This window comes from Actinomycetota bacterium, assembly GCA_030684515.1.
GTDB lineage: Bacteria > Actinomycetota > Actinomycetes > S36-B12 > S36-B12 > UBA11398.
Window position 1 is genome coordinate 1 of sequence record JAUXVJ010000025.1, and the last position, 57671, is coordinate 57671.

Below are 57671 nucleotides of genomic sequence, written 5' to 3' on the forward strand. Positions count from 1 at the left end.
GGGATCGAGCGCATGCGCATTCTGCTCAAAGCCTGCAGCGAAGACCTCGCATGCCCGGCGCTCTGCGGCGGCGACGCGGTTGGAAGCATGCTTTCGAACACCCACTCGCCCACGGGCGGAGACCTCACCGGTGGTGAATTCACGCGCAATGACCACCGACAATTTGGCCCTGACCTGCTCTTCAGACCACTCGTGCGGCGCGAAAGCACGAACCGCGGCCTCGATGCGTGCGGTGATCTCGGCGCCCTTGTTTTCGCACACGATCTCCTCGACGGTGCGCGCCCAGAAGTCGTCGTCCCACGCTCCAGGCTGCTTTGCGGCATCAACAGGGTCCGCAGAGAAAGCAGCGCCAAGATCAATGTCCGATTCGCGTGCCCGGTCGATCATCCGAGCTCGGACTTGGCCCCACGTGAGGGTCTGCTCGCCCTTCGCGCGGGTGATCTTGCGCTTGGCTCGCGAGTCCAGAATCTGCAGCCGAGAGCGATCCACACCGACCGACTCCTCGTGCAACGATTCCAGTGTTTCTGCGCGCACAAGTGCCTGCGCCTGGGAATAGAAGGCCATGAGATCCGCATCAGCGCCGATGACCTCCCACTGGCTACCGGCGAGATCGAACTCCCATCCGGTCACGAGCCCGCGCTGCGTGGACAACTGGCGCAAGTGCCGCTCAAATTGTGCCTGGAGCCACCACGAATGGTTCACCATGTCGGCCCCACCGGTCGCCATCGTGCGTTCCACCCCATCGACGCAAACAACCCGGTTGGGGATCATCACGTGCCCATGCAAGTGTGGATCTAGTTCACGCGAGTACGACTCAATCGACACCGTCGCCGCGTATCCGAGTCCTTGAATAGGTATGGTCTTTTGCCCATCTCCTTCGTGTCCGGTACGTCCGTGAGCAACCCGCGCCATGAGCTCATCGGTAGCTTGACGCGCGGCATCTCGGATGGTCTCGAGCCACTGCTCACGCGTTGCTGGATCGGCAACGAATGCGGCAACGCTGAACGACTTCGGACACGTCAGCGTCATCTCGTAGCCCGCATTGCCAACCTCAGACGTTCGTTCGGCTTGCGCGCGAACTCGCTCCCAAACCCACCGGCCCAAGGCCTCATTTGACAGCAATAGATCGATCGGATTGCCATCAAACTCTTGCGGAGTTCCCTCCTCATGGAGCGCACGATGGTGCGCACCCAACCGGCGCATCACCTCGACTCGATCGAACTGGACGGGAGGCGGCACGACGTCCTGCCCATCTCGTGTGTGCGCGCGGTAGAGCTTCCAGGCATGCTCATTGGAGCGCAACAACGCCTCCGCGGAACGTATGACCAATGTCCCATTTGGCCGATTGCTCGCGCCGGTCAGGGCCCTCAGGTATGCAGCCCTGTCACGGCCAGGCCACAAGGACTCAGGCTGGATCGCGGCAGCATCACAGGCTTCTTTGAGGACCGTGAAGTAGGGAGAAGCGGCCACGCGAGCCTGACGATTCCTCTGCGTTCGTACGCGGATGCGCTCCCCGCTTTCCCTATCGATTCCGTACATCGCGTCACGAACAATGCGGCCGTCAGAGGCCGTCACCAACTCCCCGGGGCGGTACGCCAAGCGCTCCGCAGTTGCCCCCTTGCCGAGGAACCAGACCTGCCTCGAGTCGACAGAATCCGCCCCCAATCGGTAGTCGACTTGGGCCTCCTGAGCATCCACGGAAGCAGACTTATCCGGCGTGATTCCACCCAGCCTGTAGCCCACTTGGGCACCCAAATCCGCGCCGTGAACGAGCATCTGGCAGTGACCGCTGCGCGCCATCTCTAGACCTCCGATCCGGCGAACCAGACGGCGGGGAGCATCAGGATGCCAGCCCGGGAGGTGTTCGTTGGCTTTTGGGCTGTGTCCTTGTCCTTGGGGTTCTTGTGGTCTTCTGGTGTGTGATGGATTTGCATGGTTTCGGTGTCCTTCGTGGTCGTTTGATCTGGTCTGCTTGGCTTGATTCGATTCCTTGAGTTCTTGGTCTCTGCTTTCACAACGGTGTCGGTGTCTTGGTACCTCGCATTTACGGCTACGCGTCACGTCGCGAACTTGCGAGGTACCGGCCGCGCTCACACCGTTGAACGAAGTGACGGGCCGATGTCGGCCCACGCTGACAGGGAGGCGCCGCATGAGCACCCGCACGAACAACGAGTTCCTGGCCACCTCAGCGATCGCAGCCAATGACCTGGCTGCGGCGCAGGCCAAGCGAGCCGAACTTGAGACCAAGGCCAGTCAACGCTTGGCCAAGGCGCAAGAGCGCCACACCAGTGATCTCAATGAAGCTCGCCGGGTCGAAGCCGAGGCTTGGAAGCAACTCATGGCAGTGCCCGGCATGACCGCCGCGACCGCGGCGCAGATCGGCAGAACCACGACGATCAAGGTCAGCCGCTGGATCTCCGGCGGCGGCCAGGACGCTCCATGCAGCTGACACCGCGCACTCTGAGCATGGCGCTTGGTGCATGCCTGGCAGGCGGCTTGGTTGTTGGCGCCGCCATGGTCATCGGTCCTGGTGTCGGAGTCACCGACCCCAGCCCGGAAGCGGCTGCTTCGTCGCCTGCCTATTCCGAGGCTGAACTCGGTGACGTCCAGGTCACCTTCCCAACACCCTCGATGCGGGTGGCCACACCTTCGTCCGCTGGAACCCCGCTCGATGCGCGGCCCAGCGCTCCTTTGTCGACAACAGCGCCAACTAGTGCCTCCACGCCACCAAGTCCTACGCCGAAGGCAACGCCGGCACCGTCTCCAGTTTCGAATGACGCCAGCAGTCGGGATAGGACCAAGCCGACAGCAGCGCACACGAGCACCCCGACAAGGCCCACCCCGCCGTCGGCACGGTCGCCTAGGCCGAAAGCAATTGCGCCAGCAGCGCGACGCTCTGCCCCGCACCCGCTGCATGGCTGGAAGCCGCCGCATCTCGGTGTCGGCGTGACTGACATCAGTGCACCGGCATTGTCGTCGGGTGCACTGGTGCATGTCACGGTCATGTGTTCTCCGAGTTCAGCCTGCGCTGCAAGTGGCAACTCTTTGACGATTACTTCGGAGGCGACTCAAGTATCGGCAACATGGAGCAGTCCGTCTGTCGCGCATTGGCGCGCCTGGATGAAATCAAGTGGCTTCCACGCCGCTGCAACGGGATGAATGTCCGACCCGACACTTACCCTGCCCTGATTAGCCGGAAGGAGCCGACATGATCGCCATCATCGTCCTCGTCGCCTTGGCCCTCATCGTGGGGTTAGTCGTGAGCTTCGTCGCACTCGTCGTGGTAATCGTGAAGGCGGTTTTCAGGACCAGCCGGAGTTCGCCATTGGAGACACCAGCGTTCACAGCGGGAGAGAATCAGGAGTTCCTGCACATTGTGCAATCTGAATGGCCGGCTAGCCCCTAACGCGTCTTTGGCAGATATGCGTTCAATCGTTCCGCGATGAGCACCCTTCGCTCGTGGCAGGAGTGCTCGTTGTTTCCTAAGTCGTATAGGGCCGGATGCAGCGGCACAGGCTCGTCGCGCACATGTTCCGCCGCTGTGCCGAAATGCGAGTTACATAGTCCATCGCGCCGGCATGCCGACGAGTTGCTCGACGCTTCGTGCTTGCCGTCGACACTTGATCCCTCATTGGGAAATCCACTTCGTAGGCGGTCCGCTGAATAGCGATGCACTCAGAGTGAGTGCTACGTAGGCTCCCGAACCGTACGATCCCAGAGCCCAAGCTTGAGCCCATTGGCGTCGAGCGGGGCAGTGCCCAAGTAGTCCAAACTGGCGCGCTCGAACAGCCGGAACTGCCAGATGGCCTCCTCCATGTGCGCCGGATGGAACACACCCACCTCGGAGAGCCTGTTGAAGTCGCCGAGCGTCAGTCCAGTAACGCGCTCGAACAGTTGGGTATCCAGCGACCTGATGATGTCTACGAGCGCTTCCTCGCGGTAGTCGGTTAGATACATGAACACCGGCACTGCCTGGACGAATTTCAGGAGCTTGGAGCGCAGCGTGTTTACTTGATCGCGCTTGGCCTTGCGGGCCGCTTTGACTTCAGGGTCCTCTTCCTCCGTCGAACCTCCGCCCTTTGGCTTCTTGCCCGCTCGGACTTTCTGCGAGTTGGAGATGATCTTGGTGGCGTCCTGACGCAGGTTGCGGAAGTCCTCCATCTGCTCGAGTCGCTCGATGAGGTCACTATCGCCCAAGAGCTCGGTAAGTACGGCTTCCGACAGGTCGATGAGGCGCGGGCTACCCCAGCGCTTGGCGAGCATCGCAGCGCCAGCGCCGGCCGTGCCCCAGTCCATGATGTGGTTCACGTCTACGGGGTCCATGCGGCCCCCTTCGAACTGGAAGATGGGCAGGAACTCAATGAGTTCCCCGATGACTTCGGCCGGCGAGGTCTTTGTTGAGCCGCCCGCGAGTTTCGTGCCGTACTGGTACACCAGTGTCAGCGCCCGGTTCGGGTCGAAGTCAAACACGAAGCACGTGTCCTTGTTGACGGTGCGCGTGCCGTCGTCGTTCCTGGTAGCCCAGGGCGACTGCACGCGGAATGCCGCCTGGAAGTAGGACTCGGGTGACTTGAGCGATCGCAGGATAAGGATGGCGCCCCATTGGGGGACGGTGACGCCGGTCATGAGCTTGCCGACAGACAAGGTGATGGTCTGCTTGCCCAGCTTGGCTGCCTTGGCCAGCATTGCATCGACGGGGACCTTTGCCTCGGCGCCCATCTTGGCGCTATTGCCTGCTGCGACGTGAATGAGGAAGTCGCGGAAGAACGGGTGCACTTCCAGGGCGGCCTTCATCGCGTGGGCGGAGGCGACAGTGGGCAGGAACCAGACGCTGTGTTCGACCGCCTGGGCAAACCGCGCGTCGCTGTAGGGGAACGGTGGTTTGAAGTTGTTGAGCAGCTTCTCTGTGGCTGACTGGGTGAGCCGGCCGCGCAGCATGTTGAGGAACTCGCTGACGCTGCTGGGCTCAGCGAATTGGTATTCGGAGCCGATCTTCGACGCGGCGAAGAAGCCGGACAGGTCAAACAGGCCGTCGGCGCCCTGGTCGATGGCTGCGGACGCGACCTCCGACAGGGCGTACGTGAACATCTGCATCTGTGGAAGCTCACGGTAGGGGTTGCGTTCTGGGTCTCGCGCCGGATCGTCTGCCCAGTGCTGCTTGGCGTACTGCTCGTCGGGGTAGGTCCAGTTGTAAATTGCGTCCTCGTTGAACTCGCCCTCAGTCAGGGCGCGGAACGGGGTGCCGGACAGGTACAGGTAGTACTTGCTGGACAGGTGGAGCTGCTCGGCGTCGAGGTCGGTTGCCAGGTCGGTGTCAGGAGTGGCCGAGTACAGACGGGGCTTGCCGATGGCAGCTAGGTCGGCAACCTCATCGGCATGCTCAGCCTCGTTCTCGGCCTCCTTCTGCGCGGCCTTGGTCACCTCGGCCAGCGAAGGGGCCGGGCTGGTCACTTCCTTGGCAGCGCCCTGCCACGCCCCGAAGTGGTACTCGTCCATAACGATGCAGTCCCAGTCGATGAGGTGCAGATCCACGTTGTGGTCCTTGACGTCGCCATCTGCTTTCGTGCCCAGGAGGTCCTGGAACGACGCGAACCACACGACAGGGGAAGCTCTGCCCGTATCGGCTGGATTGTCGCGGTCGGCGAACAGCCAGTCGGCGAAGTCCACATGCCCGAGCAGGTCGTCGCGCCAAGCGTTGCGGACGGCGGGCTTGTAGGTCAGGACCAGGATGCGCTTCCAGCCCATGCGCTTTGCGAGCTGGTAGGTCGTGAAGGTCTTCCCGAAGCGCATCTTCGCGTTCCACAGGTAACGAGGCGGGTGGACGTCGGCGGCGTGCTCGACGAAGTACGCGGCGGTCTGATCGACGGCGACAGCCTGTTCGGGACGCATGCCGAAGTCCTGGGTGCGCGTGGGGTCGTAGGCCCGACGTGTGCGGACAGCCGCGAGCGCGGCACGCACTTCGTCCATGGTCGCCTCGAGGACCTCGCTCTTGCGCTGGACGCCGGCGGCGTCGAGGACTTTGTGGACGGCGTGGTCGTCGAAGGTAGTGCCGTCGTCGCGCAATGCGGGCTCGTCCAGGTGGATGACGATGCCGTCGCCGTCGGGGTAGACGGTGCCGGTCTGCTCCTTGATTCGCACGCGCGGATCTGGGCGGCCGGTGTAGCCGACTTTCAGTCGTCCGCGCCCCGTGATTGTGGTCGAGCCGACGGTGCGCTTCCAGTCGGTGTCGTAGCCAGGGGCGCTATACACGTAGATGCGTCCTGCGGGCTTGCTGCCGCTCACTCGCCATCCCCGTCCCCGTCAGGATCTGGGGCTTCGACCTCGTCGCGGGCCCCGGGCGAGCGGTACTTGGCGCCTCCTGGAAGGTGGGAGGCAGGGATGGGCGAGTCGAGTGAGAGGTTCACCGAGCGGGGCCTGATGCTCGCCTCGATATGGGCGGCCTCGTCATCGGTTAGCTCGAAGTGCTCGTAGAGGTCTGCGTCCGTCCAGGGACGCTTCATATCCAGCAGTGGCACGAACCGGAATCTGTCCGGTGTCACGTGCTGGGTGAGTTTGCGCTGCAGGACGAGGAACCGGACGAACTTCGTCGCCAGATAGTGGGCGTAGTTCTCCGTCTCCTGGCGCGTGTCGAACATGCCAGTGATGAAGTAGGTCTGTGTGCACGCCGATCCGGGGGCCAGAGCGATTGGCTCACCGAGAACGACGTCGACGATTCGGCCCTCGTCATCTTGGTTCGTGTCACCGCTGCTTGCCATTGGCAGCAGGACCTTCCAACGGTCAATCCACTGGTGGTTGCGCTGGATCTGGTCAGCTCGGCTGTAGCCGATATGGCTTGCGTAGATCAGAGGAATGGCGCCATCGAAAGGCTCCGGCACACTGCCCGGGTAGTTCGACCTCATCGTCAAGCCGAACGGCTTGGTTACCGTGCAAAGCGTCTCGACACGCGTCTTCGACTTGGCTGTGACCTTGCGAATGATGCTCATGGCGCGGTTATCTCGAACAAGAACCCCGTCGCCTTCGCGCAAGTCTCGGGACATGGTGCTGACGATCGTCCCGTCGATGCGCGTCGCGAACTCGCAGTCGCCATCGTGGTCGCGGTCCCACATGAAATAGTTGACGCCGCCGCGGATCTTCACGCCGGGGAAGCAGTCGAAAACCTTCGGGTTGTCCACGATGGTTCGTAGCCGCCGGTCAGCGATCATCTTTCCACGAAAGTCATCGAGGCCCTTGCCCCCAGCGAACCAACGCGAGGGAATGATCATTGCAAGGTACTTCGGGTTAAGGGCGATGGCATGCTCGACGAAGCGGTGGTAGATCGGTGAAGCTGTAGCACCGAACCCCTCGGTACCAAGCTGGTAGGGAGGATTGCCGACGATCACATCGAACTGCATGTCCTTCATCTCCTCCGTTGGATACGCCCCGTGGATGAAGGCGTAGGCGTAATTCTCACGAGACTCTCCACGCTCCAGTGCGACCGGTGCGCCGCACACCCGACACGGGCCAGACGCCTGGCCGTGCTTGTTAACTGGGTATTCGTGCTCGGCCTGGACGAACGGGAGGTGGCCGTCGGGGTCGTCGAACGCCACGAGGGAGTACGCGCTTGTGGCGTCGCGGGACACGTATACGGAACGCCGGGTCATTTCTCCGTGGACCTGTGTGATGCCGCAGCCATACAGCATGTTGCGCAGGATGTGGTCGGCGCGCTTGACCGGATCGGGCTCCCACTCCGCGAGCCCGATCATCAGCCGGCGTGCAGCCTCACGCAGTATCGAGCCGGACTTCGTCCCAGGATCGAGCCACTTGTAGTCAGGGTTGGACCACACCTCGGAGGGGAGGATGTCGAGCAGTGCGCGGGCGAGCAGAGGCGGAGTCGGCACCGCGTCGGACGATAAGGCCGCGATGACGTCGAGGATGTCGGGGACGCGCTGGGTCCGGGTCAGGCCGGAGGTGTTGGTCAAGTCGATGCTCACTTCTTGGCCCCGGTCTTGCGTCCCGTGGTCGCCGGCGGCTTCGACTGGACCAGCCGTGCGTAGTGGACCGGCTCGACGTCCTGGATTCGCTCGACCCAGAAGAGGTGGCGCTGGTCCTCGGGCACGAGCGCGTTGCTCCACACCCGCACGAAGCAGCCGCCGGGATGAGGCTGCCAGTCACACAGTTCGATGTCATCGGCATCGTTGAGGGTGTCGCCGAGTACGATGTTGTCGCCCAGGATGAGAGCTGCCGCGGTCAGGAACCCCGGCGTCGGCTCCACAGTATTCGCATCGCGCTGGTAGTGCTCGAGCATGACGTGGGCCATGCGGGCACGCGCCTCCGTGATGTTCTCCGGCGAGATGTCCACGCCGTAGATGGATGCCGCCGCGCGCAAGAGCCGGTGCTCGTACTGCTCCTGTATCGCACAGTCGTGCTTGGACACCAGACGCAGCTTGCGCCGCAGGATCTCGGTCAGGAAGTTGCCCGACCCGCAGGCCGGCTCAAGGAACTTCACATCCAGTGCCATGAAAGCATCGGGCAACTGGTCCAGCATCGCCTCGATCTCGCGCTGGTGGGTGAACACCTCCGCCAGGTCGCGCACGCGGTCCTTGGAGCGCACCTGCTCGCCGAACTGCGCCTCCAGAGGGTCAAGGATCGCTGCATCGTCGAGTAGCGCATGCTCGCCGTATTCGTGCCATGCCTCTTCGGTGCAATCGACCCTGGTCCAAGCAGCATCGGGATCAGAATCGCTACCAGGGCTCCACCGCGGCGCCCACCACTTAGGTGCCTGCATGGCTACTCCCCCGACGACGTCTCTACCGCGACACCCCATTCTGTCGCCTGAGGGCAGCTTGAACTGCACAGACACCGACTTTCCCATTCGCAGCATCGTCACTCGCAGGTGAACTTGCGAGGTACCGAGGGGGTCACACCGTTGACAGGGTAGAGATCGCGATTGGCGCGGTCCTGACCGAGAGGCGTGACCATGTCCGATCCCCGCGCAACTGCCCTAACTGCCGTTCCTGAGCGTTTGACCTTGTCCAGCCCTGATGCCTTGCTGGCGGCGGTTCCCCATCTGCTGGGCTTTCCTCCCCGCGACTCCGTGGTCCTGGTCGGCCTGGCCGATGATGGCTCTGGCCGGGAGACGATTCGCCTGACCCAGCGGTTCGATCGCCCCGGTGCAGGCTTGACCGCCGAGCAGCTGGCTGGCCTGGCGCAGACCGCAACTGATCCCATGGCGGCGAGCGGATCAACCTCCGTGATCGTCGCTGTTTTCGGGGATGAGAATCCGGCGTACAGCGGTGTGCTGCCCTCTACTGGCCTGGTCGACCAACTCGTTGAGGCCTTGGACATGCGAGATGTCTGGGTCAAGGACGCGCTGTACACCGATGGGGCCTCGCGCTGGTCGTATGGCTGCCAGAACCACGCGTGCTGCCCGATCGAGGGGGCCCCGATCGCAGATGAGCTGCGCACGATGATTGCCGCAGAGTTCGCCGGGGCCGGTGCGGCGATGGCGCCCTCTCGTCAGGCGCTCGTCGATGAGGTCGCCCCTGGGTCAACGTCGATCGAACGAGTGGCTGAGCTGATCCCGGCTCATTCGGCCCCTTCTGGTGACGTGGAGGGGTGGCGCGATGAGGCCATCAACCGGATCGCCGGCCTGCGCAAGGATCCGGCCCCTTCACCGGACACCATCGCGGCGGTGATCGCCGGCCTGCAGGACATCCGCGTGCGCGACACCGCACTGTGGGAAATGGCCCACGACAGCACTGACTCGACCAACACCATCTCCGGGCTGAACGCTGCTTTGCGCAGCGCCCCAGACGGCTATGTCGCACCGGTCGCAACGACGCTGGCCATTCAGCACTGGACCCGCGGCGACGGAGCCCGCGCGAACGCCTGCCTGGACCGGGCAGCCGACGATGACCCCAACTACTCGCTGGCCTCGATGGTCAGTACCGCAATCGGTCGCGGGCTGCCGCCGTCATCGTGGACCGAAGTCATGCAGCAACTGGATCGGACCAGCTGCCGACACGGCATTGAGACTCCGGCGCAGGCCGCGCCTGCGCGGCGATCACCGTCGATGCCGATGACCGCTTCTGGCCCAACCCTGGCCAGCTGAGCCATTCCAACTGCGGCACCCACAGTGCAGTGCCCTCGTGCTGCGCCGTCACCGCCCACCCCTTTTCTGATTGGAGTTGTCATGCGAACAACACACTTGCCGGCGCTCGAATGCCAGGCGTCCCGCCGGGTCACGCCGCTGAACCAGGCATGGTCTTGGGCCAGCGCCATCCGCACCACGATTGACACTGCACCCACAAGACTCTGCTGCTGGGCCCTGCCCCAGCAGCAGCTCGCGTGGTTAGCCCTCGAGATGGAGTGGGCCTGCGAGGACCTCGTGGAAGCCGGCGCCTGGCCAAGCGATGTCGAACTCGATCTCCCGAGCATCCAGAGCCCCTGCCAAGTGCGCCAATTCGTCGAGTCGATGCTCAGGCGCCTGGAGGAACTGTGCAGCGCTGATGTCGAAGAATCCCCCGTTCTGGTGGAAACGCGCGCCCGCGCACGGGCATGCCTGCTCGCACTCCAGAGCGATCGGCGAGATGGCGTGCGTGCTTCGGATGCAGCGTGACCGCCCCACCTACCGTCGGCGCGCGCCAGGCGCGTGCGAGCCGGACACCGCAAGAGCGCCAAGCCGAACTTGAGGCCACGCTAGCCACGCTGCAGGCCGGCGTGGCATCGCTGCAGACCTCGGATGGCTGGCGGGCGTGGCTGGACTTTGCTGCGCACATGCCCGCGTACTCACTCAACAATCAACTGCTCATCGTGGCGCAGCGACCGACCGCATCGGCCGTTGCCAGTTACACCGCTTGGAAGTCACTCGGGCGACACGTGAGGCGCGGGGAAACCGGGATCCGGATCCTGGCACCGACAACCCGACGCATTGCTCGGGATGCGGGCCCAGACGCGGACGACAACGCAACACCCGAGCCTGAAGATGTCGACGTTCGGGAGCGGTCACGACGCGTGTTGACGGGCTTTCGCACCGTGGCGGTCTTCGACGTGGCCCAGACCGACGGCGACCCGCTGCCCGTGCCGCAACGTCCTGCACTGCTGCAGGGACAAGCACCCGAAGGACTGTGGGACGCCCTCGCCCATCAGGTTGCCGCAGCCAACTTCACGCTGAGCCGCGTGGCGGATGCGTCCGACATCGGTGGCGCGAACGGCGTGACGGATTTCGGAGCCCGCACGGTCCAAGTGCGCTGCGACGTCAGTGAAGCGCAGGCAGTCAAGACGCTCGCTCACGAACTTGGCCACGTGATGTTGCATGATCCGGAGACCGATCCGACCTGGTCGATGCCGTGCCGTGAAGTCAAAGAAGTCGAGGCCGAGTCGGTGGCATACCTAGTCACCGCGCACTCCGGGCTTGACTCATCGGACTACACCTTCGGGTACGTCGCAGGGTGGTCCGCTGGAACCTCACCTGAGGTGATCACCACGGTTGCTGGGCGGGTGCTCGCGACGGCGCGCAGCATCACGGAACGACTCGACCTTCCTGCAGCTGTGGAACTTGTCGACCACGCAGTATTTGACACTCGGATCGGCGCACGAGCACCGGATCGCCTCCGGCCAGCTCAGCTCTCCCCTACCAGAGCGGGCATCGGTTCAATGCTGCAGTGAAGTGCTCTGGCAGTGGGTGCTGCGCGCTCGACTGCTAGGCCCAGGAGATTGACGGCGGCTGCTGCGTGGTGCCGGGAGCGGTGGCGTCGATGCCTTGTCGGCGGGCGTGTTCGAGGACTGGTTCGACCTCGTTGGTGTATTCAGCTATCCCGCGATCCTGTGCGATGGCTTGCAGGGCCTTGCCGGTGGACCAGTGGACGGCGTTGCGGGCATGGAAGACCGCGATGGTTGCACCTCTAGTGCCGGTGAGATTTGCGTCGGTGAGATCGGCCCCCGCCAGGGCGGCGCCAGTGACGTCTGCTTTTGTGAGATTGGCTTGGGCGAGATCGGCGCGCAGGAAGGAGGCTGATCGGGCGTCTGCGCTTGTCAGGTTCGCGCCTGCCAGGCAGGCGCCATCAAAGACTGCCCTGGTGAGGTCGGCGTTGGCTAGGCAGGCGCTAGAGATATCGGCCCGCTGGAGGTCGGCGTTGGCTAGGCAGGCCCCGGTGAGGTCCGCCCCGGTGAGCGTTGCGCCGTGCAGGACCGATCCACTCAGATCCGCTCCGGTGAACTTGGCACCGCGAAGGTCGGCCCCAATGAAGTTGGCACCGTCCAGTTGGGCGCCGGTGAAGTCCATCCCCCGGAGATCGGCACGGATGAACCGGGCATCAGATAGCGCCGCTCCTGCAAATGGTCCTGCAGGTGTGGTGGAAGCGGGCTTGGGATCGGGTTCTGCCATGGGTGCCTCCAAGGTGACGGGCGTGCTTCGTGCGGGCACGACGGACGGGCACTTGCCTGCTTGCGGAAAGTGTCCTACTTAGTCAACGGTGTCAGCTGGCTCGGTACCGACCGTTTTCGGATCACCGCGAGCGTCGGCCTACGGGTTTGGCGGCACCATCACCTGCAGGATCGATCGCCACCATCCGCCACAGTGCCTCAGCAATGGCATCCGAACGTTTGGCCCGGGAATCAAAGCGCACCAATCCCAGAGATTCATTGACCAGAAGGCCATTAATCAGGGCACTGAGTTCCCAGGCCTGTACCTCAGGTCGCACCCATCCCTGTGCCTTGCCCGCGACCAGCCCCTGGGCAAGGGACGCCTCTCGAGGTTTCAGGACATACTCCTGCAAAGCCGCGAGAAGTTCCGGCGTGCTGCGGGCGTGCGTCACCACCGTTGCTAACAAACGTGGCAGTCGCAGCGGCAACAGCGAGCCCTCATGGACCGCGGCAAACAAGCGCTCGCGTGGGGTTCCTGGGCGACCCTGATCGGTGGCGAACGATGGCATCTGCCGGATCGCGGCGACCGCCATCTCAACCCGCGAAGGGTAGTGACGGTAGATCGTTCTGCGGTTGATCCCGCTGGTAGCTGCCAGGTTGTCCACGGTGAACGCGTCATAGCCCCGGTCCACCAGCAGATCCAGCCCGTGCACGGCAATGGAGGCATGCAACTGCATCCAGGCAGCGCCACCGGTGTGGACGCCCTTGATCGTGCTCGAAGGAGTCGTTGCCATGCCGACATCATAAACCAGACAAGACACTATCTGTCACAGACGTAGGCCTAATAGCAATTGTTTCATTTCTGTAAAAGTGACATCAAGTCTTTGTCAGAGCCATTGTTTCTCTTGTTATAAGTGTCACAGTTCTCTGTATAGCTATTCCGGCAAACAAGGAGAACATCATGAAGACCAACCACAAGGCAATCCTGGCCATCACCACCCTGGCCGCAGGAACCCTGATCTACACACCAGCCGCATTCGCCGATCCCGTCGCATCCAGCGTCATCGCCCAGGACCCGACTCCTGCACCAACCGTTGCCCCAGACGCGACCGTGATCGGTGTTGACGCCAACATCGTGGCGGGCCTGACCGTCACCGGCGCGGCAGGCAAGCCCGTCACCGTGACCGCGAAAGGCCAAGCCCCACGCATGGCTACATCTAGCCCTGCGGCTCCGGTGGTGTTTCGCAAGCTCGCCACCGGCGTCCCGTACGCCGTGGCGATCGCTGGCAGGACCATCGGGACAGCAACACCCTTGGCGGCCCCTGGTTCAGCTTTTGGCCTCACCGTTTCGACAACAGCGACTCCAGGATCCGTGCAGTTGGACTGGCAGCACCAAGCCGCCCGCAGCGAAGGCAAGGTCAACTACACCATTACGGCCACTCCCACCGGAACCCAACCGCGCACTGCAGCGGCTGCCGCGCCGGTGCGTAAGACGTCCAACGTCACCAGCGCAACACTGACCGGCCTGAACCCCGACACCCTCTACACGTTCACCGTCACCCCCACCAACACAGCGGCCACGGGGCAAGCCTCCTCAGCCACGATGACCCGCACCCTGACTGACCTGTCCGGTGCAGGCAAAGCCGCGGCGGACACTGCACCGATCACGAAGGCCGCTGACCCCGCACCAGCTCCCGCGGCTGCTCCGGCTCCCGCGCCTGCCGGACCAACCACGCGCACGATCTACGTCTGCCCCACCGGATTCACTGACGCCGGATCACTGTGCAACAAGACGCAGACGTACACCTTCCACTCGGTGACCACCACCAGCCCCTACAGCTATCACCAGCAGTTCGTGCAGACCGGATCGCATACCGACTACTCCGCCTCACCCAACGGCGGCACCTACTACGGGCAGAACGCCTGGGACGCCAATGGAAGCGACGCCGGCTACTACAAGGTCACTCCCGACGGCTATTACGCCTCAGTGAAGGACGCCCCGCCAGCCGGCTACACCGACAACGGCTCCGCCTATAGCAAGACCGAACTCGTCAAGGACACAGCCCCTGCCGGCTACAGCGATAACGGCACCTCCTGGATCACCACCGCGGCCAAGGTCGCCCAAGAAATCCCCGCCTAGACAAGCAGACAGCTCCACAGCTGCTCAACCCCAGCACCCCTTCACCCCACATCTCACAGACAAGGCAACGCCATGCGCAACGACGAATTGGAATCACTGATCAACGACCCAGACCTGACGACCCCAGCCGCGGCCCGCGTCCTCCTGGCACTGGCGCAAAGCGTCTCGCGAGGCGATCCGGACATCGCCGGCGACGTCACCATCCTGCTCACAGAACGCCTCATGCCCGGCGGAGCCATCCGCACCCGCCTGACCACCCACGCGAACCCAGCCGCGCTGCTGACCCTCGCCGCAAAGAACGCCGCAGCACAAGCCCATGAGTCCGCCAGCCGTTACAAACGGACCATTCCCCTGACCGAAGACGGCGACCTTGCCGCCATCGAACCAGCACCGTCACCGTTCTCCCCAACCATCGGGATCTTCGACCTTCTCGCAGATCTCGGTTGGACATTGGCGCACCTGGAGATGCTGGCCATCCCCCGCAAGCGACCCGGGCGTTCCGTCCACCCAGGCATCGAAGCCGCCCTCGAACGGGTCGCCTCATGCTTTGGAATCCCAGTGCGCTGCCCAGGCTGCCCCACCGACATGGAGCTCCTGCGCCTGGACCTGCAAGGTCCGAATTCCTGGCCGCACCTGGTACCCGTCCTGCACGAATGGGGCTGGACCCATGAGGTGATCGAACTCGTCACCACGTCCCCGGTGAACCTCGCCCACTGGCGCACCCTGCACATCAAGCCCCCAGCCCGCCAAGAGCGACGCATGGTCGAAATCGCCCGCAAGATGCGAGTCGAACCTTGGCTACTGCAGGACTCCCAAGCGATCCGCGACTCCGTCCGCAGCACGCGAAGTCACGCTCCCCGCAGGCAGATCGCAGCACCCCAAGGGTGGGGAGCCTGCGAAATGGCGTCGTAAATGCGAGGTACCAAAGGGGTCGCGCCGTTGATAAGGCAGAAGCACCATCCGACCCGACCCGGAGGTACCCGTGAACACCATCGACCCAAGACCCATCAGACCTGCTGACATCGTCGCCGCCCTGAACCACTGCGACCCTGACCAACTCGCCGCTGCCCTATCCACCTGCCCAGACCCAGCATTCGCGCAACTAGCAGAAGCTGTCATGGACGCCGCCGTACGCAAAGCCACCTACCCACGCGAGCGGGTCATCGGCGAAGCTGACGCATTGCTGTACCAAGTGCTGCGCTCACCGGTAGCCGACGCAAACCCCACCGGCATCACTATGGATCCAGCCACCTACGCCCGCCACACGGGCGCCAGCATCGCCGAAGCCGAGCGGGTCCTGCAGCACATCGCAGCAACCGAATCCCAAGCATGCGACCAGCTGCTGGCCTCCGGTGTCGAACCCAACTTCACCCTCGAACAAGCACAGGTCTACGACTGCATCTTGGCCATACGCGGACAGCAGCGAGTCCCGACCCGCCAGCTCCTCCGCCACCACGCAACCTCCGTAGCTGCATCCGCAATGCGTCCCGATGAAGGCAATCAGCCCATCATCTACGCACAGGATCCAATGCTGCGCCCTCGGATCGTGAGCCCGTCGCCGAAGGTTCACGCGCTGCTGTGGCTTGACCGAATGGACGCGAACCCGCCGACAGTTGCGATACTCGAGGAACGGATCACCTATATCTACAGCGTGAAGTGCTCGATAGGGGACGCAAGCGTTCTCGCAGATCGGTTGGACGCGCGATCACGGGGTGCGGCAATCAAACCCGCGCAATCGTCCAAGTTAATTGGCCTTCACGGGGGCCCTGGAATGCAAATCGCTGGCTGAGCACCAATTAGCAGTCCCTCCAGTGAATGGAGACATAATTTGTATTGGGAGTTGCCAATCCTGCCGGACCCTGTAGGGCTACGGCCTCACGCCAATGCTGAGAGCGTTACCTGGCGGCTGATACGAGGCTAAGAAGTCGCTCGGTCGCGATACATGAAACGAGGCAGCGCTCCTTCGCGTCGCCGAGTAGTTGGGCGGTCCATCTCGTCAGGCCGCCGTCGCCGAGGTTCAGATGTCCATCAAGCGCGGTGAGCCGGAGCGCGACGCCCTCGTAGTAGCCGTGGGCGTGGGTGCGCTCGGGAACCTCGACCACCATGTGGCCCAAGTCCTCGCGACCGATCCAGTCGCGAACGTGGTCACGCACAGAACTTGCGGCTCGACCTTCGTCCCAGTAGGTGAGTTCCACGCGCGGTAGTGCATCGGGGATGAACTCGCGTAGTACGGCCAGCCAGAATCTGATCTGCTTCTCGACTAGTCGAGCTTCGGTCCGGCCGGTGCCTGTGTCCCGGGCGCTAGAGACGAGGGCGAAGAGCCGGAAGTGCGCAGGCATTCCCTCGCCGAAGTATTGCGCGCGCAATTGCCGATGAGCGGTGGCGAGATGGACCGTGCTCGCGCGACCCTCGGTGCGTCTGCGTATTGCGGCCTCGAGCGCGAGTGCGTTGGTGGAATCGCTGACCACCTCCGTGCCTCGAACGGTGGAGACGACGCGATTCTGGCTGATGGAGGACACAGCAGCGGAGGTTCCAAGAGGTGCGACCGGCGATAGTTCTACTCCTGACACGTCCGCTGGGAGCATCCGCCAAATACGAGCTTCGAGGTTGGTCAATTCGCGCGGATCTGCTGTGGACGGACGCACGAACCGGTCTGCCTGCCAGCGGCGCAGGAGGTCAGATGGCTGAACAGTGGAGGAGCGCGCACGAGCAACTGCCAACAGGAGCGTGCTGAGATCAGTGGGCGAGAGGTCTCGCTCTAGCGCTTCGATTGCGCCAGCCGGTAGTTCGCGCAGTACCCGCCGCTCCGCATCGCCGCCCCGACCACCCATCCCCAAACCTTAGGAGTCGAGTTAGGTCAAGGTCTGGTGTATCTCGTAGCGCTACGTGGCTTGACCCAGTTCGATCCAATAGCGACGGCTCGGTCGACCCTCGCTGGAGGTGTCCAGTCGTTCGAGAACGCCGTGGCAGGACTCGATCGTTCGGATCGAGGCCGTATTGGAGTCGTCGCAGATCAGGAGCACCCGTTTCAGCCCTAGTGCATGGGCGATCTCCAGCGATTGGCGCAAGATGGCTGTGGCGTAACCACGTCGACGGTATGCAGGGCGCACCGCGTAGCCGATGTGGCCCCCGAAACGTTCGAGGTAGTCGTTCAGCTCGTGTCTTATTGAGACTCGACCGACGACCTCGCCATTGACTTCAGCGAACAAGAACGTCGCTGGAACCCGTCCAGGTGACAGGTCGACACCTTGGCTGTGCCGCAAGACTTGCTCAACGTAGGCAGTCCAGGGTTCGTTGGGGCCTTGGAAGACGAACTGGAAACTCTCGGTGGCAAGCTCGGCTTGGGCCAGACTCACGATGACCTCGTCGTCCGGCCTAGGTAAACGAAGGCTGACGGATTCATGCGTTGCCACTCACAAAGACTAATTCCAACGGGCTCAACTCAAACAGCGGTCCATTTGGCCCGCATTCTCGGAAGTCTTGAAAGCGGACGCCATCACCCGACGGCTATTCACGATGCCACAGTCGTAGGCGCCAACTCGCTCGAGTGCAATCTGTGGCACTCGGTCCTCGGGCACAGAAGAAATGCACGGTCCCGGCGCCAGCAGGCCAAGACTCATTACGGGACTAAGGAAGCCCCAATGCAGTTTGCGGGTGCTGTGTTACAGAGCATGCACCCTTGAGCCGTCCGGTTAGACCATGCCGAACTTCTTGTCTTTCCCCTTCCACAGACCTGTCGAAGGTAACTTTCGCTGAGTCCCTCAATCGCCGGATGGAGGAGTAATGGAAGCCGCGACTGGGCCGCGTGCTGAGAATGCCGGTTCGAACTCGACAACGTCGCCTTCGCCAGGCTTGTAGGCGCCAAACTTGGGACCCGGACAAAAGAAGTTTGGAAGCCCAGGAGTCGATAGGAATGCGTATCCCGCCCGGACTCCAGTCATCCGTCCTGTCAACTTCAAGACAGCACCGGACTTACGTGGCCGATACCCAATCCGGTTTGCATCTGCGAACGAAAATCCTTGATCCGCCGCTCGTTTCCAAACATCGTTGGCTTCATCAAAGTGTGTGGCCATGGTCAACATGCCCCCATACGTGGCGACGAAATGTGGATCTCGGGCCCCGTTCATACGCGCAAGGTGCATCACCGCAATCGAATCAGCATATTCGCGTCCTGCATCGTCGTATGCCCGCGCAAGCTCCAACGCCAGATGTGGATCGTCCGGATGTGTTGTGAGACCTTCGAGAAGCACACTGGACGCTTGGTCGAGTTGCCCATTTCGACGTAGGAACGAGCCGAGCATGAATCGGGCGACCGGGCTTGTCGGTGCTGCTGCCAGCGCCTGTCTAAGGGCTCCTAACCGTGCAGGTGCATTTCCAACAGCAGCCTCAACTTTTGATGAAACTAGGTAGAGGCCTTCCCGCTGTCGTACCTTTTGAAGACCTCGGAAAACTACTTCTTGGGCCCGGTTTAGATAGTCGACTGCTTCCTCATCGCTGGAGGACTGACTGGCCCAGTCAAGATACAACTCAGCTAAGGACTGATACGAATATTCGTCACGAGGATTCTGTCGCAGGGCTCCTTCAAATGCATCCTCGCTCTGTGCGAGGCGTCGACGCGCAACTTCTGGCGTTGTAGCTGCTAGTGCCATGTCTCGAAGGATGACGCCGCGAGTGTGGTTTATAGCGCGGGATTTTGGCTCAAGCTCCAATGCTCTTTCAACCTCGGATAGCGCAAGCTCAAGTTTGTCTTCACGGAGCAGCATCCGTCCGTAATGCTGTCGAACGTACCCATTTGTAGGGTCTTTCCGACAGGCAAGTTCGAAGAATCTAGTTTTGGCCTCCAACGTTTGTAGGCTGTCAACAGCCACCTCGTCCCTCGTGAAGGCCTCGAACGCCTTCACATCGACGCCAAACGTGAGATTGAGCGCATCGAGAACTGTCAACAAGGTTCGCTCGTGCTCATTTCGGCCGAGACACCTATTCCAAACGATGTCAGCAATTATTTGGTGACGGGCCCGCAGAGCCTCGAGTCCCCGCGCTTCATCGATCGTTTCCCAAACCAATATGCCTTCGAGTCCACCAGCCATGACTTGGTAAAGGTCGGTTGCGCCTATCCCGAGTGCTTCGGCGCAAAGCATGTCGCGCGCTAACGCGCGTCCCCGAGTAAACGCACACACGAGGCCGTATAGGTATCGCGCGCGTTCGTCTTGTATGCCTCTGAACTCATCCTCGATAATCGCGTCAAAGGCCTTGCCCTCTGTTGCTTCGCGCATAGTTACCAAGAGATCCTGCTTGTTCCTGACCTTGATCGCTGCGAATCGCAGATCTGCATCGAGAGGTGCGAGCTTCCCCAACGAGCCGGTACGTTCGAGCGAATCCACAAGACGGACGATCTCGTCGTCGGATAGTTGTTCTAGCGTAAACTCCTGTGGTCGCAGGGTCGGCCGACACTGACGCCACTCGTTGAGTCGCTCTCCCAAGAGTAGGAACGCGGGTATCTTCAGTGCTGCTAGAAGCTTGCCAATCTCGGACAGTTCGCGTTCGTAGTCAGCGGCGTTGTCAACACAGAAGACGATCGGCGACGGAAAGTAGCGCGCCGCGTACTCAACATCAGCGGGGCTGGGGGTCATCCCAGGCCGAAGGAACAATGTTGTCCCCACCTTGTTCTGCGCAAACCAGGCAGCGACGGCCATCAACAGCGTCGAAGTGCCATATCCCGCGGATCCGAGGACGATTTGGCTCGTGACTCGAGGGCTTGGGTCGGTAGCAAACTCGACTAGCTGCTCAACTAGTGACTCTTCAATGTCGCGCTGGAAGTTCAGCCCACGACCAATGAGGCTCCAATTTGCGCGGTCTCCACGATGGAAAGCATCGGTGTTAGGAGTTGCTCCGAAGTCGGCTTGGTTGACATAGTCCCAAGCGTTGAGAAGCCGACTCACAGCCACGGGAGAATCGGCAAATAGATCGCGCAGATCCGATGGAATCCGAGCAGCCATAGCGTCGAGATTGTGTGGACTAACTCGAATGTCGCCAATCCTGGTCTGAACGGCGACTCGCAGTTCCTCTAGATTTCCGTCGATTGTCGTAATGTCTTGTGCGCTAAGAATCTCGGCATCGATCTCAGGCGTATTAGGGGCGATTCTGTACGATGGTGGCGGCTTATTCGGAGCGAACTCTGCTCTCAGCTCAGCAGAGATCATGCGCCAGTTTGCGTCGCGGTGGCTGTACCCGACATAAAGGATTGGCGTGGTGGCGAATGACATTCGCAGATGATCGAAGAGCATCTGCCGTCGATCTCTGAATCGCGCGTAATCTTGTTCGGTGACGAGAATCGATCCCTTTGCCTCGTCAGAAAACAGACTGCCGTGTAGATGAAAAACTGGTACTTGAAATCTAGGATCCCACCCCTTGACTTCCGAATTCGCCCCGATAACGACTGGCTGCTGCGTTGGATCGGTCGTCAACTCGTAAGACCGTTCAATTCCGCGATCATAATTGGTAGTGAAGATTGCCTTCCAGGTTAGTGAGGCAAGCCAGCGCAGATTTTCATCAGGCTCCAAATCCGTCAGCGCTTCCTCGAGAAAGGCCACCAGCTTGGCCCTCCCATGGCGCTGTTCCACGAGTTGCGCAGCCTGAGCTAGATCCGGTTCCAGACCTACATCGAAGCCGAATTTGGCGGCAAGCATCACGGCCAGTTGTCCACCATCTGGCGCGTGGTCACCGTTCGGTGCTGTGAGGTTGTACCCCACTCCAGAGCCCAAGAACAGCACGCATTCGCCGGCCTCGAGAGCACCAACTAGTCCAAGCGGCAAATCCATTGGAAGCGACCTCGATTCCTTCAGGGTGTGCTGAGCCTAGGGCAGGACTCCTACAAATCAGACGACGTAGCGTCAAGACTCATGAGCAAGCCACAGCTGCGCGGAAGATGCATCAAACGCTAGGGGCCCTTCACGTCCAGCCCGGTCCACGCTCTTATTCGCCAAGTCTTGCCACGTGTGCCAATTGTGCTGTTCGGTCCTCCGATCAGAATCGGAGAGTCCTGCCTACATTCATCTTCCTTTGCGCTTCTGCCGGCGCAACGTCATGAGCTCTGGACGATTGACGACTCGCTGCAGGCTCCTTCTTGTGACGTATCGCGTTCCATCTGGTCCCCGAGCAGGCAACTCGTCCAACGTGCCGAGCAGCACGCGCGACTCGATGGTTCGCGACTGCACGCCAAGGAGGTGTGCGGCCTCAGCAAAGGGCATCCCTTGGGCTTGCAGCTCTCGCTCGAGCGCGATGAGACGCTCAAGTTCGGCAATGGAGCCTCGCGGAATGTAGATGCTTCGCTCTCCGCCCGGCTCGATCTCGAGTGAGAAGCGCTTGATCCAGTTGTACAAGCGGTGGTAGCTGACGCCGGTGTTCTCCTCTAGATCCACCAGAGTGGTGCGCTGCATCTCAGTTCTTGCGAATCTCAGCGCAGCACTGCGTCGGATGCGGTGTCCCTGGTGCGTTCCACCGGTGACTTTCCCAAGGCTGGCTTCGATGCGTCCCTCGCGTGCCCAACGTCGCACTGTCGGCAGTCCACGCTTGAGGAACTCCGCTACGTCTTCGATGCTGAGCCAAGGGTCGTCAGGTTCGTCGTCGCCAATAACAAGCCAACCATGCTCGACTAGTCGCGCGTCTATCTGTTCACTTCGCACCGCCAGCAGGGGCTGAGCACCGGTCGTACACCGTCTGGCAGTGGGGACTAGTAGGCCAGTTGGCAGTTCGCGATCGATGAGGTCCTCCATGGCCTTGCAGACCCTGACGATCTTGTCGTTGACAGGCTGATCGGCGACATAGTGAAGGGCGTGCACGTCGGTTCCTGGGGCATGTCCCGCATAGCGACGCAGCGCTGTCGGATCCAGCCCTGGTATCCATTCGAGGTCTGTGATTGCAGATGAGCGCAGATCCTTCGGGTTGGGAAGCCGCAAGGCCGTGCGAGCGAAACCGTTGAGAGTCGAGGTGGTGACTCCTGCGTCTTCCGCAGCTCGCTTGAGGGCCAACCGAAAGGTCTCTTGCCCTCCGCTGTCCGATGCGACCATCCCCGGCACGATTCGAGCACTTTGGTCGACCTGGCCGGTTTCGGGGTCGGTGTGGAACACGTCAATGACGTGGCCGTAGAGCCGCATGAGTTGGAAGGGGACGAGCTGCATACGTTCGCTGTACCCGTGTTTCATGCCTTCCTTGTGGAAGGTACGCACGATGTTCTCGCCCTCGAAGGCATGGAACTTCCTTCCCCCTTGGGCATGTAGCCACAGCAGGCCACGTCCAGTTCCGTCACCAAGTGGGATCAAGTCCGCCACGCGCATGCCGTATGCCTCGCCCAGTCGAAGCGTCAAGATGCGGCAGGTCCACAGCGTGATCTGGTGGACGGCGTGCATGTGCTCGGCGATGCGCGCCACATCACCGATGCTCAAGCTTGCGGCCTTCGGAGAGGCCTTGCGCCTGGATCGCGGTGTGCGCACGTCGGCGAGGTTGAAGGACAGCTCCCATGCGCCCATGGCAGCGCCGAGTTTGATCACTGCGTCAAGACAGCGCCGGACGTCGGACAACGTGTCCTGGCTGAGTCCCTCGCTTGTCTTCGGTCCGCGTCGGCCGACCTCAAGAACGTCCGAAGGACGACCCAGATCGCCGAGATAGGTGCGGTACGCATCCCTGGTCAGTGATTGGCCGGCGTCGAATATCGGCGAGAGGAACGGCACCACGCGTCGATTGAGCATCGCTCGCACCGTGTTCGCCCGGTCGGCTCCGCCGCTGCGTCCGTCCACGTAGACCTCGTGGAACCAAGCGTCGGTCACTTGCGTGACTGTCATGCGTACGCGTGGTTCGGGGATCGGCAAGGTCTCAGATGGCTTGCGCGACCTACGGGTCGGATCGCTTTCGCCGAGGACTGCATCCCGCGATGGCAGGGGCAGGCCCGCGGTGACATTCGCTGCTGCCAGTGCGCACCAGGCTTTGGCTTGTGCCTTGGTGTCGAACAGCTCGTAGTGCCGCTGCGGCGATCCGGTGGCGATGCGTATGGAGGCCTGGAATCGTCCGCCGGGACGAGAGACGACGGAGCCAGTCAGTGCGCGTGACATCAGGCAGCCCTCCCGCCTGCGACGAGCTGACGCAGGAATGCGATCTCGTCTTGGGCGCGGGCAAGTTCGGCTCGCAGGCCGCGGTTCTCAGCCAAGGCTTCCGCGAGCTGGGTGCTGGTAGGGCCTCCGGGGAGGCCTGGACTTCGAGGCTCGGCTGCCAAGCGCGCCGCAGTTGGCGTCGCGGGTAGGGCCAGGGCTGATGCAGGCAGGAGTCCGGCATCGACGAGGTCGCGCACGGGAATCGCCCAAGATCGGTCCAGGCCGACCTGACGGGCATGCGGGAAGGCACCGGCCTTGAGCCGGCGCTTGATCGTGTCGACACTGACCGCGCAGGCATGAGCTGCATCCAGCCGGCCCAATTCGGCGGTGATATCGACGGCGGTAATGGTCATGTCGTTGGCCTCCTTGACGTTCGCAGCGGCGCTGTTCAGTAGGTCAACGGTGTGAGGGCCTCGGTACCTCGCAAGTTCGAGGACGCATGGGTCGTTCATGGGGTCTCCTTCGTCTGGAATGGCGGTCTGGCGGGGACTGGCCATCAGGGAGGAGAACGAGCACGGCAGGCGCGCCTTGGGGGTGCAGCGGGTGCAAAGTGCCCTGGGCTGCACCGGGAGCCGGGGCAGCGGGTGTGCAGGATCGGGTGGATTGCCTCGTGCGCTGGTGGTGCAGGCATGGGGGTGCAAGGGGGGCATAGTGCCCCTGGAGTCCGCCTACTTATCGCACACTTTCCGCCTACTTTGCCCCGGCGAGGGGTGCAGAAAATAGGGTCAAAATAGGACAGACCCCCCTCAATGAGGGGGGTCTGAACCTTTGGAAAGTAGCGGGGACAGGATTTGAACCTGTGACCTCTGGGTTATGAGCCCAGCGAGCTACCGAGCTGCTCCACCCCGCGGTGACCTTTCGGCTTGAGAAGAATACGGGAAAGCTCCCGTGACTCCTAATGGGGGTGCACCCAAGGAGTCTTTCGCTTCCCCAACGCCTGCCTCCGAGCTGCAGGCCTAGCTGCTGGACTTCACGCGACGATGTCTTTGCGATCGAACACGAAGACTGCGACACCAACGCACAGCGCGAAGACCACTACCGAATACGAGGCCCCGCGAGCCAGGCTCGTCCAGTCGATATCCGATGAAAGCAGTCCGAGCCAGGCCTGCGAGTAGTGGGTGGGCAGCCACTCCCTGAGTGACCCCAACGCATCAATGGCGTTGAGCACATTGCTCACAATGACCACGACGACTGCCGCACCAACTGCGCCAAGCGGTGCGTCGGTGAGCACTGACATCAGGAACGCGACGCCGGCCGCGAAGAGCAATGAGACGAACACATACAGAGCAATTGCAGCGATCCGCATCAGCCCTCCGCCGAACGAAAAACTCAAACCCAACGGCGAGCCCAATGGTCCAGAACCGAAGGCGATGAGTCCGATGAGATAGGAAACAACAGGCAATATCGCAATAGCGCCGAGCGAGAGCACTAGCCCGACGATGAGCTTCTGCTTGAGTAAACGCCGTCGCGGAACCGGCGCTGCAAGGAGATATCTCAGGCTTGACCATGACGCTTCACTTGCCACGGTGTCACCGCAGAACAGAGCGACGATCACTAGCAGCAGGAAGCCCGCCGAGAAGAAGAGCATCGTCAGGGTGAAGTTCGCCGCTCCGGCTGTGGCAAGGCTGACGAGATCCACTGGCGCCCCGGGTCGAGTTGAGGCCCTTGCGTTGCCACCGAACTTCATCGCCAATGCCACCAGTATTGGCAGCGCAACTACAAGAGCGTAGGCAACCACCGTTCGCCTACGCCTGAGTTGACGAACGAACTCCACTCGCAATGGCAGCGTTATTCTCGGCACATACGTCACGTCGCTGTGCTGGGTTGTCATGGTTGTCCCACTGTCAGGTCGTCGCCGACGATTTCAAGGAACACGTCTTCAAGTCGGGTGCCAGCCGTATCGCCGAGCAATTCGGCAACACTTCCAGCGCCCAAGAGTCGACCTCGATGCATCACCACCACATCCGTACAGGTTTGCTCGACCTCGCTGAGCAGATGCGAGGAGATGATTACCGTTCGCCCGGATTCGGCATAACGGCGGAGCACATCACGCATGGCCTTGATCTGCGGTGGATCCAGCCCGTTGGTCGGCTCATCGAGTAACAGCAGGTCAGGACGGCCGAGCATTGCTTGGGCGATGCCCAGCCGCTGGCGCATGCCTTGGCTGTAGGTACGGACTCTCTTGTCAATCGCCGTTCCAAGATCGGCGATCTCCAGCACTTCGTGCAGACCTGGATCATCGGCACCACGTCCTGCGCTTCGCCAGTACAGATCAAGGTTCTGGCGACCGGTGAGATGTGGCAGGAAGCCCGGACCCTCAACCAGCGCACCGATGCGCGCCAGCACTGGCGCTCCGTGATACACCGGTGAACCAAACGCGTGAATCGCACCGCTGGTTGGAGTGATGAGGCCCATCACCATTCGCATCGTCGTTGTCTTGCCGGCGCCATTGGGTCCGAGCAGTCCCAGGATACTTCCTGCCGGAACGGTGAATGTCAGGTCATCGACGGCGAGATAGTCATCGTTGTAGCGCTTGGTGAGTGAGGTGATGACGAGCGGATGCGTGCTGACATGAGAATCATCTGCTGGGCGACGTGGTCGCAATCTGCCCAGCAGCAGCGCGATGGCCAACACGATCACTGCCGCACCCACCAGCCACCAATACGCCACCGGGCCGGTCGAAACGGGCTGGACATCAACCTGCGGGATGGTGAGAGGACCGCCAGCCAGAGCGATGTCGTACAGCCGAGGCTGCACTGGAAGTCGATACGCAAAGTCGGTGGTGGAGACAACTAAGCGCAAGCTGTCGCCCGCTTCAGCTGTGGCAACGATAGCTGGGAGTTCGACGGTGATGGTCTGAGGCGCAGTGCCCAGGGAGTTCAGCAGGATTGGCGAAACAAGTCCGCTCGGAAGTGACTGTCGTCCATTCGCACTGACGATCCGCAGCGACGCGAACAGCGCGACTTCGTCGCTGGCGCCTGCATCGACAGCGGCAACCTTGATGTTGACTGTGCTCGCACCGATCAGCGTGAGCGGGGCGCGAAGCGGCGCCGAGTCGAAGGAAGCCGCCTGGCCCGGGATTGAATTGGGCAGCACCGCGCTCACGCGACTGCCAATGCCGGGAACACTGGTGACGGCCGCCGGAACTCCACCAGCTGGTGCGCGAACACGCTGCTTGGAACCGGCCAGCGGGATTGACTGCTGACTGCTCCCATGAATGCCGGGGTAGGTCGGGGCTTGCAGGATCGTCGCGGCAGCGCGCGAACTCTGGACATCGATGCCACCGGAAGTGTCGGTGACCTCGAAATCAGTGGTGCTCCCCTGCTCTCCCATCAGGTAACTGCCGAACCAGCCGGCGGTCATCTCCTGTAATCGCTCAGACTCGTCCAGACCGCCATCGTGACCACCGCCGTGCCAGACCATCTTGACCGGAGTTTGGGGATGAGCCGCCAAGATCTGTTCGGCGTTCGCGTTTGCCTGCGCGATGGGGAAGAGTGAATCCGACTGACCAGCCCCGATGAGCGTTGGCACGGTGATGCGATTGGTGACGCTGGACGGAGACGAAGCAGCCATCAGCTCACGTGAGGCAGACGACACCACGCCGTCGGCGGCGGCTTCGTTGTAGGCACGGCACCACGGGGTTGTGAAGCGCCCGCATTCGGTCACTGATCCGTCTCGATTGACGACTCCCGAGCCGAAGAAGGAACCTGCCCACAGCGACTTGAAGACGCCCGGAGCCTGAGTTGCGACGTCTGCCGATTGGCCCAACAGCGAGGATTCAAGGTCATTCCAAGTGATGTCGGCAGCGATGGCATCGACCCTGGAGTCGTATCCAGCGGTGAGCAATGCGAGCGCACCCCCATAGGAGCCACCAGCAATACCGACTCTGGGATTGCCAACACTGTCTTGGGTGACATCGGACTGATCCGCCAGGAAATCAATCACCGCCCGCGCATCAGCCACCTCAAACTTCGGCGCGTTCATTGAGATCTTTCCGGTAGAGGCGCCAAATCCACGGGCCGAGTAGGTCAGCACCACAAAGCCTCGATCGCGGAAGCCCCGAGCGCGTTCGTCAAGATCAGCTTTGCTGCCACCGAAGCCATGCGCCAACACCAATGCCGGCGCCGGGCTGTTTGCCGGGCTATAGATCGTCGCGTCTAAAGAGACTGGTTCAGCATTGGTTGAACTTTGGGGACCTCCGGGGATGCGCAATTCTCGCGTGTCGTCGGCGCTGGAACATGCACCCAGCGTCAGCATCAGTGTCAATGCAACGGCACCTGTTTTGCGCCACGACTTGAAAAGCCGACAACTGGGCAGCGAGGCAAGTGCTACCTTCATAGGCACCGTTCCGCGGTGACCATGACAGTGCTCAGCATTTCGGTGACTCCAACACTCCTATGGCGCAAGCAGCGCAACCACTGATGTCTAAAGCACCCTGCCACATTTGAGACCCAAGCCCGAATCAGGGACCAGTGTCTTGGGCAAGCTAAGCACTCGATCAGGTTGCTGAGCTGGGCCCCGTGAGCTTGGCTTGCGCTATCGCCGCACGCTTCAGCGCGGCAGCAAGTCGCTTCTGCGCTTCGTCGTACGCAGTGAAGTCACCCTTAGCGAGCGCTGCAAGTCCGGAATCGTATGCCCTCTGCGCATCAGCCAAAGCCTCACTCAATTGTGACTCAGCTGTGCCATTGGCAGTTGCCGAGGGAGTGGGGCTTGGTTTCGTGGAGCCCTCAGAAGTGATGTCTCCCTTGCTCGGAATCGCATCGACACCGGAATCCGGTGAGATCGAGAAGACCTTGTTCAATGCTTCGACAAGAGTGTCTTCCAAGGCCACGTTCTGGCCATATCCAACGAGCACCTTCTGCAGCAGCGGGAAGCCATCAGACGCCGCGCGCAGATAGACCGGTTCGACGTAGAGCAGTCCGTCATTAAATGGCAGCGACAGCAGATTGCCGAGCTCAACTTCAGAACCGCCTCGGCGCAGTAGCGACAGCTGCGAGGAGACCTGCGGGTCTGACTCGAAGGTGTTCTGTACCTGCTGCGGTCCGGGAATTGTGGTGTTGCTCGGCAGTTGAAGCACACGAATTTTGCCGTAGTCCTTGAGCGGATCAGAACTGACGGCCATGAATCCGGCAAGAGTCTGCCGACGAGATGGCGCGAATGTGGTCGTCAACGAGAATGCTGGCGCCAACTGCCCTGGCATCTGCAATGTCAGGTAGTACGGAGGCTGGAACACCTGAGCGGGCGATATCGTCGGATCAAAGGGAACGATCCACACATCCGTGCCGTTGTAGAAGGTGACCGGATCAGTCACGTGGTAGCGACTCAAGATCGTACGCTGAACCTTGAACACATCCTGCGGATAACGCACGTGGGAAAGCACATCAGCAGACATTGCCGCACGAGGCTGGACGGTGTCTGGAAATACCTTCATCCACGTCTGCAGCACCGGATCGGATGCGTCCCACGCATACAGCGTGACCGTGCCGTCGTATGCATCGACCACAGCCTTGACGGAGTTGCGCATGTAGTTGATCTGATCGATCGGCGTGATGCCGTTGCCAATTGTTCGCGTGTTGAGGGAATCGCTTGTTGCATCCGAGAGCGAGACGCGACTTGAATATGGATAGTTGTTCGACGTGGTGTATCCGTCGACGACCCACTTGATGCCGCCATCAGCAACGATGGGATAAGGATCTTGATCAAGAGTCAACCATGGCGCAACCTTGCTGACACGTGTGAGCGGATCACGATCGTAAAGAATTCGCGACTCTGAATTCACGAGGTCAGACAGGATGATGTTGGAATCCTGAAACTTCGTTGCGAACAGCAGGCGATTGAAGAACGATCCCATCGCGATGCCACCGGTGCCTTTGTAGGTGTAGTTCTTCTGCCCTGTTGGGCTCGCGTCATCGGGATAGTCCAATTCGACCGGCGCTTTGCCTTCTGGTGCGCCGACAATGCTGTACGAAGGCGAGTTCTCGCCAAAGTAGACCCGCGGCTGCTCAGCCTGCAATGCCCCCGTCGGCGGGATATTGCTGGCGAAGAAGTCCGGTTGTCCGGTTGACTGGGCTGTGTTGTCGTAAGCCGCAACGAAGCCGTAGCCGTGGGTGTAGACGGTGCGGTCGTTGGTCCAGTTGCGCTGCCCCTCGGAGATACCATTCAGGTTGATCTCTCGCACAGCTACCACGGCTCCACGCTGCTTCTTGTCCAAGGAGTAGCGATCAATGTCGAGTGTGTCATTGAAGGAGTAATACCCCCTGACCTGTTGGAGCTGGTTGTACGTCGGCGAAACGATGGCGGGATCAAGTAGACGAATATTGCTCAGTGTTCCTTGGCTTGCAGCCAGGACTTTCGCTGAAGGGGGCGCGACAGTCCCCGGGTAATTCGTCACTTCCGCACTTGCGACGTTATAGGCGTTGCGAGTGGCCTCAATGTTGCGCGCGATGTATGGCTCTTCCTTGACGAGTTCACTTGGTCGTACCTGGAACTGCTGAACGAACAATGGGTAGAGCACACCAACGACGACGCCTGTCAGCACCATCAAGCCAAGCCCGATCAGCGGGACGACCCAAGCGCGACGGAAGGCATTGATCAAGAACAACAGGCCCACGATCAAGGAGACGAAGGTAAGAATGTTGAGCGAAGGAAGCACTGCGTGCACATCGGTGTACTTCAAGCCAGTGAACCCCACAACAAGTGACTGACTCTGGGTATCGAGCGCGAAACGATCAAACCAGTATGAGACGGCCTTCAAGAAGAGCACGAGTGCGATCAGGATGGAGATCTGTGTTTGTGCACCAGGAGTTGCACGATCGCCCTTGGGCTGCAGGCGCAAGCCTCCGTAGAGATACTGCACGACCACAGCGGCAATGATTGCTAGTGCCAGCACCGCGAATCCGAAGCCGAGCACGTACTGCACAAATGGCAGGGTGAAGGTGAAGAAGGACAAGTCCATGCCGAACTGCGGATCAGTGATGCCGAAGTCAGTTGAATTGCGAAATTGCAGGTAGGTGTCCCACTCAGACGAAGCAGCCAACCCAGCAAAGAGCCCCATGACGATTGCCAAGCCGATGGCAAGGCGACCTCGGTACGGATCAATGGCTTCGCGGTAGCGATCAAGACTTGCTTGCTCCGGAGTCATTGCTCGGAACTCGGGCCGCGACTTCCAGGACCACCACATCACAAGCAGCAGCGAGACTGTCATCAGTCCGCCGAAGACGACGAACAGCAGCACCTTGGTGATGAGTTGAACAGTGAAGACTGTTGCTTTGTCTACTGAATCAAACCACAGGAAATCCGTGTAGAAGCCGGTGAAGATGACGAATCCGACCACGATGACACCGAGGATGACGATGGTCGGGATGAGCACTCCACCGGGGCGTCGGCGCTCCTCGGTAGACGTACTGGAGCGATCACGGGCACCGGGAAAATTGAAGGACACGTGAAGAATCTATGTCAGGCACTCAGGGCTGCATAGGGCAGGCCGGAACGGACTTGCCCGCGGTCCAATTCTCAATGGCCGACACGGCTTCGGCCAAGGTCTTCACAGGGGTGACGGTGAGGCCTTCGGGGATATAACCGGCTGCTTCTTTGCAGTGCGCTGCTGGCATCACAAAGAGTTCCGCACCACTGGTCCTTGCTCCAGCAAGCTTCTGCCTGATGCCCCCAATAGGCCCGACGGCGCCTTCCGGCGTGATGGTGCCAGTGCCCGCGATGACGCGTCCCGCAGCAAGTTCGCCGGGGGTGAGCTTGTCGACAATGCCCACACTGAGCATCAGGCCAGCACTGGGGCCACCGACATTGCCAACATTGAAGGAGATGCTGAAATCGGGCTGGTAGATCACCCCCACGCCGATGCCGATGTACGGGATATTCGGATCAGTAGGGCTGGGCGCTGAGGCGACCTTGACCTCTTGCTCCTTGCCATCACGCTGGACCTTGAAGGTGAAAGTGGTGCCGACTGGCTGACTGCGCACGAGGGTGCTCACTGCGCCTGGATCAGTCACTGAAGTGCCATCTATCGCCAGGATGACATCGCCGGGCTCAAGTAATCCTGAGGCCGGCGCTCCCGCAGTCACCGAGGAGACGATCGCCTGTTCGGTCACCGGCTCGTTCAGATAACTCATCGCAGCAGCGGTGGCATTTGATTCCGAAGAGCTGAACAACGCCGCCTGCTCCGCGGAAACATCGTCCCCCGACACGTCATCGGGGTAGATCAGTTCACGCGGAATCACTGCATCTGAGGAGTTGAACCAAGAAGACAGCGCTCCCACAAAGGTCAGGCCGCCGCGCGGTCCGCCCGACTCAAGAACCGTGGTCATATCGAATTGACCAGATGTCGGGTAGGTGGTGGTGCCAGTGATCGCAATGGCCGGCTTGCCTTCGATATCGCCGATGACGTTGAAGGTCGGTCCGGGCGCCAAGCGAATGAAGGGCACGGGAAGCAGCAGCGCTACCAAGACCAGCAGGACAAGACTGGCCCCGCTCAACAGCAGCACTCGCGCGCGCTTGGACATAGGTAGCCGTGCAGATCCTTCGCTCACCTGCGCGTCTCATCGGCGTCCGGAAAATCCTGTTCGTCAAGAGGCAGTTCAGGTGGCATCGGGCGGTTCATCGCCTCTTGGAAGGCTCGCAGGGTCTGCATCCCCTCTTGGCCTTCCATCGGGCGCTCAGGGCGTCCGCGATACATGGCATAGCCCACAGCCAGGAAGGTGGCGCCCAGTGGGATGAGCCACCACATCAACGCCGACATGGATTCAGCCTACCTAAGGCGTCCGCGGGCCACTGTGGCCAAGACCCCCAAGGCCTCGCCGCGCGCAGTGAACCTTCCCCTTGCTCACTGCGGCTCGTTATCCCTGGGGGTCCTGTCGACGCGTAAACCTAGGTAGGCCCTACAAGGGGAGTCAATGAAAATGTCAAGGATTGCCGCCAGCCCTGTGGATAGCACTGGGGATGGCCTGTGCAAAGAGTGGGCAGAGGCTGTGGACGCAAGGTTGATATCACTGTGGACGCAACTGAGGATGACGCAGAAAAACCCGCGCTGAGCAGGCGAAAGCCGATCATCCAGATGTGGATGAAAGATTTATTGCTCCTCGCCCGCTTCCTGCGAGCGCTCAATGAAGCCAAGTGGGTCCTTCAAGTCCTCAGCATCAGGCAGTAGATCGGGGTGGCCCCACAGGGCGTCTCGAGCACTGGCATCACCTTGACTGCGGACCGCGGCGAACAAGCTTGCTGCCTCGCGCAGCGCCCGCGGCCGCAGTTCCAGACCCACCAGGGAACCGAAGGCCTTCTCAGCGGGGCCGCCGGCAGCTCGACGACGACGCATCGACTCCCGAAGGGCAACAGCCGCTGGTAGGCGATCCTTGGCGGCTTCAGTGACGACATCGTCTACCCAGCCCTCAACCAGTGCCAGCAGAGTTTCCAGGCGGGCCAAGGCTGCGCGTTGCTCCTCGGTGTCCTCTGGAGTCATCAGACCTGAAGTCATGAGTTCCTGCATTGCTTCGGGGTTGGCGAAGTCGACATCCTGGAGCATGTCCTGAAGGCGATCCTGATCCACATGGAGCCCGGCTACATAGGCTTCGAGAGCTCCGATGGCGCGGGCACGCAGCCATGGCACATGTGCGAACAGTCGCTGGTGCGCGCACTCGCGCAGGGCCAGATACAGCCGCACATCATCAGCTGCCACTTCAAGGCCCTCGCCGAACTGCGTGGCATTGCTTGGCACAAGCGCCACCACCGGGCTCTCGGTGAGCGGGATGCCTATGTCAGATGCGCTCACCACCTCGCGCGCAAGGCCGGCCAGTGAGTTGCCCAACTGGTTGCTGAAGGCCACTGAGCTCAACTGCTGCACCATGCCCAGCAAGGGACCGAGCATTGAGCTCAATTCCGCTGGAATATTTGCCGGAATCGCATTTTGCATCTGGGTAGCGATGGGCTCCACCACTCGGCGCCAGACCGGCATCGTGGATTCAAGCCACTGAGCCCGGCTCCAGGCTTGCGCTGCAACCGTGCATTCAGGGAAGGTGCACGCCTCATCGAGCCAATGATTGGCAAGTTGCACTGCCGCAGCGATCGAGCGCAGTTCAGCCTCGGCCACCACTGGGTCTCCAGTGGTCTGCAGGGCCTTGCGAGCAACGTCTTCAACGATGGTCCAGGCGACCGGGCCAGAGTCGGCGGGCGCACTGGAGAGCATCTGGCCGAACTGCTGAAAAGCAGCTCCAAGTGCCTGCATGTCAAAGGGCTGGCTGGGATCGCCAGTGCCAAAACCGAATGGGAGATCGCTGCTCATGGAGAAACGGTAACCCCAAAAGCAGAAGGCGGGACATCCGAGGATGTCCCGCCTTCGTAAGTTCGCTCAGGCCTTACCCAAGATTCGGGTGACCTTGGTTCCGCATGTGGGGCAGATGCCCTTGGCGAAGCGACGGCCATTGGTCTCTTCAACGTGACCGGTGAACTCGCGCTTTGCCTTGCACTTCACGCAGTACGCCTCGCCGGTGTAGCTCTCCTCGGCCATGTGGCCCTCCTGTGTTCTTGACCCACTCGGGGTGCTTGTGTCCGCTGGTGTACGGCTGTGGCCTCGCCACGTGCCCGCTGGGCAGGCAATGCCACCCTAGGGCACGGCAGCACTGCAGCCCGGTTGCCCTCCTCGTAGCCTCGGGTGTTTCCCCTAGATTTTCATCCTAAATACCAATAAATCGGACAGGAGGCCCTCCCTAGCGCATATCGGCTGTGGTTCTCACCTCGCCGTCCACAAGGCAGAGCACACAGGCTTCGAGAGTGACTGCGACCTGGATTTCAGACTCTTCGGCACGACCTCGATATCGGGCCGAGTGTCCGCTGCTGTGGCGAGCACCTGGCATCGCTCAATTGGGTGAAGGTCGGCTGCATCGCATCCTGGCTCTGGACCAGGCCAGCGCGAAGTGGCTCCTGGGACTCAATGGGCTTCGCACGATCGATCAGCTGATGGCTGACTTCGCCGATTGCGAACCCAAGGCGCAAGTCCATAGAACTCTCCTTTCAGCGGCGGCCCAGCTCGGTGCAATCGACGATGCCAGCGCGATGCCCGAGGCCTGGCGGCTGCTCACGACAACTGAGCGAGACTGCGCCGCCCCCGATCATGCGGCTGCGCTGCTCACTCTTGGCTCCAGCCGCCTTGCGGATCAGGCACTGACGCTTCGCCATCACACGAGTTACGCACTCGTCGGTGCCAGTCATGGCCAGGTACCCATCCCGCTGGCGGCCCAGCTCCGGGCGGCCATGGACTGCGCGGGCCTGACGTTTCGTTCCGACGTTCAGCACGCCGATCTTCTCGTCGTCGTGGGTTTGCATCCAGTCGTGGGAGCTGAAGTCGCAGCGATGGAGCGAACCCAACCCGCCGGGGCGCATCTGTTTGTGGCGGCCTACGGCGATCGGGCAGTGGCCGGTCCGCTGGTGCTTCCCGGGCAGACCAGTTGCCTGCGCTGCTCCTACCTGCACACGCGAGATGCCGACCCTCATTGGGCTGGAGTCTCGATGCAGTTGCACGCAGCCGTCAGCCGATTGCCTCAGCTTCCTATTGACCGTTTGCTGTCGCACATGGTCTCCTCGCAGGCCGCGCGACTCGCGCGCGCCTGGGTGGACAGCCCGGTGGTTGTGGGCAACTGGAGCAATCTGGCGTATGAGATTCGACTGCCTGACGGCATGGTCGATATTCAGGATCGACCACCGCATGCCCTCTGCGAGTGTCAATGGGTAATCGAGCCTGCGTTCGCCGGCTAGAGCCAACGGGGTGACAATGGGTCCATGCCAGAGATTCCCAAGGGTGCAATAAGGCGAAGCGCGAAGTTCGCGACCCTGCCTGCGGCCTTTGCCGGGCGAACCGCCCTTGGCTTCGGTAAGCGCGTGGGTGGCAAGAGCGCAGAGGCCGTGGCGGCCGACATTTCGCTGCGCACCGCGGAGCAGTTGTTCAAGGTGCTCGGCGAACTCAAGGGCGGGGCGATGAAGTTCGGCCAGGCCATGAGCATCTTCGAAGCAGCAATGCCCGAGGAGTTCGCTGCTCCCTATCGCGAGACGCTGACCAAATTGCAGGACTCAGCACCGCCCATGGATGCCTCACGCATTCACGAGATCCTGGAAGCCGAACTCGGCGATGACTGGCGCTCCCGCTTCCACCACTTTGACGATGCTCCAGCCGCAGCGGCATCCATCGGCCAGGTGCACAAGGCAACTTGGCATGACGGACGGGTGGTTGCCGTCAAGGTGCAGTACCCAGGGGCCGACAAAGCGCTCACAGCCGACCTCAATCAGATCGGCCGTTTGGGCAAGATGATGTCGGCCGCTATCCCAGGCATGGACATCAAGCCGCTGATCGAAGAACTCAAGGCCCGCATGATCGAGGAGTTGGACTACCTCAAGGAAGCCGACAACCAGCGCGAGTTCGCTAACGCCTACGAAGGCGACCCTGAGGTCGTCGTGCCACACGTGGTCGTCAGCAGCCCGCATGTGCTCGTCAGTGAATGGGTCGATGGCATCCCGTTGTCGGCCGTCATCTCCAATGGCACCCAAGCCGAACGCGATTTCGCCGGCACTCAATACATCCGCTTCCTGCTGTCCGGGCCAGCACGCGTTGGGCTGCTTCATGCCGATCCGCATCCCGGCAACTACCGCATCACTCCAGAGGGCCTGTTCTGCGCCTTGGACTTTGGAGCAGTGGCTCGCTTGCCGCAGGGCCTGCCGATGGCATTGGGCACCTTGCTGCGCGTGGCAGACATGGGTGACGCGACAACGGTCATGCAGGGCCTTCGCGATGAAGGCTTCATCAAGGCGAACACCAATCTTGATCCAGAACAACTGCTGAGTTATCTGGATCCCTTTGTCGAGCCAAGCAGGCATGAAGAATTCACCTTCAGCCGTGAATGGATGCGCGGGCAGTTCAATCGCATCAACGACTTCCGCGATCCGGATTTCACCATTGGCCTGAAGATCAATCTGCCGCCTGAATATGCCCTGATCCACCGTGTTTGGCTTGGAGGCATCGGCGTGCTGTGCCAATTGGGTGCAACCGTGCCAATGCGCGATGAGTTGGAGAAGTGGGTTCCGGGCTATCTGCCTGACTAGATGCGCACGAGATCAAGCAGCGCTTCACCAAATTCGGCCAACTTGGCCGGACCGATGCCTGGAATTGACGCCAGTTCATCAAGGGTCTGCGGCTGTTGTTCAGCGATGGCCATCAGCGTTGCGTCGGTGCACACCACATAGGCCGGCACCTCGCGCTCGCGTGATAGTTGAAGGCGCCATTGACGCAGCGCCTCAAAGGTCTGCTCATCGTGATCGACCGGACATGCATGGCAATGACCCAAAGTTCGTTCGGGTGCAGTGACCAAGGCCTTGTTGCAATTGCGACAGCGCGCAGGACCCTTACGTACTCGCTCTGCGCGCTGTTTGCCTGAACCCAATTGAACTCGGCCGCGTGAGTTGGACTGCGCGCCAGAGTTCGCGCCAATGGCGTCAAGGAATCGGCTCGGCTTACGACTGGAGCGGCCGCCAGGCTGCCGAGAACGCGACCAAGAGCAGGAGAGCGCATCCCTGGCACGTGTGACACCGACGTAGAACAGTCGGCGCTCCTCTTCTACCGCCAGATCAGTCTCGGCATACTGCAAGGGCAGCAGCCCCTCGGAGCAGCCCACGATGAAGACCGTGTCCCACTCCAGACCTTTTGCCGAATGCAGGGAAGCAAGGGTGACGGCATCGGCAACTGGTGCGTGCTGAGCATCTGCGCGCCGATCGAGTTCAGCAATGAATGCCGGCAATTGAATCTCAGAGTGCTCATCGGCCAGACCGATAAGCGCGGTGAGCGACTCCCATCGCTCGCGCACAGCACCCCCAGCGCGCGGTGGTTCAGTAGTCCAGCCAGCAGCACTCAGCACGGCACGTACTTCGTCACCCAAGAGACCCGAGTGCTCACCTCCACGTGCCGCGCCGCGCAGGCGGGTGACAGCCTCTCGCACCTCGGCCCGATCAAAGAAGCGCTCAACTCCACGCATCATGATCGGCACGGAACGCTCTGTCAGCGCTGATTCAAGTTCAGCCGACTGCGCGTTGACACGGAACAAGATAGCGATGTCCTTTGCAGACACACCCTTGGCGATGAGCTCAGCGATCTGGATGGCCACCGCTGTTGCTTCTTCGACATCGTCGTCATAGATCTGGACCGAGGGCTTGCGGACGTCATCTGTGCGAACCGCGCGCAGTTGCAGGCTCGCCGGTGTTGCCGCTTGCGCGATGACCGAGTTAGCGGCCGCCACAATCGAAGGGGTGCTGCGGTAGCAGTTCACCAGTTCAATCTGCGATGCATCGGCGAACTCCTTGCGGAAGTTCAACAGATACTCCGGTGAGGCTCCAGTGAAGGAGTAGATCGTCTGACTGACATCACCAACAACACAGACGTCTTGCCGCTCACCCCTCCACAGCCCAAGAAGTCGGTGCTGCACGGGGTTGATGTCCTGATACTCATCAACGGTGAACCAGCGATAGTTCTGGTGGACTTCATCAAGAATGTCGGGTCGCGAACGCAAAGCGCCGACCGTCACCAGCAGCACATCCTCAAAATCCAGATGGCCTCGTCTTGCCTTCAAGTCGTCGTAGGCCGAATACGCGCGACCGACGTCAGCAACATCGATGCTCCACTCACGCGCCTTGGCTCGCTCATCACGGACAAGATCAGAGGGACTGAGTTCGTGCACCTTGGCCCACTCAATGTCTGACGCGAGATCGCGCACGACGGCTTGATCTGTGGGCAGTCCGCACGAGGCGGCGGCCTCAGCCACGAAGCGCGCCTTGCTCGCCAGCAGCTGAGGAAACTCCTGTCCCGAGATGCGCGGCCAGAAATAGCGCAGTTGTCGCAGCGCGGCCGAGTGAAAAGTACGAATGCCTACGCCTTCAACTCCGAGCCCGTGCAGCCGGGATCGCATCTCACCGGCAGCCCGCGTGGTGAAGGTGACAGCCAGGGTGCGTCGCGGCTCGTGCGCGCCGGTGGCCGTGGCATAGGCAATGCGGTGGGTGATGGCCCTGGTCTTGCCAGTGCCGGCACCAGCAAGCACAACGAGCGGTCCGCCGATACTGGTGGCCACGGCTCTTTGCTCCTCGTCGAGGGAGGCCAGAATCGACTCGGGAGTCACCTGTCGGACGGTAGTGCCTTCCTGTGACAGCCAGGTCAGGGGTTACCGTTGCTTCCATGAAGATGTACAGCACTCCCTGGTGTGGCTACTGCTCTCGGCTCAAGGCACAGTTTGGTCGCGAGGGCATCGCCTTCGAGGAGATCAACATTGAAGCTGATCCTGAGGCCGCCGCCTTCGTGGAGCAGGTCAACGGCGGCAATCAGACCGTTCCCACCATCCTCTTTGACGATGGCACTGCATTGACCAATCCCTCTCTTGCCCAGGTCAAGGCCCATCTCGCTACTGCCTAGCGCGACCAGTCTCCCGGCAGCGGTTCGCCGTACCAACGCTCAATCAACATTCGCGAGATTGAAATGTTCGGTGGCAATCGAAGGTCACCACTTTCACAAGCCGCACGCATCTCAGCGCGTGAGAACCACATCGCCTCGGAGATCTCAACTTCGTCCACATTGATAACCGTGCCTGACGCGAGAGCGTGGTAGCCCATCATCAACGACGCAGGAAATGGCCAGGGCTGGCTTCCCAGGTACGTGACCGAATCGGGGTCGGTACCGATGACCACTCCGGCTTCCTCAAAGACTTCGCGACGCACCGCTGCCTCCGCCGACTCCCCTGGCTCAACGAAGCCCGCAAGGGTGGACATCCAGCCGCCGCGCCAATTGGCATGACGACCAAGCAGTGCCCGGTCGTCAGCATCGCGTACCAGGACGATGATCGCCGGATCGGTTCTCGGGAAGTGGTCGATCCCATCTGCAGTGCAGCGCAGAACCCAGCCGGCTTGGGTGATCTCAAGCGCTCCACCACACACGGTGCAAAAGCGATGCTTGGAGCGCCAGTTGTCCAAACCTATGGCTCCGACGAAAGCGGATGCGTGCACAGCTGAGAGGCCGCGACCGGCATCGCGCAAGCCCATCCAGAACTGCTCGCCGGGCAGTTGCGAACGGTCGGGCAGGTGTACCGCGACGTAGCTCACGCCTTCGGTATCCAAGCCCAGGAAGCTCACGCCACTTCGATCCTCACCGATGATGTCCAGCGCCTGCAATCCGGACATCAGCAGAAGCGTTGGGGCATCGACGTCCGGATCAATGGGAGACTCTCCCTGATTGACCCACATGACCTGGGTCGCTTCGTTGAGCAAGTCCCTCATGAAGTCCGGGTCAGTTCGCAGGTGTGAGGCACGGTCCAAACCGGGTTGCGCGAACAGGAGATCAGCAAGGAGTCGGGTGTCCGTCACACACTCGAGCCTATTGGCGTGTCACGATCATGACTTGCGATTGCGTCAGGAGAGTTGTTGAACGTCTTTATTCGTCAGTTGACCGGAGTCCGCTTCATCGCGGCATTCTGGGTCCTGACGTACCACCTGCAAGGACCGCTCGGCACCCTTGGCCTCACTGATATTCCCTTGGTGTCTGACTTCTTCCGGGTCGGGCGGCTGGGAGTCGACCTCTTCTTCGCGCTGTCCGGTTTCATCTTGGCCCACACCTATCTGGAGCGCATGGGTCCGGGCTTCAAGGTGCGGGCGTCGGGATTCTTCCTGTGGCTGCGCCTTGGGCGGATCTACCCCGTCCATCTGGTCATGCTGTTCGTCGCCGGCTTTGCCGTTTTCGCCCAGGCAAAGCTCAGCGGGGACGCTCTTGATCGCGACTGGCTGAATCCTTGGGACTTCATCAAGCAGCTCCTGCTCATCCAGGAATGGGGATCGGATCCTCAACGCGGGTGGAATTTCGTCGCCTGGTCCTTGTCGATGGAGTGGCTGGCCTATCTGCTGTTCCCATTCATCGTGTTGGTGCTGTGGCGCTTCCGCAAGCGGATGCCCACGTGGGGGCTCATAGTTGCAGTGGTGATCGTCTTGATCCCACTTATTGCCTACGGGCTCACGACGACAGACCCCTTCTACACCAACAACTGGGGTTCCACGATTCGAGTGCTCACTGAGTTCTGCGCTGGCGGTCTGGTGTATCTGATCGTGACTCGCGCTCATCCGGGTCTCCAGGGAGATCCTGCGCCACGGGTGGAACGCATCGCGACCGTGCTCACTGTCGTGCTGCCGATCTGCGTGATCGTGGGTTCGATCTTCCTGGCCAATCTGCCTGCTGCGCAACCACCGGCGAGGGATCTTGGCGAGGACGCCGAACCACTGCCCCCCTACTTCCATCTGCTGCTCGTGCCCTTCCTGATCGCCTGGATTGGCGCGCTCGCGCTCTCCCGTCGGGGGCTGACTCGAACCTTGGGTACCCAGACTCTGGTGCTTGGTGGCTTCATCTCCTACTCCCTGTACATGACCCATCTGGTGTGGTTCGGGCTCTGGCGGGCAGGCATGAAGGAAATCGGCATCACCTCAGGTGGGCTCTACGCCGTCGGCGTCATCGGTCTGGTCGTAGGAGCCCTGCTCATCGCCTGGCTGATGTGGAAATTCGTGGAGGAACCCTCGCGCGAATGGATGCGCGGACTCATCGGCACTCGTCCCAAGCCCACCGAGGAAGCCGGCGCAGCCATTGCTGCTGCAACCCACCCGGCGGATTCAGCAGGGCCAATCGTGGTCTCAGAGGAATCCCCGCCTAAGCAATGAGTTCGCTGAGATCTGGCAGCACGGGCCGCAGGAGTTCGCCTGTGCGAATCATCAGGAAACCAGCGTCAATGTCCTGCAGTGGCACGCTGGCGATCCGCGACCAGGCGAGTCGATAGAGCGCCAGCTGCCAGGCATCGGTGTGATCGGCGCTGCCGGTCTTCCAGTCGATGACATCAAACCGGCCATTGCTTTCAAATACGGCATCAATGCGCCCGCGCACGACACGACCACCCACCACCATGGCAAAGGGCTGTTCAATCGCGTAGGGCTGGCGGTTGGAAAAGGCACTGCGCCCAAAGGCTTGCTTGAGTTCAGCGAGAGCCTCATCGCTTGCAATAGCGATGTCTGCGGCACCGGGAAGATCATCGGGGTCAAGCAGTGTCTGCTGTCCGTACTGCGTCTGGATCCAGGTGTGCATTGCAGTGCCCCGAGCCGAGGCGCGTGACTTTGCTGAAGGCATCGGTCGCGCCAGATCGCGAGCAAGCTCGGCGGGCTCGCTCATCGCTCGCATGAGTTGAGTTGCTGACATGGAACTCGGCAATGGCACCCGCACCACTGCCTGCTTTTGCCTGCGCAACTCCTCAGCAAGTAAGCGAGCCGCCGTCTGCCACTGCTCCACTTGCAGTTGCTCTTGCTCAGACAATGAGGACACTGAGGCAGGCTTAGCTTGCGCAATGTGTTCGGTGAGCGCGCGCACCTGCCCTGATGACTCAACCGGAGCGGGCCACATCACGCCCTGGCTTTGGACCAAGAAGGGATTGACGTCACCTTCCGGCTCGGGATGCCAATGCACCACATTGCCAATGCCGCCCTGGCTGGCGTCAAATACTCGACCCAAATACGGAGCGGGCTTGCGAGTGCTCTTCTGGGTGCTCCCCCACCAATGGCCCGTGACAACCAAGGTGTGCTGGGCGCGCGTAAGGGCGACGTAGGCAAGCCGCTCATTGTCGACCTGCTGCAGAGATCGCAGTTCACCCAGATAACTGGTGTAGTCCTTTGATCGGGGACTCTCATCTGGCTTCGGGTAGCTCATCAATGCATCCGTGGCATCAGCGCGCAGATGCCACGGCACCGTGACTGCACTGGTGGGCCACTGCCCTCGTGCATTGCCTCCTGGAAATGCTCCATCAACAAAGCTCGGAACGAAGACGTGCGCGAATTCAAGTCCCTTGGCCTTGAACACGGTCATCAGCTGCACTGCGTCGGTGCGCTGCACGGCATCAACGCTGAGATCCACATCAAATCGTTCGGCGTCGCGAAGTCGGCGCAGGAAGGCGCCAAGGGTGGATCGCCCTTCGAGGTCTGTGAATTCCGCAGCGAAGCGGACGAAGCTCATCCAGCTGATCTGCGCATCATCTGACGCAAGTTCAAGCTCGACATCAAGTCCAGTCGTGCGGAGGATTCTTCCGAGAAAATCCACGAGCGGCTCACTTGAATGTCGACGCAACTCGGCAAGTTCATGACCGAAGTTCGTCAGGCGCTCAAGAGCTTCTGGTGAATAGCGATGCGGGTCACCCAGATCGAAGGTGGCATCACTCAGCGAGGTCATCTCCACGCCATCGGCACCTGCGACCGCCTCATCGAGTGCTTCGCCCACATCGACCGCATCGACGCGATGCGCCGACCCGGCGAGTTCGACAGCACGTTTGCCAAGTGCCACAAGATCTCGCGCTCCGATTGCCCAGCGGGGTCCGGCCAACAAGCGCACGACGGCCGGATTGGCGATCGGGTCGACAACGGCCTCAAGAATGCTTCGCACTTCAACCACCAGAGTCTTGCTCAGCAACCCGGCTGCCCCGTGCAGTTGCACCGGTACCTGCGCCGCGGTCAATAGGCGCGAGAACTCCGCCAACTCCCTGCCCGTGGTGGCCAGGACGGCGATATCGCCCCACTGCCCTTGCGTAGCCGCTCCTAGTTCTTGGATTCGCGCAACGATCCAATCGCGCTCGTGCCCCACATGCTCAAACAGTCCAACGGCCACATCGCCAGCGCCTTTTCCGGTGTCGGCCCACTGCAATTCGAGAAGTCCCGTGTGCTGGGCTCGCAGGGAATGCGAGAGCTCATTTGCAATCGCGAGAATCGAATGGCCCGATCTGCGGTTCGCGCTCAAGGTGTATCGCGCTGCGGAGTGCAGTTGACCACCTCTGACTGCGGGAAAGTGGTGTGGGAAATTCTCGATGTTGTCCACGCTGGCTCCGCGCCAGCCGTAGATGGCCTGGCAAGGATCGCCAACAGCGGTGACTGCATGTCCTTGGCCAAAGAGCGATTGCAGGAGATGACGTTGGGCAATTGAGGTGTCCTGGTACTCATCTAGGAGCACCACCGAGAATTGATTGCGAAGAACAGCAGCGATCTCAGGGAATCGGCGGATGAGTTCAAGGGCGAGGCGCGTCTGATCGCTGTAGTCGATGACCTCGCGGCTCAGTTTTGCCGCCCGCCACTCCTGGATGAGCTGTGCCAGCAGGATTCTCTTGGAGGCAGTCAGAACTGTCTCCTTGCCGTTGTTCTGCAGAGGTTCAAGCGCAGTCAGCGAGGCGACAAGCCGCTGATCCCATTGCATGAGCGCAGCCGGATCAAGGTCGAGTTCGCTGCATTGATCGTCGAGGCGCAAGAGATCGGTGGCGATCCCGGCAGGGTTCTTCTCAAGAGCATTGAGAGGCAGCAGACTCGTGCACACCACGTGGTAGGCCAGTTGCTGTCGCGCGCCATCAGTGAGCAATCGAGCCCCAGGCTCACGGCCGATGCGGATGCCGTGATCATTGAGAATGCGCGCAGCAAAAGCGTTGTACGTCTGTACCTGAGGTTCCGCAGACACTGCGTCTTGCGGCGGCGCCGACTGCCATGAGCCATCGGCATGCATCGAATTGAGCATTCGACGCATGCTGCTGCCCAAGGATGCGGCAGCCTTGTTGGTGAACGTCAGTCCAAGCACGGCGTCGGCAGTGGCCCACTGGCTGCCCACCAGCCAAGCCACGCGAGCAGCCATAGACGTGGTCTTGCCTGATCCAGCGCCGGCCACGACAACAGACGGTTCAAGTGGCGAACTGACGATCAGCCACTGCTCATCGCTCAGCTCGAAACCCAGCACATTGTTCAGTTGCTGACGTGAGATCTCGCTCATGAGATCACCTGCTCGCCCGCTGTTTGGGTCGGACAGACGGATCGGTAGGCGCAGAAGTCGCAGAAGCTGTTGGCGCGTGCCTCAAAGCGTTCAGATCGCAAAAGCTCGGCTGCCTCTCCCAGTTCGAATTCGATCCAGGTGGGCGAGGGGCCATCAAGGGGCGGCTGCAGTTGCACTTTGGGGAAGTCGGGATCTGCCGTGGTGCCCTTGCGCAATTGCACCAGTGCCGCGCCGCCGACCTCGGCGCCGTTCTCACGCAGCAGGAGCTGATACATGCCCAATTGCGCGTGCTCTGGCACCTCTTTGTCGGCAGGTGGGCGCTTCATGTTCTTCAGGTCGATTGCCACCTGGCGGCCGAGACTGTCAAGCTCAATTCGATCAAGCAGTCCGTGGATGCGCACCTGCTCAACCCCGCCCTCGGGCGTGGGGACTTCAATGACTGCTTCTCTTCGCTCTTCTGTACCCAGCAGCTCGCGCTCAGCCTGCTGCTGATAGTTCAAAAAGCGAGCCAGCGCCTCGCGGGCCAGCACTCGCTCGCTGACGCTCTGCCATGGTGCTTCAAATCGAAGATCGCTCCACACTCGATCAATCCAGGCATCAGCTGAGTCCAGATCATCTGGCACTTCGCCCTTGGCTATGAAGTCAGCAAGAGCGTGGATGACGCTGCCGAACTTGGTTGCCTCGCCACGTACAACATCGGCATGCACATCATGTTCAAGGAACCAGCGGAGAGGGCAGGTGATGATGTTCTCGATTGCGCTGCCCGACAGTCCGATCGCCTTGTCCAACGGGCGGATCGACGAGGCAAGGACAGTGGGTTCAAGTACTCCCCACCATTGCTGGGCCTGAGCAGCGGTGATCAGCACTTCGCCTTCATCGTCGCGCTCGCCAGCCAGCAGCTGCAACTGCAGCAGCGCGGCATCGCGCAGGGCGGGCGAGGCATGCTCGTCGGTGGCTGCTGACCGCAAACTTGCCACGAGCCGAGGCAGACTGGTGATGGTGGCGCTGCGGTCCTGGGCTGCATACCGGGGAACCTGCAGGTCATCAAGGAAGCGGCTGGGCTGCTGCCCGGATTCATCAGCCGTCTGCACGACAGCCAGTACGCATGTGCGACGCGCACGCGTGATGGCCACATACAGCAGACGTCGTTCTTCAGCCAGGAGCTCAGTGGGTGAGACTGAGGGTCCGATGCCAGTGGACGTGAGTCGATCAGCTTCAAGGACGCTGCCCCGTGGACGCAGATCGGGCCACTGCCCTTCTTGCAGACCAATGATCCAGACGCAATCCCACTCCTGACCCTTGGCCCGATGCGCAGTGAGCACACGCACGACGTCGCCATCCACTGCGCGCTCGGCGACTGACTCAGCGGGCAGTTGCTGGCTGCGCAAGGCGAGCAGGAAATTGCGCAAGCCTTGAAAGCCACGAAAGCGCGTGGAATCCCGCTGCGCGGTATCGAACAGTGCCATCACAGCATCCAGATCGTGATCGGCAGACCAGGAGCCATGCAGCGCCAAGCGCCGCAGTCGATCAGGCCAGCCGTGTGCCCGGCCTGCGCCAGGCAGTTCGCCGGCCCACAGGACCCACAGCACTTCGGCGGGCGATGCCCCATTGGCGAGTTGTTGATGCGCGGCGGTCACCAGCAGTCGCAGGCGTTCAATCGCTGCGCTGATCTCCGTCAACTGCTCGTCTTGGGGACATTCAAGGGTGCCCTTCAGCACTTCACTGATCAATTGATCGGCCGGTGGCGGCGTGGCCGAAGGGTTGTCAATGCGGGCCTGCGCACGCAGGGCTCGACCGAGTTGGCGCAACTGCGTGACGTCCAGTCCGCACAAGGGGCCAGCCAGCAGGTCTGCTGCTTGCGTGACTGACATGCCTTGCGGATTGCCGGCTATTTCAGCGGCGAGCAACAAGGTGCCCACAGCTGGTTCCAAGCGCAACGGGATCTCATCGGCAGCAACGACGGCCGGCACTCCCGCCTGCCGTAGGCCACGCAGCACAGTTGCCATGTCCTGACCACTGCGCGCCAGCACTGCCATCTGCCCCCAGGGCACGCCTGCATGCAGGTGCTGTTCGCGCATCTGCTGGGCGATGCTCGCCGCCCGAGTGAGCTCACTGTCGTAGGACTGAATGCTGATGGGCTCGGCTTCTTGATCAGGGGCGGTACTGGGATGACGGTGTCGATCCACGACATCGGCCGGCAGGCCGCGCAAGGGCACTTTCCCGATGATGCACGTGGCGGCTTCGCGAATGGCCGGGCCAAAGCGTCGAGTGGTGCCCAGCACCACGATCGGTGCGGGATCGGCGACCGAACCGAAGGTTCGAGGAAAATCCAGGAGCCCCTGCGCATCTGCGCCTCGGAACCCGTAGATCGACTGATCAGGATCGCCGACGGCGATCAATGTGGTCCGCGGGCCTACGAGGGCTCGCAGCAGAGCGATCTGCAAGGGATCGGTGTCCTGGTACTCATCAACGGCGATGAAGCGGAAGCGCTCGCGGGCATTGGGATCTGATCGAAGCCGGACCACCAGTTCACTCAGCAGTGACACGTAGTCGAGCACATTCTCAAGGGACATCACCTGGCTCTCGATTGCTGCCAGTTCGCCGAGGGCCTCCCATGCAGGTCGGTCGGCACGGCGCCCGATTGAACGCAGCTGGTCAGCGTCCAGATTCAAGAGCTTGGCTTTGGCCAGCACTGCACGCACTTCATTGGCCAAGCCCAAGGTGCCAATCGCGCCCATGAGATCTTCAGGCCATTGCATTGCGCCGTCTTGGATGGCACCCATGAGCAACTCGCGAATGCGGACATCTTCTTCAGCTCCGGACAGGAGCTTGGGCGGCTCTCGGTAGTCCTCGGGGGACGCTGTCTGCTGCAGCAAGCCATAGGCAAAGGAATGGAAGGTCGCCACGGTTGGGAGCACTCCCCCATCAAGTCGACCCACCAAGCGATCGCGCAGATCAGCGGCCGCCCTTCGGCCGAAAGTCAGCGCCAGGACCTGCTCCGGGGCAATCGGCTCGTTCTGATCGTGCAATCGGGCCAGAATTGCCTCAACGAGTGTCGTGGTCTTGCCGGTGCCAGGCCCCGCCAACACCAGGAGAGGACCATGCCGGTGGTCGACCACCTCCCTCTGATTGGCATCCAGCGCAATCGGCTGGCTGGCTGGCAGAGGGGCGCGATCCAGTTCCCATACGCGCCGCGAGCCTGCTGGCCTTTCCGCGGTGCTCATGGGGCATTGGTATCACCTGAGGCTGACCTTCGTTGCCTTGCAGCCCCAGCCAGATGCATGCCGTTGGGGGCTCTGACGTGATCTGACACCATGGCCCAGTGACCGACCAGCCCGTGGAACTGCAGGACGGGCTGTCCGATCAGCGCGTTGTGGAGTCCGCAGGGCTGTCGACGGTGGTGATCGAAGAGGGACTCATCCCCAGGCAGGTACGCCGCCCGCTTGATCTGGCGCGCTTCCTGCTCGCGGTTGCACTGACCATCGGCATCGTCGGGGTGGCTTGGTTTGCCGCCAGCACGAGTGCCGGACTTGATGCCGATCTTTCAACCGGTGCCCGCCTGCTGCCGTCATTGGTCATCCTTGTGCTCAATGTGGTCGGCGGCATCGGAACTCTGGGCCTGCCGATCGCGGCCTCGATCTCGCTCGTGCTGCGCAAGCGCTTACGGCAACTGCTGGACTCACTGCTGGCGTCCCTGTTCACCATCGTCTTCCTGACGTTGTTGGCGATGTTCGTCAGCCGCATTGACTCCCCGCGCCTGCTCACTGCGCTGACCGGCGCGGCAAGTTCTGGCGGAGCATCGACCGCGCCAATCCTGGGCGGTCTCATTGCCTTCATCACCGTTGCTCGCCTCATGGGCCGACGTCCGTGGAGTGTGCTGAGCCTCATCGTCATCGGCTCCGTTGCCACGGTCACGGTGCTGAGCTCGGCAATCGCCTTGGCCGGGATGCTCATCTCCATCACGATCGGTTGGGGCGTGGGCCTGATTGCCCGATACGCCTTGGGCACACCCACCTCGCGGCCGTCTGGTGTCGTCGTAGCGCAAGCCCTGGAGCGGGGTGGATTGCCCGTCATCTCTCTGGTGGCTCAGGACACCACTCGACGTGGGCGTCGCTATCAAGCCGTCACGCGAAGTGGAGCCGTGCTGCGCGTCACGGTCTTTGATCGCGACATGGAGGGAGCCGGCCTTGCCACGGCAGCCTGGACCGCCTTGCGGCTGCGTGAGGATCAGGTCAATGGTCGCGCCAACATGCGACGCATGCTGGATCATGCAGCACTGACGTCATACGCCGCCCAAGTTGCCGGCGCACCCGAGCCTCGACTGCTGCTGGCATCGGAGATCAACACTGACTCCTACGTCCTGGCCTACGAATACATCGCAGGCACCAGCTTCGCCGAAGTCGATGAGCTCACTGACGCTGATCTGGAACAGGCGTGGCGTGCACTGCGAACTCTGCATGAACACGACATCAGCCATCGCTCTTTGCATGCGGAGCACATCATCCGCAGCAATGACGATTCGGTCTGGCTGGTTGGACAGGACACCGGCTCAGTTGCTGCGACTGATGTGGCCCAGCGCATCGACCTCGCCGAGATGCTGTGCACATTGGCGCTGCTGACCGGTGCAGAACGGGCGATTTCCACAGGTCGCACCGTGCTCGGCGTGGCCGGACTGTCACGTGCCCTACCTGCCTTGCAGAGCGTTGCCCTGTCAGCTCCTTCCCGTAAGGCCTTGCGCAAGCACAAGGATCTGCTCGTCGAACTTCGCAACAGCTTGATCGAGATCGAACCTGACGCTGAAGTCGAACCCATTCAGCTGCAGCGATTCAAGGTGCGCACTCTCGTGCTTGCCGTGGTCGGCACCGTCGCCGCCTATGTTCTTCTGAGCCAGCTCGCCAATGTCGATCTGCTCCAACTGATCAGAACCGCAGACTGGCGCTGGGCGCTGGGCGCCCTGATTTTCAGCCTGATCACCTACGTGGCAGCCGCGTGGTCGCTTTCCGGATTCGTCCCCGAACGCCTCTCGCTGGTCCGCACTGTGCTGGCTCAACTCTCAGGCGCGTTTGCGACCCTGGTGTCGCCGCCCACGCTGGGCTCGGTGGCCATCAACATGCGCTTCCTGCAGAAGGCAGGAGTCCATCCAGCACTTGCCGCCGCAAGTGTTGGGGTATCGCAGGTGATGGCCTTCATCATGCACATGCTGCTCCTGCTTGCCTTCGGACTGGCCGCAGGTACACAGGCGGACTTCACTTTCCAGCCACCCAAGATCGTGGTCATTGCCGTGGTGGTCATCGCGGTGATCATCGTCGCGGCCTTTGCCATTCCGCAGGTGCGGCGGGTCACGCATGAACGCGTGGCTCCGCTGCTGCGCGAGGTGGGGCCTCGGCTGATCACCGTTGCGCAGCGTCCGATGAAACTGATCGAGGGAATCGGCGGCGTCATTCTCCTGAACCTGGCCTACATCGCAGTGCTGTATGCCAGCGTCGAGGCCTTCGGAGGCAATCTCAGCATTCCCGTAGTCGCCGTGGTGTACCTCGCTGGCGCGACCATCGGTCAGGCCGCTCCGACTCCCGGTGGGCTTGGCGCTGTGGAAGCTGCCCTGACAGCCGGCCTCACGGCTGCCGGACTGGACGGCGGCATTGCACTGTCCGCAGTGCTGCTCTACCGCGTGATCACTTTCTGGATCCCGACCATCCCTGGTTACTGGGCCTTCAGCTGGCTCACCAAGCGTGGCGCGCTCTAAATAGCCTCCCGTAGGATGCTGGCATGCCTCACCGCCATCTGCAGTTGACCTTCGGACAGGACACCACGACTGAGCCGATCATCTACATGATGGTCAAGCACCATCAGGTGGTGCCCAATATCCGTCGGGCAAACATCGATCAGCATGTGGGCTGGATGGTCCTTGACCTTGAAGGCGAAACAGCTGATCTTGATCGTGCCACCGAGTACCTGAAGTCCCTTGGAATTGAAGTCTCCGCGGCCGAGGGTGACATAGTCGCCGGCTGACAAGGCTTGAGGAAATGCAAAAGGGTGACTGTTTCCAGTCACCCTTTTGCTTTGTCGAGCACCTGCGTGCTCTCAGTACGTGGGCTTTTGCGGCTCGATCTGATTGACCCAGGCAAGCACGCCGCCACCAACATGCACGGCATCGGAGAAACCAGCCCCCTTGACCACTGCCAGCACTTCGGCTGATCGACCGCCGAGCTTGCAGTGAATCACGATGCGCTTGTCCGTTGGGAGATCCTCCAATGCGCTGCCGTCCATGAACAGGCCCTTGGGAATCAAGACTGCACCTGGGATCTGCACGATTTCGTACTCCCCTGGCTCACGCACATCGATGAGCAGGAAGTCATCCTCGCCACGATCGCGATCGTCGAGCATCTTCTTCAGATCGACGACCGAGATCGTGGAATTCATCGCGGCGAGAGCTGCCTCGTCTGAGATGGTTCCGCAGAAGGCCTCGTAGTCGATCAATTCGGTGACCGTCGGGTTCTCACCACAGATCGCGCAGTTGGGATCCTTGCGGATCTTCACCTTGCGATAGCTCATCTCCAAGGCGTCGTAGATCATCAGGCGGCCAAGCAGTGTCTCGCCGATTCCGGTGAGCACCTTGATGGCCTCAGTGACCTGAATGGATCCGATGGATCCACACAGCACACCAAGCACGCCGCCTTCAGCACACGAGGGAACCATGCCAGGTGGCGGTGGCTCTGGATACAGGCAGCGGTAGCAAGGCCCGTGCTCGGACCAGAAGACGCTGGCTTGTCCGTCAAAGCGGTAGATCGAGCCCCAGATGTAGGGCTTGCCCAGCAGCACGCAGGCATCATTGACGAGATAGCGAGTGGCAAAGTTATCCGTGCCATCAACGATGAGGTCGTACTGGGAGAACAGCTCCATCACATTGCTTGAATCCAGCCGCTCCTCGTGCAGATTGACCGTCACATAGGGATTGATCTCGCGCACGCTGTCGCGAGCACTCTCGGCCTTGGATCGGCCAACATCGCTTTGCCCATGGATGATCTGGCGTTGCAGATTGGATTCATCAACGATGTCGAACTCGACGATGCCAAGGGTGCCAACGCCAGCGGCTGCCAGATACATCAACGAGGGGCTGCCAAGACCACCGGCGCCCACGCAGAGCACCTTGGCGTTCTTCAGGCGCTTCTGACCCGCCATGCCGACATCAGGAATGATCAAATGTCGGCTGTAACGGCGAACCTCGTCAACACTCAGGTCGGCTGCGGGTTCCACCAGTGGTGGCAAGCTCACGATGACTCCAAAAATAGATGAACGCTCAAGCAAGTGATCCATGCTAACTGGCTTCCCCGGCCAGCTCACCGGAGTTGTCCTTTTGCACAGCGTCGGCAGTTCGCCAATTATTCCCGGGTCTGGATCACCAGGGTCCGTAGGGCACGAAGGGCCACGGACAAGGTCGCCAGATCCGGATGCTCCATGGCGGCGATGTCGAACAGCGTGGCCTTGGCCCGCCCAGTGCTGCTGGCAAAATGACCCTCCCAGGAAGCCAAGGTGATGGCCGGTGATCCCTGGTCCATTTGGAGCACCTGCTCAGTCAATTCGGCAGCCGCCGCGTAGAGGTCAGCGCGCAGCGCGTGTCGCGCCATGACTCCCCAGCGATCCGCGCGCGGAAGGGCAGAAATGGACAGCAGGAGCGCATCGATGCCGTAGGCCTCGGTGATCGTGAAGTACAGGGGGATGATTCTCGCGGGCTCAATGCCGGTCCGCTGCGAAAGAGCAGCGATGTCCAAGAGTGCAAAGACCTCCAGGAGGCCGCTGACCTCCTCAGCGAGCTCCACAGGTGCACCGAGTGAGATGAACCCTGCTGCGCGCAGACGCACGTTGTCCACGACCCCCGCCGGCAGATGAGAGCGGACGTACGAGCCGTACTCAGCCACCACCGGCCGATAGGTATCAACCAGCACCTGAGGTGCAACATGACCGCCCTTGGAATTCAGCAGCCAGCGCGTGGCTCGATCCAGCAGACGCCGGATGCCGTGGTGCAAAGCGTCCTGCGCCATTGACGGCGCTACGAAATCCAGCGCGTTCACCGCCGAAGTGAGGCGATCGATGTCGAAGATCGCCGAAGCCGCGCCAGCGGCATGCACGACTTCCACTGCGGTTGCGCTCGTCTCCTCCGCAGCGCGGAACACAAACGTGATCCCTCCGGTGTTCACCAGTTGATTGCAGACCACTGTTGATACGAGCTGATTGCGAAGCTGGTGCCTCTTGACCTCGGCACTGAACTGTTCAGTGAGCAGGGCTGGGAAGTACGACATGAGCGCCGACTCATACCAAGGATCAGCACCGATGTGGGCGGCATTGAGCTCGTCGGTGAGCGCCATCTTGGCGTAGGCCAGCAGGACTGCCAGTTCCGGTGAAGTCAGGCCCTCCCCTGCGATGCGACGCAGTTCGAACTCCTCATCTGTCGGCAGGAACTCCAACTGCCGATCCAGCAGGCCACGATGCTCGAGATCTCGGATCAAGCGCTGTTGCACCACGAGCATCGTGCTGGCCGATGCTCGTGCGTTGCCCAGGACCACGTTCTGGTCATAGTTATCGCGGAGCACGGCCGCCGCAACATCGTCGCTCATCTGCGTCAGCATGAGATCTCGGTCTTGGAGCGTCATCGCATCGGTGCGCACAAGAGTGTCCAGGAGGATCTTGAGATTGACTTCGTGGTCTGAGGTGTCCACACCAGCTGAATTGTCAATCGCATCGCTATTGATTCGCACACCCCCGCGTGCGGCTTCAACCCGACCGGCTTGCGTGAATCCCAGATTGCCACCCTCGCCCACCACAGCGCAGCGCAACTGCACTCCGTCAATGCGAATCGCATCATTGGCCTTGTCACCGACACTCAACGCACTTTCACTGGCTGCCTTGACGTACGTGCCGATGCCGCCATTCCACAACAGATCAACCGGCGCTTGCAGAATGCCCTTAATGAGCTCGTCGGGCGACAAGTGCTGCGCCTCGGGGGGCAGACCAAGTGCTACTCGCGCCTGTTCAGAAATCGATATGGACTTTGCAGAGCGCGCGAACACCGCGCCACCGGCAGACAGCAGGCTTGAATCAAAGTCCGCCCAACTGGAACGGGGCAGGTTGAACAACCGCTGCCGCTCCATGAACGTGGCTTGTGCATCAGGATCGGGATCGATGAAGATACTTCGGTGATCAAAGGCCGCCACCAGCCGAATGTGCTGACTTAGCAGCATTCCGTTGCCAAAGACGTCACCACTCATATCGCCGATTCCGACAACAGTGAAGTCCTGATTCTGTACGTCAATGTCAATCTCGCGGAAGTGTCGCTGCACTGAGATCCACGCACCCCGCGCAGTGATGCCCATCGCCTTGTGGTCGTAGCCATGGGAGCCACCGCTGGCAAAGGCATCGCCCAGCCAGAAGCCACGCTCCAGCGACAGCCGATTGGCGAGATCTGAGAAGCTGGCCGTGCCCTTGTCCGCAGCCACCACAAGGTACGGATCATCGCCGTCGAGCCGCACGACATGTGCAGGAGGAAGCACTCCACCTGCCTCGAGGTTGTCAGTGAGATCCAGGAGAGCGGAGATGAATTCGATGTATGCCGCCTGGCCCGCAGCGAGCCAAGCCTCACGATCGGCCGAAACATCGGGTGCACCGGAGGCAAAGAAGCCGCCCTTGGCGCCGACCGGCACAATCACCGCATTCTTCACTGCCTGAGCCTTCACCAGGCCGAGCACCTCGGTTCGGAAATCCTCACGTCGGTCGCTCCACCGAATACCGCCACGCGCAACCTTGCCAAAACGCAGGTGCACTCCCTCGACTCGTGGTGAGTACACCCAGATCTCAGACAAGGGCTTGGGCAGCGGCATCTCAGTGATGCTGCGAGAGTCGAACTTGAAGGCCAGCGCCCGGGACGCACTGAGAATTCCGGGGATGAACGCACTTGTGCGAACAGTCGCGAGCAGCAGCGACAGGAAGGAGCGCAGGATTCGATCATGATCAAGGGACGGAACTGCATCCAGATCAGCGAGGTACCGAGCCGTCAGTTCAGCTCGAGCAACGGCCCGATCGCCAGCGAAATCCGGTTCGAACTGGGAGTCGAAGAGTTCGACGAACAGGCTTGCGAATCCCGGATTGCTCAGGAGCGCCTGCTGCAGGTAGTCCTGTCCGTAGGTGGAGCCAAGCTGGCGAAGGTAGCGTGAATAGCCGCGCAAGAGCACGACATGCTCCCAGTGCAGCCCCGCGCGCACGACCAGACCATTGAAATCATCAGACTCAGCGTGACCACTCCATACCGCGCGCAGCGCTTGGGTCAATCGCAGGTCCAGACTGTCCAGACGCGGCAGGTCCAGGGCAGGAAGTTGGACTCCGAAGTCCATGACCCAGGCAGGGTGCAAGCCCTTGCGTTCGATCTCAAATGGGTACTCGTCGAGCACGTCCAATCCCAGATGCTGCAGCAGGGGCAGGACTGCCGAGAGCGGCATTGCCTCGCCCGCTCGGATCAATTTGATTCGCGCAGGGTCTGAGGAGTCGTTCGGTACTGATGAGGGCAGACTGGAAATCTCAATAGCGAGTTCATCCACATCAAGTTTCGCGATTGTCATCGCGTCACGGACAGCCACGCTCGGAGCGAATCTCTCCTTGTACCCCTCCGGGAACGCATCAAGATACTGATAGAGAAATGTCGAAGCCCGTTCGCTGCCGACGATGCCGACGACTTCTGAAGTGAAGTCATCAAGCCAAGTGCGGGCCGATTTCGCCACCGCAGTTTCGATTGAAGCTACATCGGCTTGCGGAAGGCTTGAGCCTTCGCGGAAATGCAGGATGAAATGCAGCCTTGCGTTCGGCGACTCTGTGACGTGCACTGCGTGATCGACTGAGACTGCATCAAAACTTGTGCGCAGGAGCGACTCGATCTTCATCCGCACGTCGGTGTTGTACCGGTCGCGAGGCAGGTAGACAAAGACTGAGGCATAGCGGCCATAGTCGTCAGGACGCACGAAGACCTTCACTTGGCGACGTTCATCAAGATGCATGACAGTTGTAGCCAGCTCGATCAGCTGCTCGGTGTGCATTGCGAAGAATTCATCGCGCGGCAGAGTTTCAATCAGTTGCCGCAGATCCCGAGCTGTGTGTGAATCTGGTGCGACGTTCATCGTGTCAAGCATTCGCACATATCGAGAGCGCAGCACGGGGATCGATGTGATGCTCTCGGTATATGCCGAACCCGTATACAGACCAAGGAAGCGGCGTTCGCCAATCACAACTCCGGATTCATCCAGAAGCCTGACCCCGACATAGTCCAGATAGCCGTTGCGGTGCACTGTCGATCGCGAGTTCGCCTTGGTCAGCACCAGTGGGAATCGGTCTTGGGCGTGTTCCTGAGCCAATGCCGAGAGCCGCACCCACTCCTCGTCCAACTCCTGTCCGGCCTCGGTCTCGCGCAGTACGCCCAGCGCCGAACCCGGAATCGGCTTGAGCCCATCGCCCTTGCCGTCGCTGTAGAGCGAATACTCCTTGTACCCGATGAACAGGAAGTGCTCATTGGCCATCCAGCGAAGCAGGTCTGCACTTTCGCATACCTCTTCGACTGACCAGCCAGGATTGAGCGTCGCATCGAGTTCGGCTGCCAGCTCTTCTGCCTTGATGCGCATCAACGGCCAGTCCGCGATGGCTGCCTGAACATCACGCAAAGTTCGCCGCAGGTGATCAGCTGTTTGGCGATTGTCCTCGCTCAGATAGTCGCGCTCCATCTGAATCTGGATCCAGGCTTCAACGGTGGTGCCAACAGGTCGGGGTTCATCAGTCTCGATGTCGAAGATCTCCACAAGCCGACCATCAGCATCGCGGCGCACGACCAGTTGCGGGTGCAGGATGAGGCGGGGATTGCGTCCCTCAATCTGCAGCGCGCCGGCAAGGGAGTCCACCAGAAAGGGCATGTCGTCGACAACGATGGTTGCCAGTGCGATCTCGGAACCTTCCAGATCGTGCACTTCGACATTGGGACGTCCATGCGGACGCTCGTCGGCGGCAGCCGCGAATTCATCGAGCTGACGCACGAGCAGGTCCGGTGTCAATCCACTGACGTCATCCCACGAGACATACCGGAAGACCTTGCGAGCCAGGATCTGCTGTGACTCATGGGCGTTCTCGCCAAGAGCGCCGAGCACTGCCGATACAACATCAGTCATCCGTCTACGCTAACTGGACAAAGGGAGGCTTGTCGCGTGGGTACCCAACTGCAAATCAATCAGGTGTATTCGGCATCCCCAACGCAGGTGATGTCGATGCTGAAGGACCCTGACTACATCACCGAGCGCGCCACGACAACTGGCGCACTCACCGTTACCCATACCCGATCCGATGCCCCCGATGGCGCCGTAGATCTGGTGATTGTGCGAACCCTCCCTGCCGACATGCCCTCCTACGCTCGTTCGATCGTGGGCGAGACACTGACCATCACTGAGCACCAGATCTGGGAGCAGCCCACGGCAAGAGCCTGCTCAGGGAGCTTCGACGTGAAATTCAGCGCTCCTTTGACTTTCATAGGAACGGTCGTCCTGAGCTTTGATGGGGCCAGCACCACAGTCGTGACGGCTGGAGAGTTCAAGGCCTCCGTGCCCTTTGTCGGCGGCAAGGTCGAAAGTCTGGCCTTGGAGCAGACCCAGAGATATCTGCGCAAGGAAGAGCAGTTCGCACGCGCCTGGCTTGCACGCACTCCAGAATCAAACTGAATTGCCCCGCCGTGCGGCAACTGTGAATAGGCCGCACAATCCTGTAGAACCGTCATGTGCAGAACTTCCCCCTGCCAGCAAAGCTAAGTCCGGCCAGATCTGGCCTGGTCGCCGGTTTCGCAGTGCTGATGATCGCCGCCGTTGCCTGGCTTGCCATCAACTCGCGCCCTGCGGACGCGGCAACCGCCGACCCAGTTCCCGAAGTGACTGCGCAGCCCGCGCCGATCGCCAGTCCGACGCCCACCCCCATCGACACAAGACCGCCGAAGCCGGCAACCCGCACGAGTAAGGCAAAGCGCGTTCCGATCTATCCAGATGATCGCAAACACGCCGGGATGAAGCGCGTGGTCTATGACAAGGCGCTGATGACCGTCTGGCTCATCAACAAGGCCGACGAGGTGGTTGCGCGCTATCCAGTCGTTGGCAGATGGGACCGGCCCAAGGCTGGCGTCTATCACGTCTTC

General features: G+C 61.2%; 42 protein-coding genes and 1 tRNA gene (1 of these 43 running past the window's edge). 16 read left to right on the forward strand and 27 right to left on the reverse strand.

What is annotated here, in order from left to right:
• Together Q8M73_11145 and Q8M73_11150 are read right to left on the reverse strand one after the other, a co-directional pair.
• Positions 1-1698: relaxase domain-containing protein (locus Q8M73_11145; protein MDP2289104.1), on the reverse strand; the 1698-nt coding region annotated here is incomplete at its 3' end.
• Positions 1699-1802: 104 nt separating this feature from the next.
• Positions 1803-1934: a hypothetical protein gene (locus Q8M73_11150; protein MDP2289105.1), complete on the reverse strand. Its 132-nt coding sequence runs from the start codon at positions 1932-1934 to the stop codon at positions 1803-1805.
• Between the two features lie 215 nt (positions 1935-2149).
• On the opposite strand from Q8M73_11150, the gene Q8M73_11155 reads away from it, so the two are divergent.
• On the forward strand, positions 2150-2449 hold the full coding sequence (locus Q8M73_11155) for a hypothetical protein (GenBank protein ID MDP2289106.1): 300 nt from the start codon (positions 2150-2152) through the stop codon (positions 2447-2449).
• A 130-nt stretch (positions 2450-2579) separates the two neighbouring features.
• Here the strand turns inward: Q8M73_11155 and Q8M73_11160 are convergent, their stop codons facing one another.
• Positions 2580-3005: a hypothetical protein gene (locus Q8M73_11160; protein ID MDP2289107.1), complete on the reverse strand. Its 426-nt coding sequence runs from the start codon at positions 3003-3005 to the stop codon at positions 2580-2582.
• A gap of 203 nt (positions 3006-3208) precedes the next feature.
• On the opposite strand from Q8M73_11160, the gene Q8M73_11165 reads away from it, so the two are divergent.
• A complete protein-coding gene (locus Q8M73_11165) occupies positions 3209-3406 on the forward strand; it encodes a hypothetical protein (GenBank protein MDP2289108.1) in 198 nt (65 codons plus the stop codon).
• Positions 3407-3687: 281 nt separating this feature from the next.
• On the opposite strand, the gene Q8M73_11170 is transcribed toward Q8M73_11165, so the two are convergent.
• The 3 genes from Q8M73_11170 to Q8M73_11180 are packed head-to-tail and all read right to left on the reverse strand — an operon-like array spanning position 3688 to position 8764.
• Positions 3688-6282: a hypothetical protein gene (locus Q8M73_11170; GenBank protein MDP2289109.1), complete on the reverse strand. Its 2595-nt coding sequence runs from the start codon at positions 6280-6282 to the stop codon at positions 3688-3690.
• Positions 6279-7970, reverse strand: coding sequence for an Eco57I restriction-modification methylase domain-containing protein (locus Q8M73_11175; GenBank protein MDP2289110.1), 1692 nt, complete (start codon positions 7968-7970; stop codon positions 6279-6281). Before Q8M73_11175 ends, Q8M73_11170 begins: the two co-directional genes overlap by 4 nt.
• Positions 7967-8764, reverse strand: a complete 798-nt coding sequence (locus Q8M73_11180; GenBank protein ID MDP2289111.1) for a type III restriction endonuclease subunit M — start codon at positions 8762-8764, stop codon at positions 7967-7969. Before Q8M73_11180 ends, Q8M73_11175 begins: the two co-directional genes overlap by 4 nt.
• 192 nt (positions 8765-8956) lie before the next feature.
• On the opposite strand from Q8M73_11180, the gene Q8M73_11185 reads away from it, so the two are divergent.
• The 3 genes from Q8M73_11185 to Q8M73_11195 all read left to right on the forward strand — a co-directional run bounded on the left by Q8M73_11185 (position 8957) and on the right by Q8M73_11195 (position 11646).
• On the forward strand, positions 8957-10090 hold the full coding sequence (locus Q8M73_11185; GenBank protein ID MDP2289112.1) for a DUF4192 domain-containing protein: 1134 nt from the start codon (positions 8957-8959) through the stop codon (positions 10088-10090).
• An 81-nt stretch (positions 10091-10171) separates the two neighbouring features.
• Entirely contained in the window at positions 10172-10597 is a 426-nt protein-coding gene (locus tag Q8M73_11190; protein MDP2289113.1) for a hypothetical protein, read from the forward strand.
• Entirely contained in the window at positions 10594-11646 is a 1053-nt protein-coding gene (locus Q8M73_11195) for an ArdC family protein (GenBank protein MDP2289114.1), read from the forward strand. Before Q8M73_11190 ends, Q8M73_11195 begins: the two co-directional genes overlap by 4 nt.
• A gap of 34 nt (positions 11647-11680) precedes the next feature.
• Here Q8M73_11195 and Q8M73_11200 read toward each other — a convergent pair whose 3' ends face one another.
• Together Q8M73_11200 and Q8M73_11205 are read right to left on the reverse strand one after the other, a co-directional pair.
• Positions 11681-12364 (reverse strand): pentapeptide repeat-containing protein, encoded by a 684-nt coding sequence (locus Q8M73_11200; protein ID MDP2289115.1) that lies wholly within the window; start codon positions 12362-12364, stop codon positions 11681-11683.
• A gap of 121 nt (positions 12365-12485) precedes the next feature.
• Positions 12486-13136, reverse strand: a complete 651-nt coding sequence (locus tag Q8M73_11205; protein MDP2289116.1) for a TetR/AcrR family transcriptional regulator — start codon at positions 13134-13136, stop codon at positions 12486-12488.
• Positions 13137-13303: 167 nt separating this feature from the next.
• Between Q8M73_11205 and Q8M73_11210 the strand changes: the two genes are divergently transcribed.
• The 3 genes from Q8M73_11210 to Q8M73_11220 all read left to right on the forward strand — a co-directional run bounded on the left by Q8M73_11210 (position 13304) and on the right by Q8M73_11220 (position 16271).
• The gene (locus tag Q8M73_11210; protein ID MDP2289117.1) at positions 13304-14482 is read left to right on the forward strand and encodes a fibronectin type III domain-containing protein; all 1179 of its coding nucleotides are present in this window, start codon (positions 13304-13306) and stop codon (positions 14480-14482) included.
• A 72-nt stretch (positions 14483-14554) separates the two neighbouring features.
• Positions 14555-15394 (forward strand): hypothetical protein, encoded by an 840-nt coding sequence (locus tag Q8M73_11215; protein ID MDP2289118.1) that lies wholly within the window; start codon positions 14555-14557, stop codon positions 15392-15394.
• 70 nt (positions 15395-15464) lie between these two features.
• Positions 15465-16271 carry a hypothetical protein gene (locus Q8M73_11220; protein ID MDP2289119.1) on the forward strand — a complete coding sequence of 269 codons (807 nt, stop codon included), beginning with the start codon at positions 15465-15467 and terminating at the stop codon, positions 16269-16271.
• Between the two features lie 106 nt (positions 16272-16377).
• Here Q8M73_11220 and Q8M73_11225 read toward each other — a convergent pair whose 3' ends face one another.
• From Q8M73_11225 to Q8M73_11285, 13 genes are all read right to left on the reverse strand, one after another.
• Positions 16378-17313 carry a hypothetical protein gene (locus Q8M73_11225; protein ID MDP2289120.1) on the reverse strand — a complete coding sequence of 312 codons (936 nt, stop codon included), beginning with the start codon at positions 17311-17313 and terminating at the stop codon, positions 16378-16380.
• Between the two features lie 51 nt (positions 17314-17364).
• Positions 17365-17895, reverse strand: coding sequence for a GNAT family N-acetyltransferase (locus Q8M73_11230; protein MDP2289121.1), 531 nt, complete (start codon positions 17893-17895; stop codon positions 17365-17367).
• 348 nt (positions 17896-18243) lie between these two features.
• A complete protein-coding gene (locus Q8M73_11235) occupies positions 18244-21300 on the reverse strand; it encodes an SIR2 family protein (GenBank protein ID MDP2289122.1) in 3057 nt (1018 codons plus the stop codon).
• Between the two features lie 231 nt (positions 21301-21531).
• The gene (locus Q8M73_11240) at positions 21532-23586 is read right to left on the reverse strand and encodes a helix-turn-helix domain-containing protein (protein ID MDP2289123.1); all 2055 of its coding nucleotides are present in this window, start codon (positions 23584-23586) and stop codon (positions 21532-21534) included.
• Positions 23586-24077 carry a hypothetical protein gene (locus tag Q8M73_11245; protein MDP2289124.1) on the reverse strand — a complete coding sequence of 164 codons (492 nt, stop codon included), beginning with the start codon at positions 24075-24077 and terminating at the stop codon, positions 23586-23588. Before Q8M73_11245 ends, Q8M73_11240 begins: the two co-directional genes overlap by 1 nt.
• A 324-nt stretch (positions 24078-24401) precedes the next feature.
• A tRNA-Met gene (locus Q8M73_11250) sits at positions 24402-24475 on the reverse strand.
• Between the two features lie 120 nt (positions 24476-24595).
• Positions 24596-25456 (reverse strand): ABC transporter permease subunit, encoded by an 861-nt coding sequence (locus Q8M73_11255; protein MDP2289125.1) that lies wholly within the window; start codon positions 25454-25456, stop codon positions 24596-24598.
• Entirely contained in the window at positions 25453-27963 is a 2511-nt protein-coding gene (locus tag Q8M73_11260; protein MDP2289126.1) for an alpha/beta fold hydrolase, read from the reverse strand. Before Q8M73_11260 ends, Q8M73_11255 begins: the two co-directional genes overlap by 4 nt.
• 160 nt (positions 27964-28123) lie before the next feature.
• Positions 28124-31066, reverse strand: coding sequence for a UPF0182 family protein (locus tag Q8M73_11265; protein MDP2289127.1), 2943 nt, complete (start codon positions 31064-31066; stop codon positions 28124-28126).
• 22 nt (positions 31067-31088) lie between these two features.
• Positions 31089-32141, reverse strand: a complete 1053-nt coding sequence (locus tag Q8M73_11270; GenBank protein MDP2289128.1) for a PDZ domain-containing protein — start codon at positions 32139-32141, stop codon at positions 31089-31091.
• Positions 32142-32164: 23 nt separating this feature from the next.
• Complete coding sequence (locus tag Q8M73_11275) at positions 32165-32377, reverse strand: hypothetical protein (GenBank protein ID MDP2289129.1); 213 nt, start codon at positions 32375-32377, stop codon at positions 32165-32167.
• A gap of 330 nt (positions 32378-32707) precedes the next feature.
• Positions 32708-33913 carry a zinc-dependent metalloprotease gene (locus Q8M73_11280; GenBank protein ID MDP2289130.1) on the reverse strand — a complete coding sequence of 402 codons (1206 nt, stop codon included), beginning with the start codon at positions 33911-33913 and terminating at the stop codon, positions 32708-32710.
• A 66-nt stretch (positions 33914-33979) separates the two neighbouring features.
• Entirely contained in the window at positions 33980-34138 is a 159-nt protein-coding gene (locus tag Q8M73_11285) for a DUF5679 domain-containing protein (protein MDP2289131.1), read from the reverse strand.
• A gap of 263 nt (positions 34139-34401) precedes the next feature.
• Here Q8M73_11285 and Q8M73_11290 point away from each other — a divergent pair, with 263 nt between their 5' ends.
• Together Q8M73_11290 and Q8M73_11295 are read left to right on the forward strand one after the other, a co-directional pair.
• The gene (locus Q8M73_11290) at positions 34402-35382 is read left to right on the forward strand and encodes a hypothetical protein (GenBank protein ID MDP2289132.1); all 981 of its coding nucleotides are present in this window, start codon (positions 34402-34404) and stop codon (positions 35380-35382) included.
• Between the two features lie 24 nt (positions 35383-35406).
• Entirely contained in the window at positions 35407-36720 is a 1314-nt protein-coding gene (locus Q8M73_11295; GenBank protein ID MDP2289133.1) for an AarF/ABC1/UbiB kinase family protein, read from the forward strand.
• Here the strand turns inward: Q8M73_11295 and Q8M73_11300 are convergent.
• On the reverse strand, positions 36717-38780 hold the full coding sequence (locus tag Q8M73_11300) for an ATP-dependent DNA helicase UvrD2 (GenBank protein MDP2289134.1): 2064 nt from the start codon (positions 38778-38780) through the stop codon (positions 36717-36719). The genes Q8M73_11295 and Q8M73_11300 overlap by 4 nt on opposite strands.
• A gap of 56 nt (positions 38781-38836) precedes the next feature.
• Here Q8M73_11300 and Q8M73_11305 point away from each other — a divergent pair, with 56 nt between their 5' ends.
• Positions 38837-39070, forward strand: coding sequence for a mycoredoxin (locus Q8M73_11305; GenBank protein ID MDP2289135.1), 234 nt, complete (start codon positions 38837-38839; stop codon positions 39068-39070).
• Here the strand turns inward: Q8M73_11305 and nudC are convergent.
• Positions 39067-40014 carry an NAD(+) diphosphatase gene (gene nudC / locus Q8M73_11310; protein MDP2289136.1) on the reverse strand — a complete coding sequence of 316 codons (948 nt, stop codon included), beginning with the start codon at positions 40012-40014 and terminating at the stop codon, positions 39067-39069. The two genes, Q8M73_11305 and nudC, sit on opposite strands and share 4 nt — an antisense overlap.
• Before the next feature lie 57 nt (positions 40015-40071).
• On the opposite strand from nudC, the gene Q8M73_11315 reads away from it, so the two are divergent.
• Entirely contained in the window at positions 40072-41349 is a 1278-nt protein-coding gene (locus Q8M73_11315) for an acyltransferase (GenBank protein ID MDP2289137.1), read from the forward strand.
• Here Q8M73_11315 and Q8M73_11320 read toward each other — a convergent pair.
• Together Q8M73_11320 and Q8M73_11325 are read right to left on the reverse strand one after the other, a co-directional pair.
• Positions 41339-44470: an ATP-dependent DNA helicase gene (locus Q8M73_11320; GenBank protein ID MDP2289138.1), complete on the reverse strand. Its 3132-nt coding sequence runs from the start codon at positions 44468-44470 to the stop codon at positions 41339-41341. The two genes, Q8M73_11315 and Q8M73_11320, sit on opposite strands and share 11 nt — an antisense overlap.
• Entirely contained in the window at positions 44467-47694 is a 3228-nt protein-coding gene (locus Q8M73_11325) for an ATP-dependent DNA helicase (protein MDP2289139.1), read from the reverse strand. The genes Q8M73_11320 and Q8M73_11325 overlap by 4 nt, the downstream gene beginning before the upstream one ends.
• Positions 47695-47792: 98 nt before the next feature.
• Here Q8M73_11325 and Q8M73_11330 point away from each other — a divergent pair, with 98 nt between their 5' ends.
• Together Q8M73_11330 and Q8M73_11335 are read left to right on the forward strand one after the other, a co-directional pair.
• A complete protein-coding gene (locus Q8M73_11330; protein MDP2289140.1) occupies positions 47793-50213 on the forward strand; it encodes a lysylphosphatidylglycerol synthase transmembrane domain-containing protein in 2421 nt (806 codons plus the stop codon).
• A 23-nt stretch (positions 50214-50236) separates the two neighbouring features.
• A complete protein-coding gene (locus Q8M73_11335; GenBank protein MDP2289141.1) occupies positions 50237-50479 on the forward strand; it encodes an NIL domain-containing protein in 243 nt (80 codons plus the stop codon).
• A 72-nt stretch (positions 50480-50551) separates the two neighbouring features.
• On the opposite strand, the gene moeZ is transcribed toward Q8M73_11335, so the two are convergent.
• Positions 50552-51742 carry an adenylyltransferase/sulfurtransferase MoeZ gene (moeZ, locus tag Q8M73_11340; protein ID MDP2289142.1) on the reverse strand — a complete coding sequence of 397 codons (1191 nt, stop codon included), beginning with the start codon at positions 51740-51742 and terminating at the stop codon, positions 50552-50554.
• A 107-nt stretch (positions 51743-51849) separates the two neighbouring features.
• On the reverse strand, positions 51850-56664 hold the full coding sequence (locus Q8M73_11345) for an NAD-glutamate dehydrogenase (GenBank protein MDP2289143.1): 4815 nt from the start codon (positions 56662-56664) through the stop codon (positions 51850-51852).
• A 36-nt stretch (positions 56665-56700) separates the two neighbouring features.
• On the opposite strand from Q8M73_11345, the gene Q8M73_11350 reads away from it, so the two are divergent.
• Positions 56701-57207, forward strand: a complete 507-nt coding sequence (locus Q8M73_11350; protein ID MDP2289144.1) for a DUF2505 domain-containing protein — start codon at positions 56701-56703, stop codon at positions 57205-57207.
• Between the two features lie 56 nt (positions 57208-57263).
• Positions 57264-57671: the 5' portion of a L,D-transpeptidase gene (locus tag Q8M73_11355; GenBank protein MDP2289145.1), read on the forward strand. The gene runs 264 nt beyond the window's last position; the window shows 408 of its 672 coding nt (coding positions 1-408); it begins with the start codon at positions 57264-57266; the stop codon falls past the right edge of the window.

What these genes read in the sequence shown, in the direction of transcription:
- Q8M73_11225 (MDP2289120.1), bottom strand. Translation starts at nt 17,313, where the DNA reads ATGGGTGGTCGGGGCGGCGATGCGGAGCGGCGGGTACTGCGCGAACTA.
- Q8M73_11270 (MDP2289128.1), bottom strand. Translation starts at nt 32,141, where the DNA reads ATGTCCAAGCGCGCGCGAGTGCTGCTGTTGAGCGGGGCCAGTCTTGTC.
- Q8M73_11280 (MDP2289130.1), bottom strand. Translation starts at nt 33,913, where the DNA reads ATGAGCAGCGATCTCCCATTCGGTTTTGGCACTGGCGATCCCAGCCAG.
- Q8M73_11295 (MDP2289133.1), top strand. Translation starts at nt 35,407, where the DNA reads ATGCCAGAGATTCCCAAGGGTGCAATAAGGCGAAGCGCGAAGTTCGCG.
- Q8M73_11155 (MDP2289106.1), top strand. Translation starts at nt 2,150, where the DNA reads ATGAGCACCCGCACGAACAACGAGTTCCTGGCCACCTCAGCGATCGCA.
- Q8M73_11165 (MDP2289108.1), top strand. Translation starts at nt 3,209, where the DNA reads ATGATCGCCATCATCGTCCTCGTCGCCTTGGCCCTCATCGTGGGGTTA.
- Q8M73_11190 (MDP2289113.1), top strand. Translation starts at nt 10,172, where the DNA reads ATGCGAACAACACACTTGCCGGCGCTCGAATGCCAGGCGTCCCGCCGG.
- Q8M73_11245 (MDP2289124.1), bottom strand. Translation starts at nt 24,077, where the DNA reads ATGAACGACCCATGCGTCCTCGAACTTGCGAGGTACCGAGGCCCTCAC.
- Q8M73_11260 (MDP2289126.1), bottom strand. Translation starts at nt 27,963, where the DNA reads ATGAAGGTAGCACTTGCCTCGCTGCCCAGTTGTCGGCTTTTCAAGTCG.
- Q8M73_11185 (MDP2289112.1), top strand. Translation starts at nt 8,957, where the DNA reads ATGTCCGATCCCCGCGCAACTGCCCTAACTGCCGTTCCTGAGCGTTTG.
- Q8M73_11150 (MDP2289105.1), bottom strand. Translation starts at nt 1,934, where the DNA reads ATGCAAATCCATCACACACCAGAAGACCACAAGAACCCCAAGGACAAG.
- Q8M73_11325 (MDP2289139.1), bottom strand. Translation starts at nt 47,694, where the DNA reads ATGAGCACCGCGGAAAGGCCAGCAGGCTCGCGGCGCGTATGGGAACTG.
- Q8M73_11345 (MDP2289143.1), bottom strand. Translation starts at nt 56,664, where the DNA reads ATGACTGATGTTGTATCGGCAGTGCTCGGCGCTCTTGGCGAGAACGCC.
- Q8M73_11305 (MDP2289135.1), top strand. Translation starts at nt 38,837, where the DNA reads ATGAAGATGTACAGCACTCCCTGGTGTGGCTACTGCTCTCGGCTCAAG.
- Q8M73_11285 (MDP2289131.1), bottom strand. Translation starts at nt 34,138, where the DNA reads ATGGCCGAGGAGAGCTACACCGGCGAGGCGTACTGCGTGAAGTGCAAG.
- Q8M73_11240 (MDP2289123.1), bottom strand. Translation starts at nt 23,586, where the DNA reads ATGTCACGCGCACTGACTGGCTCCGTCGTCTCTCGTCCCGGCGGACGA.
- Q8M73_11255 (MDP2289125.1), bottom strand. Translation starts at nt 25,456, where the DNA reads ATGACAACCCAGCACAGCGACGTGACGTATGTGCCGAGAATAACGCTG.
- Q8M73_11320 (MDP2289138.1), bottom strand. Translation starts at nt 44,470, where the DNA reads ATGAGCGAGATCTCACGTCAGCAACTGAACAATGTGCTGGGTTTCGAG.
- Q8M73_11200 (MDP2289115.1), bottom strand. Translation starts at nt 12,364, where the DNA reads ATGGCAGAACCCGATCCCAAGCCCGCTTCCACCACACCTGCAGGACCA.
- Q8M73_11335 (MDP2289141.1), top strand. Translation starts at nt 50,237, where the DNA reads ATGCCTCACCGCCATCTGCAGTTGACCTTCGGACAGGACACCACGACT.
- Q8M73_11235 (MDP2289122.1), bottom strand. Translation starts at nt 21,300, where the DNA reads ATGGATTTGCCGCTTGGACTAGTTGGTGCTCTCGAGGCCGGCGAATGC.
- Q8M73_11160 (MDP2289107.1), bottom strand. Translation starts at nt 3,005, where the DNA reads ATGACCGTGACATGCACCAGTGCACCCGACGACAATGCCGGTGCACTG.
- Q8M73_11210 (MDP2289117.1), top strand. Translation starts at nt 13,304, where the DNA reads ATGAAGACCAACCACAAGGCAATCCTGGCCATCACCACCCTGGCCGCA.
- Q8M73_11215 (MDP2289118.1), top strand. Translation starts at nt 14,555, where the DNA reads ATGCGCAACGACGAATTGGAATCACTGATCAACGACCCAGACCTGACG.
- Q8M73_11275 (MDP2289129.1), bottom strand. Translation starts at nt 32,377, where the DNA reads ATGTCGGCGTTGATGTGGTGGCTCATCCCACTGGGCGCCACCTTCCTG.
- Q8M73_11180 (MDP2289111.1), bottom strand. Translation starts at nt 8,764, where the DNA reads ATGCAGGCACCTAAGTGGTGGGCGCCGCGGTGGAGCCCTGGTAGCGAT.
- Q8M73_11205 (MDP2289116.1), bottom strand. Translation starts at nt 13,136, where the DNA reads ATGGCAACGACTCCTTCGAGCACGATCAAGGGCGTCCACACCGGTGGC.